The 57671-nt window shown below is 34.4% G+C and carries 55 protein-coding genes (2 of these 55 only partly in view); 35 read left to right on the forward strand and 20 right to left on the reverse strand.

The window, feature by feature from the left end:
- From NBT05_RS09975 to NBT05_RS09990, 4 genes are all read left to right on the forward strand, one after another.
- Positions 1 to 1086: the 3' portion of a hypothetical protein gene (locus NBT05_RS09975; protein WP_265769721.1), read on the forward strand. It extends 303 nt beyond the left edge of the window; 1086 of the gene's 1389 nt are visible here — the last part of the coding sequence; its start codon lies off the left edge, out of view; the stop codon is at positions 1084 to 1086.
- 304 nt (positions 1087 to 1390) lie between these two features.
- Positions 1391 to 1999: a hypothetical protein gene (locus NBT05_RS09980; protein ID WP_265769722.1), complete on the forward strand. Its 609-nt coding sequence runs from the start codon at positions 1391 to 1393 to the stop codon at positions 1997 to 1999.
- Positions 2000 to 2127: 128 nt separating this feature from the next.
- Entirely contained in the window at positions 2128 to 2781 is a 654-nt protein-coding gene (locus tag NBT05_RS09985; protein ID WP_265769723.1) for a peptidoglycan DD-metalloendopeptidase family protein, read from the forward strand.
- Between the two features lie 166 nt (positions 2782 to 2947).
- Positions 2948 to 3976, forward strand: coding sequence for a helix-turn-helix domain-containing protein (locus tag NBT05_RS09990; RefSeq protein WP_265769724.1), 1029 nt, complete (start codon positions 2948 to 2950; stop codon positions 3974 to 3976).
- Here NBT05_RS09990 and NBT05_RS09995 read toward each other — a convergent pair.
- The 5 genes from NBT05_RS09995 to NBT05_RS10015 all read right to left on the reverse strand — a co-directional run bounded on the left by NBT05_RS09995 (position 3973) and on the right by NBT05_RS10015 (position 9439).
- A complete protein-coding gene (locus tag NBT05_RS09995) occupies positions 3973 to 4548 on the reverse strand; it encodes a response regulator (protein ID WP_265769725.1) in 576 nt (191 codons plus the stop codon). The two genes, NBT05_RS09990 and NBT05_RS09995, sit on opposite strands and share 4 nt — an antisense overlap.
- Before the next feature lie 192 nt (positions 4549 to 4740).
- Positions 4741 to 8100, reverse strand: a complete 3360-nt coding sequence (gene secA / locus NBT05_RS10000) for a preprotein translocase subunit SecA (RefSeq protein WP_265769726.1) — start codon at positions 8098 to 8100, stop codon at positions 4741 to 4743.
- A gap of 188 nt (positions 8101 to 8288) precedes the next feature.
- The gene (locus NBT05_RS10005) at positions 8289 to 8510 is read right to left on the reverse strand and encodes a DUF2795 domain-containing protein (protein ID WP_006989959.1); all 222 of its coding nucleotides are present in this window, start codon (positions 8508 to 8510) and stop codon (positions 8289 to 8291) included.
- A gap of 129 nt (positions 8511 to 8639) precedes the next feature.
- Positions 8640 to 9215, reverse strand: a complete 576-nt coding sequence (locus NBT05_RS10010; protein WP_265769727.1) for a cob(I)yrinic acid a,c-diamide adenosyltransferase — start codon at positions 9213 to 9215, stop codon at positions 8640 to 8642.
- Positions 9216 to 9247: 32 nt separating this feature from the next.
- Positions 9248 to 9439 (reverse strand): hypothetical protein, encoded by a 192-nt coding sequence (locus tag NBT05_RS10015; protein WP_265769728.1) that lies wholly within the window; start codon positions 9437 to 9439, stop codon positions 9248 to 9250.
- Between the two features lie 111 nt (positions 9440 to 9550).
- Between NBT05_RS10015 and recR the strand changes: the two genes are divergently transcribed.
- The 4 genes from recR (at position 9551) to NBT05_RS10035 (ending at position 14642) form a co-directional block, all read left to right on the forward strand.
- Positions 9551 to 10168: a recombination mediator RecR gene (recR, locus tag NBT05_RS10020; protein WP_265769729.1), complete on the forward strand. Its 618-nt coding sequence runs from the start codon at positions 9551 to 9553 to the stop codon at positions 10166 to 10168.
- A gap of 229 nt (positions 10169 to 10397) precedes the next feature.
- Positions 10398 to 11492, forward strand: coding sequence for a glycosyltransferase family 2 protein (locus NBT05_RS10025; RefSeq protein WP_322874171.1), 1095 nt, complete (start codon positions 10398 to 10400; stop codon positions 11490 to 11492).
- 327 nt (positions 11493 to 11819) lie between these two features.
- Positions 11820 to 13061, forward strand: a complete 1242-nt coding sequence (locus NBT05_RS10030) for a hypothetical protein (RefSeq protein WP_265769730.1) — start codon at positions 11820 to 11822, stop codon at positions 13059 to 13061.
- Positions 13062 to 13313: 252 nt separating this feature from the next.
- Positions 13314 to 14642 carry a dihydrolipoamide acetyltransferase family protein gene (locus NBT05_RS10035; RefSeq protein WP_265769731.1) on the forward strand — a complete coding sequence of 443 codons (1329 nt, stop codon included), beginning with the start codon at positions 13314 to 13316 and terminating at the stop codon, positions 14640 to 14642.
- On the opposite strand, the gene NBT05_RS10040 is transcribed toward NBT05_RS10035, so the two are convergent.
- Both NBT05_RS10040 and NBT05_RS10045 read right to left on the reverse strand, forming a co-directional pair.
- Positions 14639 to 14827, reverse strand: coding sequence for an Arc family DNA binding domain-containing protein (locus NBT05_RS10040; RefSeq protein WP_265769732.1), 189 nt, complete (start codon positions 14825 to 14827; stop codon positions 14639 to 14641). The genes NBT05_RS10035 and NBT05_RS10040 overlap by 4 nt on opposite strands.
- A 6-nt stretch (positions 14828 to 14833) precedes the next feature.
- Positions 14834 to 15688 (reverse strand): SPFH domain-containing protein, encoded by an 855-nt coding sequence (locus NBT05_RS10045; protein ID WP_265769733.1) that lies wholly within the window; start codon positions 15686 to 15688, stop codon positions 14834 to 14836.
- Between the two features lie 785 nt (positions 15689 to 16473).
- On the opposite strand from NBT05_RS10045, the gene NBT05_RS10050 reads away from it, so the two are divergent.
- The 3 genes from NBT05_RS10050 (at position 16474) to NBT05_RS10060 (ending at position 18635) form a co-directional block, all read left to right on the forward strand.
- The gene (locus NBT05_RS10050) at positions 16474 to 17202 is read left to right on the forward strand and encodes a hypothetical protein (RefSeq protein WP_265769734.1); all 729 of its coding nucleotides are present in this window, start codon (positions 16474 to 16476) and stop codon (positions 17200 to 17202) included.
- A 20-nt stretch (positions 17203 to 17222) separates the two neighbouring features.
- Complete coding sequence (locus tag NBT05_RS10055; protein WP_265769735.1) at positions 17223 to 17456, forward strand: hypothetical protein; 234 nt, start codon at positions 17223 to 17225, stop codon at positions 17454 to 17456.
- An 816-nt stretch (positions 17457 to 18272) separates the two neighbouring features.
- Positions 18273 to 18635: a hypothetical protein gene (locus NBT05_RS10060; protein WP_265769736.1), complete on the forward strand. Its 363-nt coding sequence runs from the start codon at positions 18273 to 18275 to the stop codon at positions 18633 to 18635.
- Between the two features lie 485 nt (positions 18636 to 19120).
- Here NBT05_RS10060 and NBT05_RS10065 read toward each other — a convergent pair whose 3' ends face one another.
- From NBT05_RS10065 to NBT05_RS10085, 5 genes are all read right to left on the reverse strand, one after another.
- The gene (locus NBT05_RS10065) at positions 19121 to 20281 is read right to left on the reverse strand and encodes a metal ABC transporter permease (RefSeq protein ID WP_265769737.1); all 1161 of its coding nucleotides are present in this window, start codon (positions 20279 to 20281) and stop codon (positions 19121 to 19123) included.
- Positions 20274 to 21404 carry a metal ABC transporter permease gene (locus tag NBT05_RS10070; RefSeq protein WP_265769738.1) on the reverse strand — a complete coding sequence of 377 codons (1131 nt, stop codon included), beginning with the start codon at positions 21402 to 21404 and terminating at the stop codon, positions 20274 to 20276. The genes NBT05_RS10065 and NBT05_RS10070 overlap by 8 nt, the downstream gene beginning before the upstream one ends.
- Positions 21405 to 21430: 26 nt before the next feature.
- Positions 21431 to 22168, reverse strand: a complete 738-nt coding sequence (locus NBT05_RS10075) for a metal ABC transporter ATP-binding protein (RefSeq protein ID WP_265769739.1) — start codon at positions 22166 to 22168, stop codon at positions 21431 to 21433.
- Between the two features lie 79 nt (positions 22169 to 22247).
- Positions 22248 to 23183, reverse strand: a complete 936-nt coding sequence (locus NBT05_RS10080; RefSeq protein WP_265769740.1) for a metal ABC transporter solute-binding protein, Zn/Mn family — start codon at positions 23181 to 23183, stop codon at positions 22248 to 22250.
- Positions 23184 to 23192: 9 nt separating this feature from the next.
- A complete protein-coding gene (locus tag NBT05_RS10085) occupies positions 23193 to 23999 on the reverse strand; it encodes a transporter (protein ID WP_265769741.1) in 807 nt (268 codons plus the stop codon).
- A gap of 48 nt (positions 24000 to 24047) precedes the next feature.
- Here NBT05_RS10085 and NBT05_RS10090 point away from each other — a divergent pair, with 48 nt between their 5' ends.
- From NBT05_RS10090 to NBT05_RS10135, 10 genes are all read left to right on the forward strand, one after another.
- Positions 24048 to 24734 (forward strand): metal-dependent transcriptional regulator, encoded by a 687-nt coding sequence (locus NBT05_RS10090; RefSeq protein ID WP_265769742.1) that lies wholly within the window; start codon positions 24048 to 24050, stop codon positions 24732 to 24734.
- A gap of 77 nt (positions 24735 to 24811) precedes the next feature.
- Complete coding sequence (locus tag NBT05_RS10095; RefSeq protein ID WP_265769743.1) at positions 24812 to 25591, forward strand: 3'-5' exonuclease; 780 nt, start codon at positions 24812 to 24814, stop codon at positions 25589 to 25591.
- 13 nt (positions 25592 to 25604) lie between these two features.
- On the forward strand, positions 25605 to 26216 hold the full coding sequence (locus tag NBT05_RS10100; RefSeq protein ID WP_265769744.1) for a fumarylacetoacetate hydrolase family protein: 612 nt from the start codon (positions 25605 to 25607) through the stop codon (positions 26214 to 26216).
- Positions 26216 to 26554 carry an Hpt domain-containing protein gene (locus NBT05_RS10105; protein WP_265769745.1) on the forward strand — a complete coding sequence of 113 codons (339 nt, stop codon included), beginning with the start codon at positions 26216 to 26218 and terminating at the stop codon, positions 26552 to 26554. Before NBT05_RS10100 ends, NBT05_RS10105 begins: the two co-directional genes overlap by 1 nt.
- 1 nt (position 26555) lies before the next feature.
- Positions 26556 to 27818 carry a CinA family nicotinamide mononucleotide deamidase-related protein gene (locus NBT05_RS10110; protein WP_265769746.1) on the forward strand — a complete coding sequence of 421 codons (1263 nt, stop codon included), beginning with the start codon at positions 26556 to 26558 and terminating at the stop codon, positions 27816 to 27818.
- Positions 27819 to 27993: 175 nt separating this feature from the next.
- Positions 27994 to 28230, forward strand: coding sequence for a 50S ribosomal protein L28 (gene rpmB, locus NBT05_RS10115; protein WP_265769747.1), 237 nt, complete (start codon positions 27994 to 27996; stop codon positions 28228 to 28230).
- Between the two features lie 25 nt (positions 28231 to 28255).
- Positions 28256 to 28438 (forward strand): 50S ribosomal protein L33, encoded by a 183-nt coding sequence (gene rpmG / locus NBT05_RS10120; RefSeq protein WP_265769748.1) that lies wholly within the window; start codon positions 28256 to 28258, stop codon positions 28436 to 28438.
- Between the two features lie 8 nt (positions 28439 to 28446).
- Positions 28447 to 28599, forward strand: a complete 153-nt coding sequence (locus NBT05_RS10125; RefSeq protein ID WP_265769749.1) for a DUF4295 domain-containing protein — start codon at positions 28447 to 28449, stop codon at positions 28597 to 28599.
- A 206-nt stretch (positions 28600 to 28805) separates the two neighbouring features.
- The gene (ftsY, locus tag NBT05_RS10130) at positions 28806 to 29759 is read left to right on the forward strand and encodes a signal recognition particle-docking protein FtsY (RefSeq protein WP_265769750.1); all 954 of its coding nucleotides are present in this window, start codon (positions 28806 to 28808) and stop codon (positions 29757 to 29759) included.
- Positions 29760 to 29852: 93 nt separating this feature from the next.
- Positions 29853 to 31523 carry an amidase family protein gene (locus NBT05_RS10135; RefSeq protein WP_265769751.1) on the forward strand — a complete coding sequence of 557 codons (1671 nt, stop codon included), beginning with the start codon at positions 29853 to 29855 and terminating at the stop codon, positions 31521 to 31523.
- A 23-nt stretch (positions 31524 to 31546) separates the two neighbouring features.
- Here NBT05_RS10135 and NBT05_RS10140 read toward each other — a convergent pair whose 3' ends face one another.
- Entirely contained in the window at positions 31547 to 32659 is a 1113-nt protein-coding gene (locus NBT05_RS10140) for a serine hydrolase domain-containing protein (protein WP_265769752.1), read from the reverse strand.
- Positions 32660 to 32835: 176 nt separating this feature from the next.
- Here NBT05_RS10140 and rimO point away from each other — a divergent pair, with 176 nt between their 5' ends.
- From rimO to NBT05_RS10155, 3 genes are all read left to right on the forward strand, one after another.
- Positions 32836 to 34137 (forward strand): 30S ribosomal protein S12 methylthiotransferase RimO, encoded by a 1302-nt coding sequence (rimO, locus tag NBT05_RS10145; protein ID WP_265769753.1) that lies wholly within the window; start codon positions 32836 to 32838, stop codon positions 34135 to 34137.
- Between the two features lie 91 nt (positions 34138 to 34228).
- Complete coding sequence (bshC, locus tag NBT05_RS10150; RefSeq protein ID WP_265769754.1) at positions 34229 to 35824, forward strand: bacillithiol biosynthesis cysteine-adding enzyme BshC; 1596 nt, start codon at positions 34229 to 34231, stop codon at positions 35822 to 35824.
- A 27-nt stretch (positions 35825 to 35851) separates the two neighbouring features.
- Positions 35852 to 36856 (forward strand): ThuA domain-containing protein, encoded by a 1005-nt coding sequence (locus NBT05_RS10155; protein ID WP_265769755.1) that lies wholly within the window; start codon positions 35852 to 35854, stop codon positions 36854 to 36856.
- 15 nt (positions 36857 to 36871) lie between these two features.
- Here the strand turns inward: NBT05_RS10155 and NBT05_RS10160 are convergent, their stop codons facing one another.
- Positions 36872 to 37417, reverse strand: coding sequence for a pyridoxamine 5'-phosphate oxidase family protein (locus NBT05_RS10160; protein WP_265769756.1), 546 nt, complete (start codon positions 37415 to 37417; stop codon positions 36872 to 36874).
- A gap of 170 nt (positions 37418 to 37587) precedes the next feature.
- Here NBT05_RS10160 and guaA point away from each other — a divergent pair, with 170 nt between their 5' ends.
- The 4 genes from guaA to NBT05_RS10180 all read left to right on the forward strand — a co-directional run bounded on the left by guaA (position 37588) and on the right by NBT05_RS10180 (position 42370).
- The gene (guaA, locus tag NBT05_RS10165) at positions 37588 to 39117 is read left to right on the forward strand and encodes a glutamine-hydrolyzing GMP synthase (protein ID WP_265769757.1); all 1530 of its coding nucleotides are present in this window, start codon (positions 37588 to 37590) and stop codon (positions 39115 to 39117) included.
- Positions 39118 to 39154: 37 nt separating this feature from the next.
- Entirely contained in the window at positions 39155 to 41311 is a 2157-nt protein-coding gene (locus NBT05_RS10170; RefSeq protein ID WP_265769758.1) for an amino acid ABC transporter substrate-binding protein, read from the forward strand.
- A gap of 284 nt (positions 41312 to 41595) precedes the next feature.
- Positions 41596 to 42129 (forward strand): DUF922 domain-containing protein, encoded by a 534-nt coding sequence (locus NBT05_RS10175; protein WP_265769759.1) that lies wholly within the window; start codon positions 41596 to 41598, stop codon positions 42127 to 42129.
- The gene (locus tag NBT05_RS10180) at positions 42119 to 42370 is read left to right on the forward strand and encodes a DUF3820 family protein (protein WP_265769760.1); all 252 of its coding nucleotides are present in this window, start codon (positions 42119 to 42121) and stop codon (positions 42368 to 42370) included. Before NBT05_RS10175 ends, NBT05_RS10180 begins: the two co-directional genes overlap by 11 nt.
- A gap of 569 nt (positions 42371 to 42939) precedes the next feature.
- On the opposite strand, the gene lysA is transcribed toward NBT05_RS10180, so the two are convergent.
- On the reverse strand, positions 42940 to 44178 hold the full coding sequence (lysA, locus tag NBT05_RS10185) for a diaminopimelate decarboxylase (RefSeq protein ID WP_265769761.1): 1239 nt from the start codon (positions 44176 to 44178) through the stop codon (positions 42940 to 42942).
- Positions 44179 to 44332: 154 nt separating this feature from the next.
- Here lysA and NBT05_RS10190 point away from each other — a divergent pair, with 154 nt between their 5' ends.
- The 3 genes from NBT05_RS10190 (at position 44333) to NBT05_RS10200 (ending at position 47957) form a co-directional block, all read left to right on the forward strand.
- Positions 44333 to 44968 (forward strand): LON peptidase substrate-binding domain-containing protein, encoded by a 636-nt coding sequence (locus NBT05_RS10190; protein ID WP_265769762.1) that lies wholly within the window; start codon positions 44333 to 44335, stop codon positions 44966 to 44968.
- Positions 44969 to 45093: 125 nt separating this feature from the next.
- A complete protein-coding gene (gene sucC, locus NBT05_RS10195; protein ID WP_265769763.1) occupies positions 45094 to 46287 on the forward strand; it encodes an ADP-forming succinate--CoA ligase subunit beta in 1194 nt (397 codons plus the stop codon).
- 260 nt (positions 46288 to 46547) lie between these two features.
- Positions 46548 to 47957: a sulfatase gene (locus tag NBT05_RS10200; protein ID WP_265769764.1), complete on the forward strand. Its 1410-nt coding sequence runs from the start codon at positions 46548 to 46550 to the stop codon at positions 47955 to 47957.
- A 34-nt stretch (positions 47958 to 47991) separates the two neighbouring features.
- On the opposite strand, the gene NBT05_RS10205 is transcribed toward NBT05_RS10200, so the two are convergent.
- On the reverse strand, positions 47992 to 48633 hold the full coding sequence (locus NBT05_RS10205; RefSeq protein WP_265769765.1) for an O-methyltransferase: 642 nt from the start codon (positions 48631 to 48633) through the stop codon (positions 47992 to 47994).
- 125 nt (positions 48634 to 48758) lie between these two features.
- Between NBT05_RS10205 and kynU the strand changes: the two genes are divergently transcribed.
- Positions 48759 to 50042 (forward strand): kynureninase, encoded by a 1284-nt coding sequence (gene kynU, locus NBT05_RS10210; protein WP_265769766.1) that lies wholly within the window; start codon positions 48759 to 48761, stop codon positions 50040 to 50042.
- A gap of 672 nt (positions 50043 to 50714) precedes the next feature.
- Here the strand turns inward: kynU and trmD are convergent.
- The 4 genes from trmD to NBT05_RS10230 form a co-directional block, all read right to left on the reverse strand.
- Positions 50715 to 51389, reverse strand: a complete 675-nt coding sequence (gene trmD / locus NBT05_RS10215) for a tRNA (guanosine(37)-N1)-methyltransferase TrmD (protein ID WP_265769767.1) — start codon at positions 51387 to 51389, stop codon at positions 50715 to 50717.
- Between the two features lie 69 nt (positions 51390 to 51458).
- Positions 51459 to 52076 (reverse strand): tRNA (guanine-N1)-methyltransferase, encoded by a 618-nt coding sequence (locus NBT05_RS10220; protein ID WP_265769768.1) that lies wholly within the window; start codon positions 52074 to 52076, stop codon positions 51459 to 51461.
- 625 nt (positions 52077 to 52701) lie between these two features.
- Positions 52702 to 54150 carry a glyceraldehyde-3-phosphate dehydrogenase gene (locus tag NBT05_RS10225; RefSeq protein ID WP_265769769.1) on the reverse strand — a complete coding sequence of 483 codons (1449 nt, stop codon included), beginning with the start codon at positions 54148 to 54150 and terminating at the stop codon, positions 52702 to 52704.
- Between the two features lie 128 nt (positions 54151 to 54278).
- Positions 54279 to 55703, reverse strand: a complete 1425-nt coding sequence (locus tag NBT05_RS10230) for a trypsin-like peptidase domain-containing protein (protein WP_265769770.1) — start codon at positions 55701 to 55703, stop codon at positions 54279 to 54281.
- A 162-nt stretch (positions 55704 to 55865) separates the two neighbouring features.
- On the opposite strand from NBT05_RS10230, the gene dapF reads away from it, so the two are divergent.
- The 3 genes in view from dapF to mltG are tightly spaced (each overlapping or abutting the next) and all read left to right on the forward strand, a layout consistent with a single transcriptional unit that may run on beyond the window.
- Positions 55866 to 56651 (forward strand): diaminopimelate epimerase, encoded by a 786-nt coding sequence (gene dapF / locus NBT05_RS10235; protein WP_265769771.1) that lies wholly within the window; start codon positions 55866 to 55868, stop codon positions 56649 to 56651.
- A complete protein-coding gene (locus tag NBT05_RS10240) occupies positions 56645 to 57169 on the forward strand; it encodes a GNAT family N-acetyltransferase (protein ID WP_265769772.1) in 525 nt (174 codons plus the stop codon). Before dapF ends, NBT05_RS10240 begins: the two co-directional genes overlap by 7 nt.
- Positions 57159 to 57671 carry the 5' end (the start) of an endolytic transglycosylase MltG gene (gene mltG / locus NBT05_RS10245; protein WP_265769773.1) on the forward strand. 531 nt of this gene lie beyond the right edge of the window, so 513 of the gene's 1044 nt are visible here — the first part of the coding sequence; its start codon is at positions 57159 to 57161; its stop codon lies off the right edge, out of view. Before NBT05_RS10240 ends, mltG begins: the two co-directional genes overlap by 11 nt.

The following is a 57671-nucleotide window of genomic DNA, read 5'->3' on the forward strand; positions in this document are numbered from 1 at the left end:
GCAAAGTTCTGGGCGGGAGAACCCAAAGTATCTTCATCTGTTTTCAAAAAGATTCAACCGGAAGACATTAATACCTTACACGCTGTAATTGCAAGTATTTTAAATCCGGTTTTAAATAATAGTAAACAACAATATAAAGTCAACCAGTTAAATAAAAAGCTAAAAAGTATTGATTTTGACACAGCATTGTATATAAAAGATGAAAAACGCTACGTAGAACAATGGCATCACCAGATTCGGGAGAAATTTGGAAATAATTCTGATGATTTATTAAAACTATGGTTACAAAACCTGTCAGAAGAAAGTAATCATATTTTCCTGGCTAGTACGGATCTTCCGGGTTATCATACAACTACCACGACTTATATGGATAGGTTCATTAAGGGTTCTACTACAGATATGACAGAAGTTTCGCAGTATATTGGAGATACTGTTACCGTTTATCAATTTCGTCGTAAAAAAGGAGTTCAGGATAAAGTGACTAAAGTCCTTGAGGTTAGTGTTCCTGCTACCACGCAATTGGAGCTAAAGGTACGACATGGAAGTGTAAGAATTTTTGAATCGGTAGCTAATGTTAAAGCTTCTTTAGCCTATACTAGTCTTACTGCAGATGAAATTACCGGAAAACAGTCTATTATTGAAATTTCTTATGCTCCGATATTTGTAAAAAAATGGAGTAGTGGGCATTTAGCCTTAAACTACGTTAAGAACTGTAGGTTACAAACGGTGAGTAATCTTCGTATTAACTCCGATTCTAGTAATATCTTTATGCAGGAACTTCAGAAGAATACGGCAATTTCCGGTAGTTTCGGAACTATTTCTATTTCTTCTTTAGCAAAAGATTTTGAAACTTTAGATTTATTAGTACAGAATGCGGACTTTCAATTAAAAGTACCTAAAGAAGTAGTATTTAACTTTTCATTAAGTGGTTCACAGAATAAAATCCAGATTTCTAAATCAGTTAAAGTCTCCGCACGAAAAAACTTTGAAAATATCTTTGTTAGTGGCTACCAAAATTCCAGAAATACAGAAAACTTAATCAATATTCAGGCAAAATATTGTAACATTAGTTTACAATCCATATAAGTTCGCTGATTCTTCTTTTTATCAACAACTTTTAGTGTCAAATTATATTTTAAACTTTGCGTATTTCATCCTTTAATTTTTGTATTTCATCTATTTTTAAGATAATTTTAATTTTTAAATATTTGTTAATCAATTATTTATGATTTTTTTTAAATCAATTTTAAGATTTTGTGTATTTCAACGAATTTCTAAAACAACTGGTCTAAAAAAGGGGAAATTATTTTATTGGTATGGTAAAAACACTTATCATTGTATGGTATTCACGCAACAAGATTAAAGTATTGATATAAAAATTACGCCCCAAATGAAATTATTTATCATTCTATCATTAGCAATACCTACTCTATTATTTGCTAATACTGAAAAAGAAGCATTAGAAGTTAGACAAGAAGGACAGATAGTAACAGTTACCAATTTTGAAGAAGGAAATAAAATTAAGGTTTTTGAAACTGTAAGTGGAGTTCATGTCTTGTCAAAGAAAAGAGGTCAAATTGATTTAAGTCAATTACCAGAAGGTTCTTATACAATCATAGACAATTCAGGTCGGACAGTTGAAGTTATCAATACTGGTGAAATTGTAGAGATAGACGAAACCACTAATGAATTTTTAATTACTGAAGATGCGCCATTAGTCGTAGAAAATGAAGATAGTACTGCTGAGGAGCAACCGTTAAACGACTTTACTCATTACCAACCTCTGAAAATTAAACAAGTTGACAATAGTATTGAAATTCTTGATTTTACCGACGGTGATATTATAAAAGTGTTTGAATTTGAAAATGATATTCATGTGCTGACTAAAAAGTATAATGTAATTGATTTATCACAATTACCATCCGGAAAATATTATTTAAAAAATAATAAAAGACAAATAGCAGTTGTAGAAAAGACAGAACTGCTTACCATCGAATAAAAATTGGAATACAGACATAATTTTTATTAACACGAGGCATACTTTAGTATGCAAATTATTTGGGGAAGAACCTGCTACTTCGGTAGCAGGTTTTTATTTTTGTCTTATATTCCCTTTTTAACACAGTTATGAATAGTATCTTTCCCATTCTTTTACCTGAGTATCCTTTACATCAACAATACGTAGAAATTGATCTTTCTCAATCCAATGTAGCATTAAAGCAAATAGATATTACATCAGCTATTGCCATGGATACTTTTATAGCAAATTTTCTTACAGAGCACAAAGCTTCTGTTGCTTACGGGGGCTATCTGGAAAAACGTGCTATTTATGATAGAAGCCAGGTATTTAAAAACAAAGGTACTACGCCCCGTAGAAATATCCATCTGGGGGTTGATTTCTGGTGTAAAGCGGGTACTCTGATAGCTACCCCTTTTGATGCTAGCGTACATAGTTTCAAAAACAATAATAAATTAGGAGATTACGGACCTACGATAATACTTGAACATAAACTAAATAATACCACCTTCTATACACTTTACGGTCATTTAAGTTTAGCATCAATTGAGCAGATTGAAGTTGGACAGAGGCTTAAAAAAGGTACCGTTTTTTGTGCTTTGGGAGATCATTCTGTTAACGGTGATTATGCACCTCATTTACATTATCAGGTTATCAAAGATATAGGAGTGCATTCCGGAGATTATCCCGGAGTATGTTCATCTGCTACTTTGGCTACGTATAAAAATAATTGTCCGAACCCTTTATCATTTCCGGGTCTTTAAGTTGCACTACTTTATTCTATAAGATTTCTTAAAATTGTTAGGGCTTTACCGATATAAGACAATGGTTTTGTAAGGTTTATGGGATTTTCATGAATTCATTAAAAATGTGAGACTCATTTGTGACATTTCATAATTAAAACTTACATTTATATTATATAACTAAATTATGAATAAAATGCTTTCCATAAAAGATACTACAGTAAGGGATATTGTAGTAGATATGGCAAAGTACTTTGAAGTGTCGGTTAAAGAATCTTTTAATGTAATTTCAATAATACTACCGGAACATATTGGTACCGGAGAAATTAAAGGAACTTCTTTTGATTCTGGAATAGGAGTAATTGAAGCCTTTTATTCGCTGCATGATGATCTTATTATAGAATTAGCACAAGATAATATTCACCCTCTTAAATTTATTTTTAATATTGGTCAAAATATTCAACACCAGTTTAAAGGTCTTGACGGAGACACTACGATTAAGACTTTTGAAAATTTAATAGTATCCAACAATAACAAGTATAGTAACATTTTTAAAATTCCTAAAAGTGAGAATATTAGTCTTTTTAGTATTGAAATCAACCGAAAGCAGTTTCATCATAAGTTAAAACAATTTGAAGAAGGCCTAGAAGATAGTTTAAAACTTCTGTTTAATGACCTGGACAGTAAAAAACTAATTTGGTATAAGGCTAGTTGTAGCCTGGAAATTGCTGATATTATTTATGAATACAAAAATTGTGAATTAGAAGGTTTTATGCGTTCTTTTTTCCTGGAAAATAAGGCAAATGAAATTCTTTATAATCAGTTATTACAATACCTGGACGACGATGGGGAAACGAGCTCAAATATACCTCGTAATTCAGATATTAAATATATTGAAGCAGCAGCATCGTTTATTAAAGACAATGTATCCGAATCTATGTCGGTATCTAATATAGCAAAAATAGTAGGCATTTCTCAAAAGAAATTGCAACGTGGTTTCCAAAGTCATTTTAAGCTTTCTATTAATGATTATATTAAAGAGAAACGTATGGAAAAGTTGGTAGATCTCCTGATAAATACGGATCTAAGCATCTCAGAAATCAGCTATGAAATTGGTATCCAGAGTAAAAGTTATGTTTCTAAACTTTTTAAAGATAAATATGGTGTAAGCCCTAAAACCTATCGTAAGATCAAACGGGATGTACAACTTAATTAAATAGTTAGTTGATTTTCATAATACTTACAGACCATATGCTCTAATTCTTTAAAATCAATGCTGGAAAGTAGGTTCAGATCTTTACTTTTTGAGTTTTCCAGTAAAATTAGCTTTTCTATTCTTTCTTCAAGTATTGCAAGTTGTTTCCTAACACGATGTTGAGCTTCAAAAATCTCCGGACGCTTAAGGTACATCTCTCTCAATTTCTTAAAGGTAGTATTCAACCTTTCGTTTAAATGATTTAAATTTCTCTTTAAAACTACATCTTTCGCACCTTGTTTAAAAAGTTCGGAAATGGTTTCCTGATCGGATATGACCCCAGATACTACGATACAAGGAATACTTGAATTCTGATCAGCAATAATTTTTAATAAATCCAAGGCATTAAACGTTATCAAGTTGTAATCAGCAATGACCATATCCGCTACCCGATTTTTGATAGCAAATTCAAAGTCAGCCAATTCTTTTACCAAGGTGAATTGCGCTTCAGGAAATTGTTTAAGTACTATTCTTTTAATTAAAGCTACATCTGTTTCATTATCTTCAAGTAGCAGAATTTTTACCGGTAACATACATACATACTTTATTAGTCCAATTGAATGATAACTCTTTGTTATTTTATAAGCCTTTAGCTACTTTAAATATAAAATTTTAATAAAAAACAACTTATAAATTTTTGAAAATGTTGAGCTAATCATATAACTAAATCAATACTAGATAACATGAATCTTCTATTCTATTTTATATTTATTTACCTGTATCTGTTAATTTCCTTCAGTAAGAATCCATTCCCCTTTTTCGATAAGTGGGATGGCTTGCTTGTATTTTACCGTTTTATTTTCTCCGCTTAAGACATGTTTAATTACAACCCGGTCATTTCGACCTATTTTAGGTTGATCACGAACAATAGTTTCTATTACTTGTTGTTGGGGTTGTGTTTGACCGGCAGACCTACTTACGGCAGCTCGTTCATCCATATTAGGAATTTCCTCTTTAGAAGTTTCCAGGTTCTCTTTACGGCTTACCTGCCGAGCTTCCGAAATATTCTGTGTATTGCTACTTGGCAATTCACCCTTAAACAAGAAAGAAATGACATCCTTATTTACCTCTTCAATCATGGCTTTAAATAATTCAAAGGCCTCAAATTTATAAATCAATAGAGGATCTTTTTGTTCATGGACGGCTAACTGGACACTCTGTTTTAATTCGTCCATTTTACGCAGGTGCGTTTTCCAGGCATCATCAATAATGGCCAGGGTAATATTCTTTTCAAAATCCGTAATTAACTGTTTTCCTTCGGTTTTATAAGCTTTTTGAAGGTTCGTTGCTACATTCAGGCTTTTAACCCCGTCGGTAAACGGAACCAGGATACGCTCATAATTACTGGTAGGATCTTCATACACCTGTTTGATAACTGGAAAAGCAATTTCTGCATTCCGCTTCATTTTCTCCTGGTAATGCTGGTAAGCGGCTTTATATACTTCTCCGGCAATTTTTTGAATATCCTGGCTTTCAAAATCCGATTCGCTAACCGGGCTGCTCATAGAGAAATACCGAATCAACTCAAATTCGAAGTTTTTATAATCTACCGCATTTTTATTAGTTTCTGTTATAACCTCTGCAGTGTCATAAATCATATTTGCGATATCCACTCGTAATCGCTCTCCGAATAGGGCATGATAACGTCTTTTATACACTACCTCCCGCTGGGCATTCATGACATCATCATATTCTAATAATCGTTTACGAACCCCAAAGTTATTTTCTTCTACTTTCTTTTGCGCGCGCTCAATGGACTTGGAAATCATGGAATGTTGAATTACTTCTCCTTCTTTTAATCCCATACGGTCCATCATCTTTGCAATACGTTCTGACCCAAATAAGCGCATTAGGTTATCTTCAAGCGATACGTAGAATTGTGAACTACCCGGATCTCCCTGTCTACCGGATCGACCTCGTAACTGACGGTCAACCCTTCTTGAATCATGACGCTCCGTACCTACAATGGCTAATCCTCCTGCTTTTTTTACAGCATCAGATAATTTAATATCCGTACCTCGTCCAGCCATATTGGTGGCAATGGTTACCACCCCAGGATTACCGGCTTCGGCAACAATATCTGCTTCTTTTTTATGTAATTTAGCATTCAATACGTTATGCGGTACTTTACGTATGGTTAACATCCGACTTAAGAGTTCGGATATTTCTACGGAGGTAGTACCAATCAATACCGGCCTTCCAGCTCTAGAGAGTTCGGTTACGTTGTCGATAACCGCGTTGTATTTTTCTCGTTTGGTTTTATAAACCAAATCGTCTTTATCATCTCTGGCAATTGGACGGTTGGTTGGAATTTCAACAACATCCAGTTTATAGATTTCCCAAAGTTCGCCCGCTTCTGTAACAGCAGTACCCGTCATCCCGGATAACTTGTTGTACATTCTAAAGTAATTCTGTAGGGTAACGGTAGCAAAAGTCTGCGTGGCATCTTCAATTTTTACATTTTCTTTGGCTTCGATTGCTTGGTGCAACCCATCGCTATATCGACGACCGTCCATAATACGTCCGGTTTGTTCGTCGACAATTTTTACTTTGTTGTCCATCACTACATATTCCACATCTTTTTCAAATAAAGAATACGCCTTTAATAATTGTCTTAAGGTATGGATACGTTCACTTTTTATACTGTAATCTCGAAACAGTTCTTCTTTCTTTTCAGCTTCTTCTTCTTTAGATAAACCTTCCTTTTCAATTTTGGCAATTTCCATCCCAATTTGTGGAAGTACAAAGAAATCCGGGTCTTCTTTTCCGGATAGATAATCTACTCCTTTATCCGTAAGGTCAATTTGATTATTTTTTTCTTCAATTACATAATACAGGTCGGCATCGATCTGATGCATTTCCCGATTATTGTCCTGCATGTAAAAATTTTCAGTTTTCTGAAGTAATTGCTTAATCCCTTCCTCACTTAAGTATTTGATTAAGGCCTTATTTTTAGGAATTCCCCGGTATACTTGTAGTAGTTTAAAACCTCCGTCCTTAGTATTTCCTTCCTTAATTAGTTTTTTAGCTTCTGCCAGTACTGTAGTTAATAGCTTTTGTTGTTTAGCCACTACATCCGAAATTTTTGGCTTTAATTGTTCAAATTCATGTACGTCTCCTTTAGGTATCGGACCGGAAATGATCAAAGGTGTCCGGGCATCATCAATTAATACCGAATCTACCTCATCAATAATAGCGTAATTATGAGGTCGTTGTACTAAATCCGAAGGAGCATGCGACATATTATCCCTCAGGTAATCAAAACCAAATTCGTTATTGGTACCATAGGTAATATCCGCATTATAAGCCGCTCTTCTTTCTGCCGAATTGGGACGATGGTTGTCAATACAGTCAATTGTTAATCCGTGAAATTGAAAAATAGGGGCCATCCACTCACAATCCCGACGTGCCAGGTAATCATTTACCGTTACCAGGTGCACCCCATTACCCGAAAGTGCATTCAGATACACCGGAAGGGTAGCTACCAAGGTTTTACCTTCTCCCGTCTGCATTTCAGCAACTTTTCCTTCGTGAAGAGCAATACCTCCAATTAGCTGTACGTCGTAATGTATCATATCCCAGGAAACTTCTTTCCCGGCAGCATCCCAGCTTGTAGACCAGATAGCATTTTCACCTTCTAGAGAAACATACGCTTTTACTCCAGACAACTCACGATCCATTGTAGAAGCTTGAACAGTAATCGAATCGTTCTCCGTAAATCTTTTGGCAGTTTCTTTGACTACCGCAAAAGCTTCAGGTAAAATCTCGTTTAGAACTTTTTCTGAAACTTCATAAGATTCTTTTTTTAGAGTATCAATTTCGTTGTAAATATCTTCTTTCCGATCAATGTCTTCGGTTTGATTGGCTTCTTCGTTTAAAGATTCGATTTTAGCCAATATTGGGCGTCTTGCTTCATTAATTTGTTCTTTAAAAGCATAGGTTTTTGCCCTTAATTCATCATTACTCAACCCGGACAGGGTTTTAAAAGCTTTTTTTATCTGGTCAACCCTGGGTTGAATTTCTTTAATGTCTTTTTTGGATTTATCTCCAACAAAAACCTTTAATACTGAATCTAAAATTCCCATATCTAATGGCTATATTTTCTCAATTATGGTTAATCAATTCAGAAAAACCAATATTTATTTTAATTATTATATATTTTAAAAACACTCAGCTATTCCCTTTATAGAAAAAGGCAAGTATCTTTGAAATTTAGGATTTTGTAATTTACATAAAAAAAAGCCTCTTACGAGACTTTTCTACTTTTTATCTTTTAATATTCATCTTCGTTCCAGAGATAATCTTCGTCTGTAGGGTAATCAGGCCAGATTTCTTCAATGGAGTCATAAGAATCACCTTCATCTTCAATAGATTGCAGGTTTTCTACCACTTCTAAGGGAGCTCCGGTCCTGATCGCATAATCAATCAACTCATCTTTGGTTGCAGGCCAGGGGGCATCACTTAAATAAGAGGCTAGTTCTAAAGTCCAGTACATATTATTACCGTTTTTAATTTTTGCAAAAATAATTTTTTAGTTTAAAAAGTCAAGTAAAAAATTAATTATTTACCTAATATTTAAAAGAACGTTTAGTTAAAGGAATTTTTGAGTTAACCACGGCAGTGTTTACGTTAATTTTTCCGGAACCCACTTAACTTCTTTTGCTCCGAGGTCAAGAGTCAATTTTCGTGCCAGTACAAATAAGTAATCCGAAAGTCGGTTTAAATAAGCCAGTACCTTCTTATCAAAAGGCTCGGATTCGTAAAGAGCGGTAGCCAAACGTTCTGCCCGTCGACAAACACACCGGGCGATATGACAGTATGACACGGTTGTATGTCCTCCCGGTAACACAAAATGAGTCATCTGCGGAAGTTCTTCTTCCATACGATCAATTTCTTTTTCTACAAATAAAATGTCCTTTTCTGTAATAATCGGAATGTTAAGTCGCTTTTGTCCGTTTTTTAAAATAGCTTTTTCAGGATCGGTAGCTAGAATGGCTCCTACGGTAAACAATTTATTTTGTATTTCCGTAAGGAACTGCATGTAGGTTTCATCAATTTTTTGATCCCGAATTAAACCGATATACGAGTTTAATTCGTCTACCGTGCCGTAACTGTCAATGCGTACATGATGTTTAGCAACCCGGGTACCTCCGAACAAGGCTGTAGTACCGTTATCACCGGTTTTAGTATATACTTTCATAGCTTGTTGTATCTAAAAACAATATTTTCAGCTTATTTCGAACCAAGTTCATTACTTTCCTTTGACTTACGTTTTTCAAGAACATTATTCTTAAAATTTCGACTTCGGCGATTGTATAATTTTTCTTTGTTGCGTTTTGAATTATAGAAAACAAAAATAAAAAGTACTGCAATAACTAATACGACCAGTATAAGTTGCATTTCTCCTGATAGTGATTCAAACATAAAACCTTAATTTAAAATAGTCCAAAACAGTTGCAAGATACTATCTTTAGCGATACAAGTCTTTGTAAAGGAAGAAAACTAAAACTGTAAAAAATACTATCTTTAACCTCTATGGAATTTTCTTCAAAATTACTGGAAAGTGCCGTGTACGAAATGTCGCAACTCCCCGGAATTGGTAAGCGAACGGCTTTACGCTTGGTACTTCATTTACTAAGGCAACCTTCCGTACAAACTGAACATCTGGCAAACGCATTGAGTACGTTGCGGGAAGATATTAAATTCTGCAAAATTTGCCATAGTATCAGTGATGTAGAGATTTGCGATATCTGTAACAATCCCAGTAGGGATCAAACGCTGGTTTGCGTGGTAGAAGATATTAGGGATGTGATGGCTATTGAAAGTACCGGGCAATACCGCGGCTTATATCATGTCCTTGGCGGAAAGATAAGCCCAATGGATGGAATTGGTCCTCAAAACCTGACAATTTCTCAATTAGTTGAGCGAATTAAAAACACGGAAGTAAAAGAAATTATCTTTGCCCTAAGTGCTACGATGGAAGGCGATACTACTAATTTTTATATTTACCGACAGTTAGAAGGTTTGCCTGTAAAAACTTCAAGTATTGCAAGAGGTATTAGTATTAATGATGAACTCGAGTATGCAGATGAAGTTACCCTAGGGCGTAGTATTTTAAATAGAATACCCTTTGAAAACGCTTTAAAAGGATAATTGATTGTTGTGTCTATTCATGCTTTAAAATCTAATTTTTCAATAAACTCCACCTGTTTGCTAATAGGTATTTAAATAAATTAGAATATATTTCCGGTCAGATTTTCTTTTACCATTGAAGTGGTTTAAACAACTTCTTATTTCGAAATAAAGAAAATCACTTCATTAATAAAAAAAAGGTTTTCTGAAGTTATCCGTAGTCATATTAAATTATAAAGTTCCTTATTTTTTGGAACTATGCCTGCATAGTGTACGTAAAGCTATACAAACTATTGATGCGGAGATTATCGTCGTTGATAATTATTCCGGAGATCGTAGTTGTGATATGGTTAAAGAGGTTTTTCCGGAAGTGATTTTGCTTGAAAACAAAGAGAACTTAGGTTTTGCAAAGGCAAATAATCAGGGAGTAGCCATAGCAAAAGGCACCTATATATGTATACTAAATCCGGATACCGTAGTTGCAGAAAGTACATTTACGACCCTTTTACAATTATATAAAAATAAAGAAAACCTGGGTTTAACGGGAATACAATTGCAAGATGGTAGCGGGTTTTTTCTGCCAGAAAGTAAAAGAAACATTCCAACACCGGCGGTTTCTTTACAACGCCTATTTCATTTTAGAATAGGGAACGTAAAATCTTATTATGCGAGTCACTTAGCTTCAAATAAAGAAGGTGAAGTGGATATCCTGGTAGGTGCTTTTATGTTTTGTGAACGTTTAAAATATCAGGAAGTTGGAGGTTTTGATGAAGACTATTTTATGTACGGTGAAGATATTGATCTGTCTTACAAATTTTTAAAAGCCAGATATTACAATTATTATCTGGGCAGTATTTCCTGTATTCATTATAAAGGAGAGAGTACTATCAAGGATAAAGTTTATGCAGCACGTTTTTACGGAGCTATGCAGCTATTTTATAAAAAGCATTTTGCTACCAGTAGCTTTACTAGCTTCCTTGTTGGTTTAGGAGTAAAACTCCTTTCCAAAGTAACTCAGCTAAAGCGAAATAAAATAAGAAAGGTGTCACCTAATCGATATTATTTTATTTCTACTAACCAACGGATTAAAAAGGATATAGAAAGTACGGTAAAAAAAGAAGTTGAATTGGTGAATAGCTTTTCAGAGATTATAAAGGAAGAGAAGAATATTGAGATTATTTTTGATGCAGCTTGTCTGAGTTTTTCAGAAATTATTCAGGTTATGCAAAAGAATGCTTCTCCCTTTATTACTTTTAAAATTAAACCTCCGGAACAAAATTTTATAATAGGAAGTAATTCGAGTACGGGTAGGGGTGAAGTGATTATTTTAAAAAGAATAATTTAGAAATATAACGTTGAACTACTTAACCTTACATAATTAATTGTTATTTTTTTTTAATATTGAAATGAGTCATACATTACTTTTTCCTACCTGTGTTTTAAATATTTGTAAGAATAATCGTTCAAAAAAAGAATGTTGTAAATTTTATCTAATTTTGTTATAGAAAGACCTTAGTCAATTTTAAATAGAATTTGCATAATCTTTTTAACAAAAAGGAAGATGTAATTTTGCCCTTATTTTAATAAGGATTAATTTAAAATTTAAATAAATTTAGCTACAGATTTTTTCAAACTAATAATTGTTTTTAAAACTAGATATATAGATTGTATTATGAAAAAAGTAAAGTATTTATTACTGATAACTATCTTGTTAATAATCAACTTAAGTTGTAATAACGACGATAATGAATCAACTCCATTGCCTAATGAAGTTATTATTGAAATAACAGACATGAACTTATCTGAAGGAAGGGTTAATTTAATAGCTACTCAAACTACTGGAAATCAGTCTGGAAACTGGTCTGTTGTATCAAAGAACGAAACAAAAGGAGAATTTGTAACCACGACAAATTCTTTAACCAGATTTAAGGGTAGTATTTTAGAAGACTACATTATAAGATGGACTATCAATAATGGAGAAGAATCTGTTTATAAAGATGTTAAAATTTCAATGTATGAAGGAAAATCATTAGAAGAAATTATAAAAATAGAACGCAATATTTCAAAATTAATAGAATTAGCTAAAAAAGGAAACTTCACCATAGGTGAGATGGTAAGTTTAGGTGTTACTGTTGAGGAAATAAAGGATTATTTAACTTTAAAGGAAATTATAAATTCTAACATTTCTTTTCTTGATATGTACGATTCCGGAATAACAATTAAACAAATGATGGGAGAAGGTTTTACTTTTAAAAAACTATGGTTTTTTTTCACCAAAGAATATACTGAATCTAAAAAATCACCAAAAAGGAGTCTTACTCAATATTTTTATAATGAAGGTTTTAAAGTAGAAGATCTTTTTAATGAAGGCATAAGTGTTAGAGCTTTACTTGATAATGGAACTTCAATTAAACAAATAGTAGATAGTAATTATTATACCTTGAATGAATTAATAACCAGTGACCATTCACAAATACCTTTAACTTCCATATTAGAATTGAAAATACCTTTACAAACCTTGATAGATGAAAATATTATAGTTAGAACCCCAATAGATGGCTTTTATATAATGAATTATGTAGTTATTGGTTATTGGTCAAATACTCATTTTATAAAAAATGATTTAAAAGATATAAATAGATTGAATCCTATGGATAATTCTTTATGGCGTTTACCAACCGAAGATGAATTAATTTATATCATCAAAAATAATAAAAAAGATTTTGACCTTTTATTACTAGAGTATGGAAATTATCAATATTCTTCTAACGAAACATGTAGTTATCCTAAATATAGTTCAGTTGGAAATTTAATTAAATCTATAAAGAATACCAATGCTCAATATGTATCATGTTGTACGTTAAACACGGTTAATTGCGAATCGATTCAACATTTATATGTCACTCAGTTATAAATTAAATTTCTTTGTTAATAAAACAAAGTAAATAGTTTAGGTATTGTTATTTGTAATTTGAGCTTAAACTTGTAAAATTAGGTTATTAGGAACATTTGAATGAGGATAAGCTGTTGAATACCAATTAAAGATATACATGGTTAATTTATCCTATAAATTTTAGGTAAACTTTAGTATCAAAAAGCCAGTAACCCTTGACCTATTTTATATTTTCGCAAAAAATTGGATTCATAACTACATATTACTAAGAATATGGCAAAATTTGAACTAAAACTTCCGAAGATGGGAGAAAGTGTAGCTGAAGCAACGATAACTACCTGGTTAAAGGAAGTAGGAGATACTATTGAAATGGACGAAGCGGTAGTTGAAATTGCTACTGACAAGGTGGACAGTGAAGTGCCCAGTGAAGTGGAAGGAGTTCTGTTAGAAAAATTATTTGAGGTAGATGATGTAGTCCAAGTAGGAGCCACTATTGCCATTATTGAAACCGAAGCCTCGGATAAGGCAGAAATTGTTACAGATAGTATAAGTAGTAAGGAAGAAAATGAACCTTTAATTTCGGAAGCTGATCTTCTGGAAAGTCAGGTTATTGAAGTTGTTGAAAAAGTAAGTAGTGAGAGTGCGGAAGGTGCCGGATTTTATTCTCCGTTAGTAAAAAATATTGCTGCTAAAGAAAATATATCAAGCGCTGAACTCCAAAATATTCCAGGAACTGGTAAAGAGGGCAGGGTTACTAAAAATGATATTTTACGCTATGTCGAAAAGAAAAAATCATCTTCTCAAATTGCAGGAGCATTAGAGGAACAAAAATCACCTACTCCTGTATCAACGCCGGTAAAACCAGTAGAAAGCCCGGTAGTAACAAGATCCGGGCAGGACGAAATTATCGAAATGTCACGGATGGGCAAAATGATTGCGCATCACATGGTACAATCCGTACAGGTATCAGCACATGTTCAATCATTTATTGAAGTAGATGTTACCAATATATGGAACTGGAGAAATAAAAATAAAGATAGTTTTTATAAAAGAGAAGGGGAAAAGCTAACATTTACACCGATTTTTATGGAGGCGGTAGCCAAAGCTATTAAAGATTTTCCGATGATTAACATCTCAGTTGACGGTGATAAAATTATCAAAAGAAAAAATATTAATTTGGGGATGGCAGCTGCTTTACCAGACGGAAACCTGATCGTTCCGGTAATTAAAAATGCCGATCAACTTAATCTGGTAGGTATGGCAAAACAAGTCAATGACTTAGCACAACGAGCACGGAATAAAGAACTCAAACCAGACGATACCCAGGATGGAACGTATACAGTTACGAATGTAGGTACCTTCGGTAGTATTATGGGGACTCCTATAATTAATCAGCCGCAAGTAGCTATTTTGGCTCTAGGTGCCATTCGTAAAGTACCGGCAGTAATTGAAACTCCTGAAGGTGATTTTATTGGAATCCGGCATAAAATGTTCCTTTCTCATTCCTACGACCATCGGGTGGTAAATGGTGCGCTGGGCGGACAATTTGTACAACGGGTCAAAGAATATTTGGAAGCTTGGAACGTAAACCGGGAGATTTAATCTTCCCGGTCCTTAGGTTTCTCTTTATTAGTTTTAGACTTAAGATGTTTGGCATCTTTTAAGGACTTATGAATCATCCATTCTAATTGTCCGTTTACGCTACGAAATTCATCCGCAGCCCATTTTTCAATCTGTGCAAAGGTATCCGGGTCAATTCTTAAAACAAATGATTTTTTTTTACTCATATTAATTTATGAATGTAGGCTTCCCGCGTTGATTACGGGTACTGCTTCTTTATCACTACACAAAACTACCATTAAATTACTAACCATAGCTGCTTTTTTATCTTCGTCAAATTCTACAATCTGATCCGTAGTAAGTTGATGTAACGCATCTTCAACCATACCTACTGCCCCTTCTACTATTTTCTTTCGGGCGGCTACAATAGCTTCTGCCTGTTGTCGTTTAAGCATGGCACTAGCTATCTCCGGAGCATAGGCCAAATAACCAATCCGAGCTTCCAGGACTTCAATTCCGGCAATGAATAAACGTTCGGTTATTTCATTTTCAAGGGCATCATTTACCTCATCTAGTCCTGATCGTAGTGTAATTTCTGCTTCTTCTGCATTGAAGTTATCATACGGGTAACTACCTGCCAGTTTACGTACTGCCGCATCCGTTTGTACTCTTACAAATTCCTGATAGTTATCTACTTCAAAAGCTGCTTTATAGGTGTTTTGAACTTTCCAAACCAAAATGACGTTGATCAAAATCGGATTTCCCAGTAGGTCATTTACTTTTAACCGTTCACTATCAAAGTTTCTAGCGCGTAGTGAAATCTTTTCTTTAGTATAAAAAGGGTTAGCCCAAAAGAAACCATTTGCCCTTACCGTACCTGCATAATCCCCAAAAAGGACTAGTACCTTGGAACTATTGGGATTTACCGTAAAAAAACCTTTTACTAAAAGCACAATAAGTACTAAGCCTAAAGCAAATAATGCATTTTCAGTCATTAAAAATCCAACTACAGTTCCTGCAATTATTAGTGTAGTCAGAAGTAAAAATAAATAACCGTTTCCTACCTTAATATTTTTCTCTAAATTCATAATGATATTAATTTGATATCACAATAATACGTAAAATTTTGGCTTGTTTTACCTTTTTTATTTTAAATTTTTTACTCCAATTAGAAAGTGATACAAAATAATTAATTCTATACACGTTTATACATTACTCTATTTTAGTTAGTTATGTTTAAATATTGAGATGTAAAGGGAAGGCTAAACAAAAAGCAGTAAAGTTGTTATAGTAACTTTATAGATTTAAAACGTTGAAAGATATTAGCAGTTGAAGTAATTTCAATATAACTGATAAAATTTATTAATTGTTAAATTCAATCATATATTCATAGATAAATAATTATTTATGGGGAATTCTAGGATTGAAAATAAAATAGTTTCTTTATTATTATTTAATACTTTATATTTACAAAGATGTAATTGTCAATTGATTTCGTTAATTTTTAAAGGTATTAGTTAAGTTACGAAAAAAATTGAGATACTCTGGAAACAACATTTAAATTTGAATGTAAGTTATTTAAACTATTGAATTTTTAATGAATTAAATAACTTATTATGTTATTACTAAAAAACTATTTCATGTGTTTTTATTAGAAACTTGGCATTTTATTATTTATTCTAACATATATTTTTATTTAATATTTTGTTAATTAATCCTTTATACCCCAGTTTAAAATTTTATTAATGTATTTATCGGACTTACGATCCAAAGTCGTGTATGTATGATTGAAAAGCGACATTAAACAAAAGAGTAAATGAGATAATTTGTGTGAAAATCGAAAGAGTAACACTAAACTAACTATAATTGAAAAATGAATAAAATTATCAAATCATCATTTGCAATATTTATAATATTGCTTTTATCACAAGCCTGTAGTACAGAGGAAGAAACCGCAAATAATATTGAAAATAACAACTTTGAGTTAGATACTAATTTGACTTTAACTAAATCAACTTCAAAAGTTTCTAATGTCTTTTATAATATGGGCGTTACGAATATAAAGTTAGTTAAAGAATCAAACTCTGTTCTTTACAAATTTCAATCTGTTAAACCATTTATTACAAATGGAAAATTAATAAATATATCCGACTATTTGATACGTTTTGAAAAAGGAATGATATATTTACAATCAAATTCAGATTTAAAAATAACTTTGTTAAATGGAAAACCTTATATGCAATCATCTGAATACTCTGGATATATAAACGAAGAAACCAGCCCTAATAGTGTTGAATTGAAAATTTTATTACTCTTTATGAGAGAAATGACAACATCAAGTAAAAATAAAATTAATGCTGAATTAGTAATTAACGATGTAGAAGGGAAATTGGGATGTGGATTTTGGGATACATATTATGTTTACAGTACTGGTTTTAGTTTAAGTACAGCTATAGGCAATTTAAGTGATGAAATTAATAATTATAGTACGGGATTAAATACACTTGATATTTCAAGTTGTTCTTCATTCGGAGGAGTAGATACTTCCTGTGGATGGGATGCACATTTTTGTGTAGCTACTCAAGCATTTTGTTGTGGATAAAACTTAAAATAGAAATATGTATGGATTTAAGTATTTATTTGGGTTTACTTACTCCCGAAAAAATCATTACTGGTGGAATCTTTTATGTAGTTCTTTTAGTAACTGCATTGTATATGGTAATAAAAAACGAGAATAAAATTTTTGTGTTTTTATGGATATTATTTATTTTATTTCTACCTATTCTTGGAAGTATTATCTATATAGCAAAGTTTTTTTTAGATAGAAATTCTAATCGTGGATTAGCTAACAAATAAGATTCTATGCTACGATTTTTATTAATTAAAACATTGAAAGCCACCTTTCAATAATAGATGGTATATGTTTTACTAAATAAATTCATAGAAGAAACAATTTAATCTGAAACAACCTATCCTACTGCGGATAGGTTGTTTAGTTTATTGATCTCGGAATTTACTGTAAAGCTTATCAAAATTTATAGTAAATCAATATCTATCAAAGAAATTAAAAGATAACTTTTTTCTGATATTCGGATAGAAGTTATTACCTTTTAATACGTTATAATGAGGAATTTTTTTAAAGTTGTTGCAATAAAATTTATAGAAGTACATAGTAATAATTCTTGAAGAACTTCTAACTCCTTTTTTATTATAATAGTTCAAAGTTGATCTTAAGGAGGCTTTATACGTTCCTAAATAGTGAAAATTACCTGTTGAATAGTGAAAATTAATATTTATAACATGTATAGATAAGCTATTAGCAATTTGACAAATTAACATTAGACCAATTAGTAAAACCTTGCTGATGTTTACTACTCTGGTATGAATTAACTAATTTATTAAACTTTGATTAATTTAATTTTGTAAAAAAATCTTATTAAACCACCCAATCAATGCGTAAATATGTTATAATGATATGGATTCTATATTTTATGAATAAAATATTTTTTACGTAAAGATTTGATAATTAGACTTATAAACTGTTTTTTAATAAAAATTAAGGGTTTATTATATAATTCTATAATAACAATAAAAAATTATGTAACAACTTATATGTATTATTTATAGAGATTTGTATCAAGGAAATTAAAGTAATTGAAATACGACAAGGTTATGAAAAACATTCACATATTTATTTTTACATCTGTATTTATTCTTACTATTATGACAAGTCTTACCTCGATTTCCAATTCTGAATTAAATGATACTACTTTAAATACAACCACCATGCAATTTGATGGTTATGAAGGAAATACTTATTTCTTTACTACTGATGATCAAACTGCATTTGTTATCAAAGGAGATGGGCATCATAAACTTTGGGAAGAAACAAACCCTAACAAGCGAATGATCGGACAAAAATTTGTAGTAAGGTATACTGCAAATAATAGCTATAAGAAATCAATTATTGATATTAAAGATGTGATTGCTTCCTGGAAAGCAGTGGATGATAATATGATGCGTAAAAGATTGTAGTTATAATATTCTACGCTTTACATTAGAATTCTATGTAGTTTTCAATTTTACTCTAATAATATTGGGTTAAATTAATTTTAAGAATGTTAGTGTTTGGTAAAGATTCAAAATGGCTATCACTTCTAGAATTAAGGCTGATTTATAATAATTTAGAAAAGCACCAACCATATTCAAACACTTTATTAGAATTTAAAACTTTTAGATTTTCAGATTCCTACCTACGTAGATAATATACAAGATACGCCACGCATTCAATAATTTTAACTAATCTAATCTGGTTCATCGTTATTTATAATGGCTCTAGTTTAGGATATCGTAAATAATACCAATTTATATAAATCCCATCCCCAGCCCTTCCCAAAGGGAAGGTAGCTAAAAGTCCTTTCTTTTGGAAAGGATCTAGGATAGGATAACTAGATGTAAATAAAATAGTTGGGTTAATTTTGATGTGCTAACGCTATTACAAAATAAAGCTTCTAAAATTTCTATCCCCTAAAAAGGAAAAACTGATCTTTCATACTTTCAATTTCTCCATCTTTGTTGGTAATAATATAGTCAATAGCTTTTTCGGTAAAAAGCAACCCTTTTTCAGTAAGGGAGATGATTTGATTATTTATTTCAATAAAATTGTTTCGTTTTGCCAGATTGATTATGGTTTTAGACTCCGTTTTCTGCCAGTTAATATGATCATTCAAGTGTGAAACATGGCGTTCGCTTTCTTCTTCATGGTTGTTAATATGCAATAAAAACACTAATAAAGAAACTTCCGTCTTTTGTTGTTTCTTTTTATACCAGTTAGAGAAATAACCCCTTCCCGGAGCAAAAAGATAAATTACTAAGAATAAAATTCCTAGAACTGTAGTCATAGCCCCGGATATCGAACTATCTAACCCATGCGCTAACCAGTATCCGCTGATTGCAGAAAACACTCCGAATAAAATAGCCAGGTACAGCATCTTCTTTAAATCATTGGTTAAAAGATAGGCCGAGGCTGCCGGAGCAATCATAAATGCAATTACTAGTATCGCACCTACTGCATCAAAAGCACCCACGGTAGTTATAGAAGAAACCGTCATTAATCCATAATGCATAATTACAGGAGATAAACCCATAGTTGCTGCAATGCCCGGATCAAAAGTACTTACCTTTAACTCTTTAAAAAATAGAAATAACAAGAGAATACTACTTAGGGTAATCGTTCCTATAACCCAAAGTGATTTAGGCCCTAAATCCATACCATGATAAGATAAACGGTCAAATGGAGCAAAAGCTAATTCTCCCAGTAAAACTGCGTCAATATCCAAATGAACATCATTGGCGTTCTTTGCAATTAAAATAACACCAATACTAAAAAGTACCGGAAACACCAGTCCAATCGCCGTATCTTCTTTTACCAACCCGGTTTTTTGAATATATTCCACTAATACTACGGTAAGGATGCCAAAAAGTGCTGCTAGTATAATCAGTAGAGGAGAAGATAAATCCTGGGTGATAAAAAAACCAATGACAATCCCCGGTAAAATAGAATGACTAATAGCATCTGTAATTAATGCCATTTTACGTAATACTAAAAACGTACCTGGAATAGCACAGGCTACTGCAACTAAGGCCGCAATTACTTGTATTTCTAGTTGGGCATCATTCATCTTCAGTTATAGTTGATTGGTCATACAAATTTTCTGCAGTCTTGAACCCATGTGGAGTCATTGACCACAGTGATCCTTTAACATTTATATAATTTTTATCAGCAAGTTTACGTAAGGACTTCTTATTATATCCGTAAAAATTATTTAAAATCTTTATTTCATGCGGATGTTCGATACGTTCGTGAGTTTTAGCAATTGTATGCATAAAAGATAAGGTTTTATACAACTCAAGGTCATTTCGGTTTTTACGAAAACGAATTTCCCTGAATAACAAACCCCTTCCCGGAGAAAAAATAAAAGATACCAATACAAAAAATCCTGCCACCAGTACAATGACTGGTCCTGTAGATAAATTGTTTTGCGTTGCACTTATGGCGGTACCAGTAATTCCGGCAAAAGCACCAAATACTGCTGCCAACAAAATCATTACTGCCAGGCTATTGGTCCATTGCCTTGCTGCTGCGGCTGGAGCCAGTAACATAGCACTCATCAAAACAACACCTACGGTTTGAAGACCTAGTACAATCGCAATGACAATAAAAGAAGTAATTAATATATCCAGAAAATTGGTATTAAATCCCAAAGTCTTAGTATACTCCGAGTCAAAGACAGAAATTTTTAATTCTTTCCAGAATAAAAGTACGACCAGCAAACAAATTCCGGTTATCAGGCTCATGACCATTACGTCGCTTTCGACTAATGTTGCTGCTTGCCCGAACAAGTATTTTTCCAAACCTGCCTGATTAGCATTAGGTTGCTTTTGTATAAAAGTTAATAACAACATCCCAAAACCGAAAAAAAGAGATAAAATTAAGCCCAATGCTGTATCTGATTTAAGATGCGTATTTCTGATAATACCACGTATCCAGAAAGTTCCTAATAACCCACTTATCAGGGCACCTAATAAAAAACCATTGGTACTTTTAGTTTCCAGAATTAAAAAAGCAATAGCGATCCCGGGCAGGGCCGCATGTGAAATGGCATCACCTAACAAACTTTGTTTACGTAGCACGGCAAAACTACCTAACATCCCACAAATAGCGCCTAATATCGCGGTACCTAAGGTAATGTTACGTAGCGTATAATCTGTGAATACCAGTTCTATGTAATCAATAATATTCATATGTTACCTTCTGGTAAGCTTATCATTTATTTGTTAATAGCTACCTTATAATTGATACCGTAAGTTTTAATTAAATTATCATCGTTAAAAATATCCTTAACGGGACCGGTAGCAATTTTTTTTACATTTAAAAAAGTAACCCAATCAAAATATTCCGGTACGGTTTGTAAATCATGGTGAACAACGATGACTGTTTTCCCTGCTTTTCGTAATTCTTTTAGAATATTGATAATAGCTTTTTCTGTAGTGGCATCCACGCCCTGAAAAGGTTCGTCCATAAAATAGATGGCTGCATCCTGCACTAATGCCCGAGCCAGAAAAATACGCTGTTGTTGTCCCCCGGAAAGTTGACTAATTTGTCGGCTTTTAAAAGCAAGCATCCCTACTTTTTCTAGGGCTTCCAGCGATCGTTTTTTTTCTTTTTTACCCGGGCGTTTGATCCAGCCCAAACTGCCGTAGGTACCCATCATGACCACATCTAAGGCGGTAGTGGGAAAATCCCAGTCCACACTTCCTTTTTGCGGAACATAGGCTACCAGTTTTCTTTGCGTTTGGTAGGATTTACCGTAAATTAAAACACTTCCGGCAATAGGTTCGATAATAGATAATACTGATTTTATCAAAGTAGATTTTCCCGCACCGTTAGGACCCACAATAGCCATAAGCACCCCTTCGGGAATGGTTAAATCAATATCCCATAGTACCGGTTTATAGTTGTAAGCTACGGTAAGGTCATCAATCTGTACGGCTATTTTTTGTTCCATAAGCTTAAAATCCAGGTGAAAATAGGCTATTTTAAAGGTTTATAGGTGTGTTAAACCATCTATGTTTTAAAGAAATCTTTTATTTAAGGGCTTCGACAATAGTGGTCACATTATGTATAAACATACCTTCGTAGGTACCTTCTGTTGTTCCTGCATCTCCCAATGCATCAGAATATAAAGTACCTCCGATTTCAACTTCTTTTCCTCTAGACCGAACGGCTTCCAATAAAGCATTGATAGTTTTTTTAGGCACCGAGCTTTCCACAAAAATGGATTTCACTTCTTTCTCAATAATAAAATCTGATAATTTTTGAACGTCCTGTACCCCAGCTTCGGTAGCTGTAGATAAACCCTGAAGGCCTACTACTTCAAAACCATAGGCTTTTCCGAAGTAATTAAAAGCATCATGTGCGGTGACCAAAATTCTTTTTTCGGAAGGTAAGCTTTTAATTTTATCTTTAACTTGTTTAGAAAGGGCAGTAAGTTGTTCAAGATATTGCTTTCTATTTTGCTCATAATACGTACTGCTTTCCGGGTCTAATTCTGATAATTTTTTTACTACATAGGAGGTGATGATCTTCCAGTTGTCGATGTCAAACCAAATATGGGGATCATAATTAGATGCAAAATATTCGGAGCCTATTAAGGTGTTTTTATCCAGGGCTTCGCCTACGGCAATAGTTTTAACTTGTTGATTTCCCATTTTTTCAAACACTTCTACTAATTTTCCTTCCAGATGTAATCCGTTATAAAAAATAGCATCGGCATTTACCAATTTATTGACATCCCCTTCACTAGCCTTATACAAATGCGGATCTACTCCCGAACCCATCAATCCCTGTACCCGAATGCTATCTTTCCCGATATTTTTTAAAAGGTCAGTAATCATTGTAGTCGTAGTAACTACTTGCGGTCGGGAGCCTTTTTTATTTTCATTTTTGCATGAAGTAACCAATCCTAGCAAAAGAATGCTTACTAGGATAATGTGTAAAAACCTAAAATTTAATTTTTTCATGATATATTTTTATTTTGGTAAGCGAATGCTGGCGCCGGCACTTAGTAATATATTTTGTCCTTCGGTAATTCCCGAGCCTACCGTGGCATCTAGTTGTATGCCTTCGGTTAATAAATAAGTGATTCCGGCATCCCACAAGTGGTTTGCTTTCGAATTCTCAGGAAAGTCTCCATATATCTCCGCATACATGCCTAAAGTATCTGTAAGGCTGTATCCGTAGGAAAGCGTGTATTGATAAGCAACTTCAGGTGAATCATCCCCCCAGGCGGCTCCTAAATTATAAGCCAAAGCAGATTTTTTAGATAACGTATGCGCAAAAGAAAACCGAAAGTCCGCTCCGGTAGTCTCCGGTTTATAATCAGCAGAAGCGGTAAAGGGAAGATAAAGATGTCCTAAAAATCCAATTTCAGGCCACCCGTTCTTTTCTTCGGCAATCGCAATTTTAACACCGGTAAGAAAAGGAGTAAAGCCTATTTGCTCTGTAATATTAGACCCCTCTAATTCTTCAATATTAACGGTACTTGTGGTTTTTGAAACGTTCCAGCCTAAGCGTAGTTCCAGATTTTTTAATAATCCGTACCGAAGTAAAGTCGTATTATAGGTAATATTTTCTATTTTTAAAATGTCATCTTCGTTTTCTTCATAAAAAGCACCCGTTTCAATCTGAAGGTATCCTATCGGAATGACGGTAGGTGATTCAGTAGCATCAGGTCGATCTGTGATTAATACTCCCAGAGTGTTGACTTCCTGGCCAAAAGTACCCAATGGAAATATTAATAAACAACTAAATACTACTATTCTAAACAAAAAATTCATTAGGTTTATTACATTTGTATTATATAGGCAAAACTAAAAAAGTTAGTCATGACTAACAAATCTGATTTGAATAATTTAACTAAAAGTGAAGAAGATTATCTGAAAGCGCTTTTTCAGCTGCTCGTAGAGATGCGAATACCTAAGGTAGGTAATAATCTTTTGGCTAGTTATCTAGAAGTTTCTCCGGCTTCTGCAAATAACATGATTAAAAAGTTAAAGCAAAAACGATTTGTAGATAGTGAAAAATACAGCAAATTGATATTAACTGAGTCTGGGAAATCTTATGCGCTACATTTAATCAGGAAGCACCGTTTGTGGGAAACCTTTTTGCATCAGTACCTTAACTTTAGTTGGGAAGAGGTGCATGAAGTAGCCGAACAACTGGAGCATATCAAATCTATCAAGCTGGTCAACGAACTGGATCGGTTTATGAAATATCCTACTAAGGATCCACACGGTGAAAGTATCCCGGATGCTAAGGGGGTTTACCATTCGCAGAAAAAGATTAGCTTATCCTCCTTAACCTCAGGAGATTGTTGCCGGCTTATCGCTGTAAATGATGACTCTGTAGATTTTTTACAGTACCTTAATGAAATTAAACTATCCCTTACCGATCATATTACGGTGATACAAAGAAGGGAGTTTGACGGATCTATGAAGATACAATTTAGAGAAGTTGAAGAAACCATATCTCAAAAAATTGCTGATTATCTATTTGTCTCTGTTGTTTCATAACATACAAAATGTTAAAATATAAATTGAAGGGATAGGCGACGTAAATACCTTTTATATTTGAGTTATACAAATAGTATATGGAGCTTAAATTAAAAAGGCCTATTTGTTTCTTTGATCTGGAAACAACCGGGGTTAATATTTCTAAAGATCGCATTGTTGAAATCTCTATTTTAAAAGTTTTTCCTAATGGAACTCAGGAAAGCAAAACCTGGCTGGTCAATCCTGAAATGCCTATACCTGCTGAAACTACAGCTATTCATGGTATTACTAATGAAAAAGTAGCAAACGAACCTGTATTTAAAGAAATTGCTCCAAAGGTTAATGAGATGATCAAAGGTAGTGACTTGGGGGGGTTTAACTCTAATCGCTTTGATATTCCTTTGTTAGCCGAAGAATTGCTAAGGGTAGGACTGGATTTTGATATGAAAAATACAGTAGCAGTTGATGTGCAAACCATTTTTCATAAAATGGAGCAGCGAACCTTAGCTGCAGCTTATAAATTCTATTGTGACAAAGATCTGACGGATGCTCACACGGCTGAGGCTGATACTATGGCTACCTATGAAGTTTTAAAAGCACAACTGGACCGCTACCCGGAACTGAAAAATGATACTAAATTCTTAGCAGATTTCAGCGCGCGCAAGCAGTTTGTGGATTTTGCCGGATTTATTGCTTATAATAAAGAAAAAAAGGAGATTTTTTCGTTTGGTAAGCATAAAGGTAAACTGGTAGAGACCGTTCTGGATGAAGAACCGGGTTATTTCGGGTGGTTGCAAAATGCCGATTTTCCGTTATATACCAAAAAAGTCCTGACCGCCATACGACTGCGAAAATTGAATAATAGCTTGAACTTATAAGAAGAAGATTTAAATGAAGCTAATTTGTATAGGAAGAAATTATGCAGACCATATTGAAGAACTTCAAAATGAAAAGCCTATAGACCCAGTGGTATTTTTAAAACCGGATACGGCCATATTGCTTAAAAAACAACCTTTTTTTATACCTGAATTTTCAAATGATGTTCATCATGAGGTGGAGGTGTTGGTAAAAATTAAAAAAGTAGGGAAATATATTAATAAAAAATTTGCTCCTACCTATTATGATGAGATCGGGTTAGGGATTGATTTTACTGCTCGTGATTTACAAGCAAAATTAAAGACTAAGGGTTTACCTTGGGAAAAGGCAAAAGCCTTTGATGGAGCGGCGGTTATTGGAAATTGGCTCCCAAAAGACGAAGTAATGGACATTAATAACTTTTCTTTTCGATTGCTTAAGAACGGGAAAATAGTTCAGGATGGAAACACCAGTTTTATGCTTTGGAAAATTGACGAAATTATAGAATATGTCTCAAAATATTTTACTTTAAAGATCGGAGACATTATCTTTACAGGAACACCAGCGGGTGTAGGGGCTGTTAACACAGATGATAAGCTGGAAGGATATATTGAAAACAAACAAATTTTTGCAATACAGGTAAAATAATGAGTAAATCTTACAGCTTAAAAAATGTAAATGAATTGTCAGGCGGTGATGAAGATTTTATTAATGTATTAGTACAAACTTTTCTGGAAGAAATTCCCCCGGATATAGACAGTATGGTACAGGCAGTAAATCAGGACAATCCCCAAATGGCCTATCAGTATGCGCATAAAATGAAACCTAATCTGCAACTTTTTGATATCGATCTTCAGAAACAAATTAAGCAGGTAGAATCCTGGTCTAAAGACAATAAGAAAAAAGAAGAAATACTACCCATCGTAGAAAAAATAGTGAAAACGGTCAGTAAAGCCATTAGCGAATTAAAAGTAGACTTCGCTTAGCATGTTAGCTGAGATAATTACCATTGGAGACGAAATTCTAATTGGTCAGATAGTAGATAGTAATTCTGCATTTTTAGGTAAAGAACTTAATAAAATTGGCATTGATGTTTATCAGATTACTTCGATAAGTGATGATCAGAAGCATATCTTAAACGCTCTGGAAGAGGCTAAGAATAGGGTAGATATCATTTTAATTACCGGAGGTTTAGGTCCTACCAAAGACGATATTACAAAACATACTTTAACAGAATATTTTGATGACACTCTAGTCGAAAATAAAGAGGTGTTGCTTCATATTGAAGCTATTTTTAAAAAGTATATTACCACTCCGATTTCTGATCTTAATCGTCAACAGGCTTTAGTTCCTTCTAAAGCAACCGTTTTAATGAATGCTTATGGGACTGCTCCCGGTATGTGGCTGGAAAAAGACAAAACTGTCTTTGTTTCCATGCCCGGCGTACCTTTTGAAATGAAAAACTTGATGAAAGCAGAAGTGCTTCCGCGACTTATTAAAAAATTTGACCGTCCTTATATCATCCATAAAACCGTATTGACTTACGGGCTGGGGGAAAGTGCTATTGCTGAAAAAATTGATGCATGGGAAAACCAACTTCCACCCTTTATAAAATTAGCCTATTTGCCTAATTTAGGAAGGGTACGATTACGTCTTTCTGCACGTGGTACTAATAAAGTACAATTAGAGGAAGCTTTAGATAAAAATATAAAAGCCCTGTATCCGTTGATTGGGGATATCATTAGTGGTTTTGAAGAAGATTCGGCTATTGAAGAGTTGATTGGCAGAATTTTAGTTGAAAACAAACAAACCCTTGCGGTAGCGGAGAGCTGTACCGGCGGTAAGATTGCTCAGGTCTTAACAGCAAGGGCAGGAGCTTCTGGTTTTTTTAAAGGAGGTGTGACTACTTATGCCACTACTTCTAAAATAACTGTTTTGGGGGTTTTAAAAGAAACTATAGAAACCTATAGTGTTACCAGTCATGAAGTAGTTAAAGAAATGGCATTGGGAGCAAAACAGATTTTTGAAGCTGATTATGCAGTTGCCACCACAGGAAATGCCGGACCGTCAAAAGGAGACGGTGATGTTGAAGTAGGTACGGTATTTATTGGCCTGGCAACGCCTACGGATATCTATTCTTATCAATATACTTTTAGTAATAACCGGGAACGTACTATAGGTAAATCCGTTAATAAATCCTTTGAACTTTTACTTAAAGAATTACGGGCAACTACTCTTAGTAAAGCTTGAAAGATGAAGTAAATCCTAATCTTAGTTTTCTGAAAATTCGTACTTGTAGTTTAGTCGGTATAATCATATTTAATCCGGGAATAGGTTTAAAAATCATGGATTTTTAGTTGTATGTTCTTTAAATAATTCGTTAATTTGCACCCTGTTTTAAAATAACACTTTAATTCCGAAGAAAATGTCAAGAGTTTGCGAACTTACAGGTAAAAAAGCAATGGTAGGGAACAACGTTTCTCACGCAATGAATAAAACAAAGCGTAAATTTAACGCAAATTTGATTAAAAAACGTTTCTATATTCCGGAAGAGGATAAGTGGGTAACCTTAAAAATATCTACTTCGGCTTTAAAAAATATTAATAAAAACGGGATCACTGCGGTTTTAAAAGAGGCAAAAGCAAAAGGTTTTTATAAATAAAATCCTTTTATAACGATAGAATACAATGGCAAAAAAAGGCAATAGAGTACAGGTAATTTTAGAATGTACCGAGCATAAGGCTACTGGTAAACCTGGTACTTCAAGGTATATTACGACAAAAAATAAAAAAAATACTCCGGACAGATTGGAGATAAAAAAGTTTAACCCGGTTCTTAAAAAAATGACCGTACATAAAGAAATCAAATAAGATAAGTTATGGCAAAGAAATCAGTAGCATCTTTACAGACCGGTTCTAACAGATTAACGAAGGCTATTAAAATGGTTAGATCTCCAAAATCAGGAGCATATACTTTTGTCGAAGCAATTATGCCACCGGATGCTGTAAAAGATTATTTTAATAAAAAATAAAGGTGATAAAAACCTGATAAAGTAGCCATTTCATGAATTTGAAATGGCTCTTTCTTTTTATATTAGTGCCGTTATTACGTAAGATAACACCTTGCGGATTCAAAAAGTACTAATTATAACAATTACATTGTTTAGTATCAATTTCCTTAAGTTGCATTCATCCATACGGAAGTACGTATTAACCATAATCTATATCAATTAATCACATGAGTTTTTTTAAAAAAATATTTTCTTCCGAAAAAAAAGAAACCCTTGATAAAGGATTAGAAAAAACCAAAACCAGTTTTTTTTCAAAGCTAAGTAAGGCTGTTGCCGGTAAGTCTAAAGTAGATGATGATGTCCTGGATAACCTGGAAGAAGTGTTAGTAACTAGTGATGTGGGCGTAAAAACTACCATCAAAGTAATAGACCGGATTGAAGAAAGAGTTTCTAAAGATAAATATCTAGGTACGGAGGAATTAAACCGAATTTTACGTGAAGAGATTGCCGGATTACTTTCTGAAACTAATACCGGAAACGCTACGGATTTTGTAATTCCTGAAAATAAAAAACCATATGTATTAATGGTGGTTGGAGTCAATGGGGTAGGTAAAACTACAACTATTGGTAAATTAGCCTATCAGTTTAATAAGAAAGGGTTAAAGGTAGTTCTAGGAGCGGCCGATACCTTTAGGGCTGCTGCGATTGACCAGTTACAAGTTTGGGCAGACCGGGTCAAGGTACCCATTGTAAAACAGGAAATGGGAAGTGATCCTGCATCTGTTGCCTTTGATACCTTACAATCAGGTGTAAATCAAAATGCGGATGTCATCATCATTGATACTGCAGGGAGATTACATAATAAGGTAAATTTAATGAATGAGTTGACCAAGGTGAAACGAGTTATGCAAAAAGTAATTCCCGACGCACCTCATGATGTATTATTGGTACTGGACGGATCTACCGGGCAAAATGCTTTTGAACAAGCAAAGCAATTTACTGCCGCTACCGAAGTAACTTCGCTGGCAGTAACTAAACTAGACGGAACAGCCAAAGGAGGTGTAGTTATAGGGATTAGTGACCAGTTTCAAATTCCGGTAAAATATATAGGTGTTGGTGAAGGGATTGAAGACTTGCAAGTGTTTAATAAACACGAATTTGTAGATTCGTTTTTTAAATAATTCTTGTTGTTATAGCAATCAGACAGGTCTGTTTTATATAAGGATTGTGCTATTTTAAAGCCCTAACCTTTCTTTAATTTTAAAAATAAGTTCATGATAAAATTTATCCGATTTATAATACTATCGCTAATATTTAGTCTGTTTTTTGGTTGTAAAAAAGAAAAGAAGGGTTCTATTATTATAGAAGAAGAAGTTGTATTGGTTAAAGATACAATCCGTACGGATCATACAGAGGTTAAAGATTTTAGGGAATTTAAAGTAACAGATTCAAAATTTATAAATCAGGAAACTCTATGGAAACCTTTTAAAACCGAACTAGATGCTTTTGGGCATTCTACATACGATAGTTTAAAGCCATTTATATTAGAACGGACTATCCCGGAAATACAACACAGTGTAGCCGATGGTGATTTTACTTATGAGGAACTGGTGCTTTTTTACCTATACCGCATTCGTAAGTTTGATCGGCAAAATAAGCTTTCTTTAAATGCTGTTATTTCTTTAAACCCTAAAGCACTGGAGACCGCAAGAATTTTAGATAGTTCAGAAGAACGAATTGATGCCAATTCAATTTTCGGAATGCCGGTTTTATTAAAGGATAATGTTAATACAAAATATATGACAACTACTGCCGGTGCCGTGGTGTTTTCTGATAATAATACAAACGATGCTTTTATTACCGAACGTTTAAAAGAAAAAGGAGCCATTATTTTAGGAAAAGCGAATTTAAGCGAATGGGCGTATTTCTTTTGCGGGGATTGCCCGAGTGGTTACTCAGCAATAGGCGGACAGACTTTTAATCCTTACGGAAGACGTTCCATAGATACCGGTGGTTCCAGTTCCGGAAGTGGTGTCGCAGTAGCAGCTAATTTTTGTGTGGCTGCCGTTGGTACGGAAACGTCCGGTTCTATTCTATCGCCTTCCAGTCAAAATTCTGTAGTTGGCTTAAAACCAACGATCGGATTGCTGAGTCGTACGGGAATTGTCCCTATTTCAAGTACATTAGATACCCCTGGTCCTATGGCAAAATCAGTGATTGATGCAGCTATCCTTTTACAATCTATGGTAGGTATTGATGAAGAAGATCCTGCTTTTAAAGATAGCCCTGAGGTAAAGGAGTTTTATACTCAGGGGTTCGGTAGTGCTTCCGTAAAAGGAAAAAGATTTGGAGTAATGACCACGTTAAAAGAAGATAGTTTGTACCTGGAAGCCATTGATGTTTTAAAAAATCAGGGAGCAATTTTAGTAGAAATTGTTCCTGAGGCTATTGAATTGCCAGACTTTATCAGGTTGCTAAATTTGGATATGAAAAAAGATCTTCCGGAGTATATTTCAAAACAAGGAGCTCAAAATCTATCGGTTAAAAATGTAGCAGATGTAATTACTTATAATATGGAAAAAGACACCATATCAACTGCTCCTTACGGGCAAAAACTATTTAATGGGATTGAAGCTGATAAGGGTTCATTAGAAGATCTAAAAGTAATCAGGGATACATTATTCTCCAGGGGTTTACAATTTTTTGAGCGTCCCATGCAAGCATACCGATTAGATGCCGTACTATCCATAAATAATTACCATGCGGGCTATGCAGCGGTTGCGAGATATCCGGCTTTAACCATTCCTATGGGGTATACGAATAAAAACGAACCCGAAGGATTAACTATAATTACAACGCCATTTAACGAGGAACAATTATTGGAATGGGGTTATGTCTACGAACAAGCATCTAAAAAAAGGAAGATTCCCAGACAGTATCAATAGTTGTTGGGTTTAAGTGAGATAAATTACTGATTCATAACTTCACTTAGTAATTCCCAAAGTTTATTATCAAAGTCAGAAGGACCTAGAGTATTATTTCCAGCATCGTCACCTAAGCGAACAACCACGAGGTTTTGACTAGGAACAATATATAATTTTTGATCTCCTTTTCCTAACCCAGCTATAAGGTCGGTAGGTGCTGAAGAGAATAAGTTCTGATTAAAAACCTGTTCAGATTGAGGGAGTTGCACTTTGTTCTTTCCATTTAACCACCATAGATAGCCATAAGAAGGATTCATTTCTTGTGACGTAGTAATCATATCTTTAAAGTAGTTTATATCCTTTAGAATGACTTCATCTTCCCACTTCCCCTGGTTTAAGCATAATAGCCCAAAACGTGCCATACTCCGGGCATCACTTTTAAAAATGTTTACATATCTTAATCTATTCCAGGCACCTTTCATTCCAATTTTCTGCTGAATTTTTGCAGCAGAGTACGATTCAAACGATTGTCCGGTTGCATTTTTAACAACATCCTGTAGTAAAATATAAGGAGCGTTGTGATAAAACCAACTCTCACCAGGTTCGTTTTTCTTAAGTAGACATCTTGGTTCCGTACAGTTGGTATTAGAAACTTTATAATCTAATCCCGTGGTCATAGTCAGGTGATTCTTTACCGTTATTCTATTTTCTGAAATGACGTCTAAAGAAGACCAACCAGTCCCTAAATACGTTGAAGAAGAGGTGTTGATATCTAAGTACCCTTCTTCCTGAGCAATACCAATGGTTAAAGCAGTAATGGTTTTTGCAGCTGAATTCCATGCATGTTCATCAGTTGAAGTAGCATTATTATAATATTCTTCAATAACTAATTTCCCATTTTTTAAAACAATAAATGCTTTTGAATTTGCAGTAGTTAAATAAGAATTTAAGTCTGTTAACTTTTGCGAATTCCACTGTAGAGAGGCTAATGAAGCGGTCTCCCAATCCTCACTGTCTACGGGTGGAAAGTAAGTAGTTGAATCTGATAATAAATCAGGTTGATTTAAATTTTCTTCAGAGGTAGTATTGTCATCTGATGAACATGAGATACATACTATAAGAAGTAAGGGTATTAGGTTTTGAAATGTCTTCATCATTATGGGGCTTTTTGGTTTAGACTAGAACAAAATAAAAAAGGTTTATGTATTTATCAAATATTACGAGAGTAATTCGTTGAAATACAAAAGTATTACTAGCATCCCTTCTTATATCTTAAGTCAAACTAAAGATATCCTCGTATCTTTGCAGCCTTAAATTGGCAGTTGCTTATTATATGAGAACAAAATCAGTTAAAAAGAACAAGATTAATGTGGTAACCTTGGGTTGTAGTAAAAACGTCTACGATAGTGAGGTGTTGATGGGGCAGTTAAAAGCCAATGGAAAGGAAGTGGCTCATGAAGAAGAAGGAAATGTAGTAGTAATTAATACCTGTGGTTTTATAGCTAATGCTAAAGAAGAATCTATTAATACCATTTTAGAATACGTTCAAAAAAAAGAAGAAGGCACTGTTGATAAAGTATATGTCACCGGTTGTTTATCCGAACGGTACAAACCGGATTTACAAAAAGAAATTCCGGATGTTGATCAATACTTCGGCACTACCGAATTACCGGGTTTATTAAAAGTACTGGGGGCGGATTATAAACACGAATTAATCGGAGAACGATTAACAACTACCCCAAAAAATTATGCGTATCTTAAAATTGCTGAAGGTTGTGACCGACCTTGTTCTTTTTGTGCCATTCCTTTAATGCGAGGTAAACATCGTTCAACTCCAATCCAAGATTTAGTCACCGAGGCGGAAAAACTTGCTGCAAAAGGAGTAAAAGAATTGATATTGATCGCTCAGGATTTGACTTACTACGGATTAGATCTTTATAAAGAAAGAAAGCTAGCCGAACTTTTAAAACATTTGGTAAAAGTAGAAGGAATTGAATGGATACGATTGCATTATGCCTTTCCTACCGGATTTCCGATGGAAGTATTGGAAGTAATGAAAACGGAACCCAAGATTTGTAATTATTTAGATATCCCTTTACAGCATATTTCAGATAAAATTTTAAAATCCATGCGTAGGGGAACTACCCAAGCTAAAACAACGGCTTTGTTATCTAAATTCAGAGCAACTGTTCCTGAAATGGCTATCCGTACGACTTTAATCGTAGGATATCCCGGAGAAACCGAAGAAGATTTTCAAGTTTTAAAAGAATGGGTGAAAGAAATGCGTTTTGAACGATTAGGTTGTTTTACCTATTCTCATGAAGAAGATACACATGCTTACCACCTGGAAGACGATGTTCCTGAAGAAGTAAAAATAGATCGGGTTAACCAAATTATGGAAATTCAGTCTCAAATCTCCTGGGAGTTAAATCAACAGCATATTGGAAGAACCTACAGAGTGTTGATAGATCGTAAAGAAGGAAGCTATTTTATAGGTAGAACCGAATTCGACTCTCCCGATGTAGATAACGAAGTTTTGATTGATGCCACAAAGGACTACGTAAAAACAGGAGATTTTTATAAGGTGAAGATTAATAAAGCGGAGGATTTTGATCTGTATGGGGAGGTGGTTTAATATTCTCAAAATTCAACCCCCGCATTAACTAAACATTAGCAATAGCATACCAAATGTCCGTGTATATTTAGGTTTTTAAAAAAAGTCGTGTATGCTATTGAAAAGTATTCCGTTTAAGGAAACGAATTACTTCTCCGATTTAATTTGTGATTACCTAGATAATGTAGTAAAATTACAACCTTTCTTCAACAGATATCCTTCTCTTGAAAATTTTAAAGAGCAAATAGCTGAAAAGCAAGCGTCTTTTCCTCAACAGCATAGAGAAACATTACATAAAGTCCTAACAGCGCAATGCGCTTCTTTTTCTATTTCTGAAGCTACTGAAAATAATATAAAACTCTTATTAAGGGAGAATACCTTTACGGTAACTACCGGACATCAACTAAATTTATTTACCGGACCCCTCTATTTTCTGTATAAAATTATTTCTGTGATTAACCTGGCAGAACAACTTCAGGAAGAATATCCGGAATATCATTTTGTTCCGGTCTATTGGATGGCTACCGAAGATCATGATTTTGAAGAAATTAACTATTTCAATTTTAAAGGAAAAAAAGTGCGGTGGAACCGGGAGGCGGGAGGCCCCGTCGGTAGATTTGATACTAAAGGTTTAGATGAGGTATTAGCTATACTAAAAAACGAGTTTGGTACTTCTAATAATGCTACTCGGTTATTAAACTTATTTGAAAAAGCTTATCTAGAACAAGATACGCTGGCAAATGCTACTCTATTTTTGGCCAATGAATTGTTTTCAAAATATGGGTTAGTAATTGTTGATGGAGATTATAAGGAGTTAAAACGTCTGTTTATTTCACAAGTCAAGAATGAATTAGCAAAGCAAAATTCATACATTCAGACTGTGTATCAATCTCAGAAATTAGAAGATCTTGGCTATAAAAAACAAGTAAACCCCAGAGAAATTAATCTTTTCTATATTAAAAACGGACTACGCGAACGAATTATTAAAGAAGAAGATAGATTTTATGTAAATGAAACTGAAATTTCCTGGACACAAGAAGAGTTATATAATGAATTAGAAACTGCTCCGGAAAAATTTAGCCCCAACGTTATCATGCGTCCATTATATCAAGAAGTAATTTTACCTAATTTATGTTATATCGGGGGAGGGGGTGAACTGGCTTATTGGTTCGAACTTAAATCTTATTTTGAATCGGAAAAAATTCCTTTTCCTATCTTATTATTAAGAAATTCTGTTTTAATACTTTCTGAAAAACAAAAACAAAAGCTTGCCAAACTAGAGGTTTCCACCAAAGATTTATTCTTAAAACAGCATGAATTAATCAATCGAATGGTAAGAAAAATATCAAATATAGACATTGATTTCAATCCTCAAAAACAACATCTACAACATCAGTTTAAAGAATTATACGAACTCGCAGAACAAACCGATACATCTTTTGTGAATGCTGTAAAAGCTCAAGAAATAAAGCAATTAAAGGGTTTGGATAAGTTAGAGGAACGATTACTAAAAGCGCAAAAACGAAAATTAAAAGATCAGGTTACCCGATTAACTACCCTTCAGAATGAACTATTTCCCAATCAAAATTTACAGGAGCGGATAGTGAACTTTTCTGAACTTTATTTAGAGTATGGCGAGGACCTGGTCAAAACTTTAAAAAATAATTTAGCCCCGTTAACTTTAGAATTTACGATCTTAAAAATGTAATTTGTATTTTCATTAAAGATATTTGTCATGAAATTAAAAAGAATTACAAGCGTATTACTACTTTTTTGCGTATTAAGCCTTTTTTCGCAGGATAAAGTCTTGGTATTTACAAAGACTAACGGGTTTTCACATCCGTCTATTGAAGATGGAATCGCTATGATAGAAAAGTTAGGGAGAGACAATGGTTTATGGTCTACAGATCAAACTAGCGACAGTTCGGCTTTTACGGATAATAATCTATCTCAGTACCGCGCAGTAATATGGTGTAATACTAGTGGTAATAACCTTCTCAATCAGTCACAGCAAGCGGCATTTGAAGATTATATTAAAAATGGAGGTGGATTTGTAGGGATTCATGCTGCTACCGATACCTACCGGGATCGTAGCTGGCCATTTTATAATGAATTGGTGGGCGGTATTGTAAGGACAATGCCAAATCATACTTCACAGAATTTTGAAGCAATTATGCAAATTATCAATCCGCATCCTTCTGTTGATTTCTTAGGAGATTCCTGGACTAAAAAAGAAGAATATTATTATTGGGAAGGGAATGGCGGATTTTTATTTGATCGGAATATTCCTGTTCTGGAAGTTGAAAGTACCGGTAGTGAACCATATGACAAATCAAGACCTATCGCCTGGTATAAAGAATATCAGGGCGGACGTTCTTTTTATACGGCTCTCGGACATAATAGGCTAGATTACATAGATAATACTAATTTTATAAAACATGTAGAAGAAGGAATCAAGTATGCTATAGGTGTAACTTTAAATGTTGATAGTGTTAATCCGCATACCCCTGAAATTACTTTATTAAATAATCCCGTAAATAATGTATTGACTTTTTCTAAAGATAGCAATAGTCTTATTGAAGAAGTTCATGTCTATACTCTTCAGGGAGTATTAGCGATAAGTAAAGAAAATATAGTGGATACTATGACTTTTAATATTTCCTCTTTATCTTCCGGTTTATATTTGGCAGAAGTTTTGACCAAAAATAGAAAACAGGTTTTTAAATTTATAAAGGAGTAGTAAAATAATTAATTTTTAAGGAACCAAAAAAGTCATATCCCATTCCTCACTTTCTGATTTTGTAAACAGTGCGCGGATATGATTAGGGCGTTTTAAACGTAAGTACTCAATTTCGTCAGGTACAAAATTTAAAATAGTAAAATAATTTTGTTCCTTCAGGTAAGTTACCTGATCGGGATTATCAACAGGAATACCAGGTCCTAATGAAGTAATGTAATCTTTTTGAGAACGTTCCCGTACTTTTTGCCATCTTTCTTCAACACCTTCACCTTTAGTTTCGATACTGATGGTACCTCTTAAAATTACTTGAGTCAATCGGTTATGGTCATAAAATAATAAACTGGCATTTTTGTTTCGTTTCAATTGCGCCACTTTTTTACTTCGTTCATCCGTATAGATCAATAAGTCATTCGTATCCGTAACATCCCTGAGGACGATGGTCCGTTGAAAGGGCAAACCATCAGCTACGGTAGCAAGGGTGGCATAACGGAAAGCGTGTTTACTATACTTAACAGCACCTTTAAAATCTTTGTGAATTTGGTTGAAAATATCCGTAAGCATTTGTTTTTAAAGTAAAAGTACAATTTCTTAGATCATACAACTTTTCTCAAACCGTTTAGAAAGTACCGTAATAAATATATAGATAGCATGATAAATTTTTCTGTGAACAAACAATTAAAAATTAGCAACAGAGTTATTTTAAGGATTACAATTTAATTTTATTTTTGCCTATGCAAAATAACGTACTGATTTTAGATTTCGGGTCGCAATATACACAGTTAATTGCCAGGCGAGTAAGAGAATTAAATATCTATTGTGAAATTCATCCGTATCATAAAATACCTTCGGATATTTCTAATTTTAAAGCCATTATTCTATCCGGGTCTCCTTTTTCAGTACGTAGTAAAGATGCACCTCATCCGGATTTAAGCGAAATCCGAGGTAAAAAACCATTACTTGGAGTGTGTTACGGGGCACAGTATCTGGCGCATTTCAATGGAGGCGAAGTGGCGCCTTCGGAAATAAGAGAATATGGCCGGGCCAACTTGAATTTTATCAAAGCTGAAGAATTACTGTTTGACAATATTGCCGAAGGTTCGCAGGTATGGATGAGTCATAGCGACACTATTAAAACCTTACCTAAAAACGGAATTCGGATTGCAAGTACAAAAGATGTGTTGAACGCTGCCTATCGGATTGAAGGAGAAGATACCTACGGAATTCAGTTTCATCCTGAAGTATACCACTCCACAGATGGTAAGCAATTGCTAGAGAACTTCTTAATCCATATTGCAAACATAACCGCAGACTGGACTCCGGATTCTTTTGTAGAAGAAACGGTGAAAAGTCTAAAACAACAAATCGGAACAGATAAAGTAGTCCTAGGATTAAGTGGGGGCGTGGATTCATCAGTTGCTGCCATGTTGCTGCACAAAGCTATTGGTCAACAACTACATTGTATCTTTGTAAACAACGGCTTGTTACGTAAAGACGAATTTCAGCAAGTGTTAGAAGGATACAAAGGGATGGGGCTAAATGTAAAAGGTGTAGATGCCTCGGCACGTTTTTTGAAAGCCCTAACCGGTGAAAGCGACCCGGAAAAAAAGCGTAAGATTATTGGAAAGGTATTTATAGAAGTTTTTGACGATGAAGCACATGCAATCGATCAGGTTTCCTGGTTAGCACAAGGTACTATTTACCCGGATGTAATAGAATCCGTATCGGTAAACGGACCGTCTGCCACTATTAAATCACATCATAACGTTGGTGGTCTTCCTGATTTTATGAAATTAAAAATTGTAGAACCTTTAAAACTTTTGTTTAAAGATGAAGTAAGAAGGGTAGGAGCTTCCATGCATATGCACCAGAAATTGCTAGGCAGACATCCTTTTCCAGGGCCGGGACTGGCAATTCGTATCTTAGGTGATATTAGTCCGGAAAAAGTAAGTATCTTACAAGAAGTGGATTATATATTTATTGAAGGGTTGCGTTCAGCCGGCTTATATGATAAAGTATGGCAGGCAGGGGCTATTTTACTTCCGGTACAGAGTGTGGGGGTGATGGGAGATGAACGGACTTACGAACAATGTGTAGCCTTACGTGCGGTAGAGAGTACAGACGGGATGACCGCAGATTGGGTACATTTGCCTTATGAGTTTTTACAAAAAATTTCTAATGAAATTATAAATAAAGTAAAAGGAGTAAATAGAGTGGTATATGACATTAGTTCAAAACCACCAGCCACCATCGAGTGGGAATAATTATTGAATCGTGAAAAGAATGAATATAAAAATGCAGATGAATTTATTAAAAATAACCTTGTTACTGCTTTTGCTGAATACCTCCGTATTTGCACAACAGTATAAAAGCCATAAAGTAGAAAAAGGCGAAAACGTATACCGAATTGCAAAGAGGTATAACACAACTCCGGAAGCCATATATAAGATCAATCCCACTTCAAAATCCGGAATTAAAGAAGGTGAAATTCTAGCTATCCCGGTAATCGATAACCAGGAGTATGAAACTTATACGGTAAAAGCCAAAGAAACTGCCTACAGCATAGCAAGAAGGTATAATATCAGTATTGATAAATTGTATCTTCTTAATCCCGAAGCAGTCAAAGGAATCAATGATGGCCAGGTATTACGATTAGGAAAACTAGGAGAAGTTTCAGCTTCTGTAGAAAATCCGGTAAAAGAAGTTGATAAGGTCACTACCGTAGAGGATATGGTAAATGGAGTGCAACCCATTAAATTCAAATCACATCGAGTTAAAAGAAAAGAAACCTTATTTAGTATTGCTCAACTGTACAATATTTCTGTAGAAGACATTAAAAAATATAACAAACAGTTCTATTCGGAATCTATCAAAAAAAAGGATAAATTAAAAATTCCGGTATATAGCGAGAACCGAGAACAAATTCAATTGTTAACAGGTACATCAAAAGACCGTCTTTCTGTTACTACTAAGTATACCATTAAACCTAAAGACACTAAATTTAGCATTGCACGGCGACATGGTATTACCATTAAAGAATTGGAATCTTTAAACCCAAAGTTGGATGAAAGTCTTCCCATCGGTTTAGAAATAACCGTACCTACCGCTATATTTGTTCCTTATGATGAGAATATTGTAGAGCCTGGTTTTCAGTTATATACCATACCTCCTAAAGAAACCATGTTCAACCTGGTCCGTCAGTTAAATATACCTACGGATTCCCTGTTAAAAATGAATCCTTATATTAAAGACGGGTTAAAAGCCGGAATGGTTATTATCATTCCACAAAGGGGAGTTTCGGATTCTTTAGCAATTGATTATGCTGAAGGTAAAGCTATTGACCTGGAGAGTAAATTATTTAATTTCAAACCAAAAAAACTGGCTGTGATGTTGCCTTTTAATTTGGATTACCTTGATTTAGATAATAGAGAAAAAACCGAAGAATACCTAGAAAGCAGAAAAGCTCAAGGTACAAAAGTGGCACTAGATTTTTATAAGGGAATATTAATGGCGATTGATTCTGCTAAAACGAAGGGCCTAACGGTAGATGTAACTGTTTATGATACTCAAAAAAATAATAACTCGGAGTATGTAAAAAGTTTAATTTCAAAAAAAGACTTTAGAAAGACAGATGTAGTTTTAGGGCCTTTATACCAGGCAAATGTAGAAACTGTTGCCGCAGCTTTGAAGAGTGAAAACATACCGGTAATTTCGCCTATTTCCAATAAAGAATCTAAATTATACGGTAATTTCTTTCAAACCATACCTTCAGATGAGTTACTACAGGACAAATTAATTGACTTTATAAAAGAAGATACTTCTAATAAAAATATAGTGATCATTGTACAAAGTGGAACGCGATTTGAAAAAGTAAAAGAAAAATTAACTTCCCGGTTTCCTGAAGCTAAAGTAGCCAAAATAGAAAAAGGAAATTACCTGTATGAACCTAACCTTGCTAAAGTTTTGGATAAAAATAAACCAAATTGGGTAATATTAGAGTCAAATGATGTTGCTATGATCAGTAATGTAGTTCCTTTATTAAATGCAAAAGCAAGTAGCCATAAAATAACACTATTAACTACAGATAAAAGCAAAGCCTATGACGACGATAGTGTTAAAAATCAGCATTTATCCAGGTTAAAACTACACTATCCCTCAGTAGATAAAGAATACGATAATTATGATAAGGAACATACTGATCCCTTCGTTACCAAATATCAAAAGAAATACGGTATGATCCCTAATAAATATGCAGTACGCGGATTTGATATCACCTACGATTTATTAATGCGCTTAGGAACGGCTGATAATTTGTTTCATGCAGCTAGTGTAGAAGGTACTACGGAGTATGTAGAAAGCAAATTTAACTATGCTAAAAAGTCCATGGGAGGTTATTATAACAAAGCAGCCTATTTAATAAAATTTGACGATGAACTTAAGTTAAAAGTTATTGATTAGACAAAAAATCACTATCCAAAAAATTGGAAGATCCCTATAAATTATTTAAATTTACATTTTATTTCCTATTAAATTTATCATAAAACATAGATGAAGTACTCATTTTTAGGTTGATTGTATAGATTTCTAGGATTGGCATAAAAATTGATTTTATTTGTTGAAAATCCTAATATAGTGGATGAATTGTAGTTCGTAAGGGAAATTAAACTTAAAGAAAGTTAAAAAACTTTAAAAAGATACTATTTAAAATAAAATTAATTTAAGGAAGGCATAATTGTCATTACATGAGTAAGATTTTATCTGTTTTATTGATTTTGATATTTTCCGGCCATGGATATGTAGAACGTTTTTCATATAAAGAAAAAAGGCAATTGGATTGGTCTGATTTTAGAGGTAAACCGGACAAAACCAGTAAATTTGATGCAAGTGTTAATACAGGTATCACTTATCAGTGGTCAATAAGTAAAGACTTGGGGATGATTGAATTAAAATATGAAGTGGATAGCTTCTGTTATCCAGCTTTATCCTGGGTTAAAAAAGGACAAACCTCAAACTATCTTTTGGCTCATGAACAAATCCATTTTGATATTTCAGAGTTGCACGCTAGGATTATGCGTAAAAAACTACAAGAATACGAGCCTGGTAGTAATGTCCGTAAGGATTTAAATCAATTGTATAAACGGGTAGAACGTATGAGGGTGAATATGCAGGAGTTGTACGATATTGAAACGGCTCACTCTAATAATAAAAGTAACCAGGAAATCTGGGCAAAAAAGATTAAAAAGTTAATGTGGTATTATAAAGATTATGCCCAGTAAGAAGCCTCAGGCATTGCCTGATATTACACAACAAAAAGAGTTCCTTAAAGAACTTGCTTCAGCCAAAATGCCTTTTGGAAAATATAAAGATCATCTTCTTATTAACCTCCCTGAATATTACCTGGTTTGGTTTTCTCGAAAAGGATTCCCTAAGGGAAAATTGGGATTACAGATGCAAAGCGTTTATGAATTACAATTGAACGGATTAACCCATCTGGTGAAAGCCTTTAAAGAATTCTAGAATTCCATTCGGAACCTTTATTTTATAATAAATTTGAATTTTTAGTAATTGTTTGTTTACAATAAAACCCCTGGTACGTTTAGGGAAAAAAGCGTCAGTTTGAGTGTTTTTTCGTAATGAAATGAAGAAAAAATGTATCGAAAACAGCTTTTTTGACTAAAATCTTCATCATCTTAAGCCTGGTCGAAAGACTCAATAGTCTTCTTCCTTAGGTCGAAGCACTCGAACCAACAGATTTTATAATAATTATTACTCAAATGCACCAAGGGTTATAATAAACTAAGATTATACCCCATTTTATCATATTTCTTGTTTTTGAATTAGATAATAAACTTCCTTTTTTAAAAGGAATAAGAAATAAATGTTTTCACGGGTATCAAATAAATAACAAAGATGTCTAAAAAGTCTATTTTGAAGTCATTTCAAGCAAAGTCAATAAAAATAACAATTTGATTTTCAAATTATTTCGACTATTGCCTATAATTAGCTCAAACGAATTACAATGCAATAGCATTGTAGTTCCATTACCTTTTAGACACCTTCATTTTTATGGTTTTCTAGGATTACTTTTACTTACTGGCGACTAATTCTTCTTCATTTGAAAACAATGTTGTAGGTACCTGATTCTGTATCAGATCTTCAAAGGTTTCTCTTTTTCGAATTAAATGTGCCTCTCCCTCATGCCATAACACTTCTGCCGGACGATACCTGGAATTATAATTACTAGCCATTGAGAAACAATAAGCCCCTGCATTTTTAAAAGCTAAGATGTTTCCTTCGGTGATTTCCGGTATTTTACGATTAGTTGCAAACGTATCCGTTTCACAAATATATCCCACAACCGAATAAAATCGTTCCTTTCCCTTCGGATTGGATATATTCAGAATGGTGTGATGCGAATTATAAAACATAGGCCGAACCAAATGATTGAATCCACTATCAATTCCGGCAAAAACCATAGAAGTGGTTTGTTTCACCACATTTACCTGAGCTAAAAAATAACCACTGTCACTTACTAAAAATTTACCTGGTTCAAAACCCAAAGTTAATTCTCTACCATATTCTTTACAGAATTCATTAAATCTTTTGGACAGTTTTTTACCTAATTCTTCGACATCTGTTTCAATATCTCCTTCTTTATAAGGGACTTTAAAACCACTTCCAAAGTCAATAAACTCCAGGTCTTTAAAATTTTTAGCAGTTTCAAATAAAATTTCGCCCGCATATAAAAATACCTCAATATCCAGAATATCACTCCCCGTATGCATATGTATTCCATTTACGTGCATTCCAGTATTTTCAACAATTCGTAGGATATGCGGAATTTGATGAATAGAAATACCAAATTTACTATCTATATGCCCGACGGAAATATTGCTATTACCCCCGGCCATCACATGAGGATTAATACGAATACAAACCGGTACTTCCGGATGCTTAGTTCCGAATTGTTCCAGATAAGACAGATTATCAATATTAATCTGAACGCCCATATCGGCAACAGATTCAATTTCTTCCATAGAAACCCCGTTAGGCGTAAATATAATATCCTGAGGAGCAACTCCGGCTTCTAACCCCAGGCGTACCTCCTGAATAGATACGGTATCTAATCCGGCACCCAAAGAATTCATTAGCTTAAGAATTGTAATATTTGATAAAGCTTTTACTGCATAATTTAATTTTAAGCTATTCACAGATTTAAATGCTTTAGTCAACCGTTTATACTGATTAGTAATTTTCTCGGTGTCATAAACATAAACCGGGCTTCCGAATTCTTCAGCAATTGCCAGTAAATCTGTATTTTTCATAACGTCATACTTAAAATTAAACCTACAAAATTATTAATATAATTTAACAAAACAGGAAGTACTCTCCAAAATTTATATTTAAACACGGATTTCCTTTTATTTAACACCAATTTAGTAAGTGTAGGTAGGGGTAGTCCGTAATTTTACGAACCTTATGTTAGCACTATTTCCTTTACAGCTGGTGGTATATCCGGGAGAACGTTTAGCTCTTCATATTTTTGAAGAACGTTATCAACAATTGGTCAAAGATTGTGAGACCGATGAAATTACCTTTGGCGTACCCACTTATATCGATAAAAAACTAGAATACGGGACTGAAGTTCAATTAAAAAAAGTTGAAAAACGTTATAAAGACGGTCAGAGTGATATTGTCTGTACCGGAAAGCGAATTTTTAAAATTGAAGATTTCTACAAACAAGCGCCCGGTAAATTATATGCCGGTGGAAATGTGACTTTTTTAGAAAATAACCTGAACTCGGATGCTAGTTTACAGGAAGAACTGTTGCAACATATCAACGAGTTGTATTATGAATTACAAATTGAAGACCCTCCTCAGTTTAAATTACCCTTAACCAGTTATAAAGTAGCACATAAAATTGGTTTAGCTTTAAGTCAGGAATACCATTTACTAACTTTACCTAAAGAATTAGACCGCTTACAATATTTGGTGGGACATCTTAAAGTTACCATTCCGGTAGTCAGAGAAATGAACCGAACTAAAGAAGTAATTCAGATGAACGGGCATTTTAAGAATTTTGACCCTTTAGATTTTGAAGATTTTGAATTGTAATCAATTTTTACCCATAATGCCGTAATTTAAGGTAAGACCGCACTATGTTTTTAAAGTAAAAAATGGTCTTTGAAGTTCTTTTTCTTATTTTTGGGCATCCTATATAAAAGGCAAATAAAATACGTATGAATTTACATGAATATCAAGGTAAAGAGATATTAAATAGTTTTGGGGTTCGCATACAACGAGGGATTGTGGCGCAGACAGCAAGTGAAGCAGTAGAAGCTGCCAAAAAATTAACCGAAGAAACCGGTACCGGTTGGCACGTAATTAAAGCCCAGGTACATGCCGGGGGAAGAGGTAAAGGCGGTGGTGTAAAATTAGCCAAAAACCTGCAGGAAGTAGAAAATATTGCCGATCAGATTATCGGAATGAATTTGATTACTCCGCAAACCTCTGCCGAAGGTAAAAAGGTACACCAGGTTTTAGTAGCAGAAGATGTATATTATCCCGGGGATAGTGAACCGGATGAATTTTATATGTCCGTATTATTGAATCGTACGACCGGACGTAATATGATCATGTATTCTACGGAAGGAGGAATGGATATTGAAACGGTAGCCGAAGAAACACCTCATTTAATTTTTACGGAAGAGATTGACCCTACCGTTGGGTTACTGCCATTTCAGGCGAGACGGGTAGCCTTTAATTTAGGGCTAAGCGGTGGTGCTTTTAAAGAAATGACCAAATTTGTAAGTGCTTTATACAAAGCCTATGTATCTTCTGATTCTTCGTTATTTGAAATCAATCCGGTATTAAAAACTAGTGATGATAAAATCATGGCGGTAGACGCCAAAGTATCTTTGGACGATAATGCGTTATTCAGACATAAAGATTACGTAGCCATGCGGGATATTCGGGAGGAAAACCCGATTGAAGTAGAAGCAAAAGAAGTAGACCTGAATTATGTAGATCTTGACGGAAACGTAGGATGTATGGTGAATGGTGCGGGATTAGCCATGGCTACTATGGATTTAATCAAGCAAGCTGGTGGTGAACCAGCCAACTTCCTGGACGTAGGAGGTACTGCTGATGCTAAACGGGTAGAAACTGCATTTAAAATTATCTTAAAAGATCCGAATGTCAAGGCAATTCTGATTAATATCTTTGGTGGAATTGTACGATGTGACCGGGTAGCACAGGGTATAGTAGATGCCTATAAAAATATGGGTGATGCGATTAAAGTACCTATTATCGTACGCTTACAGGGAACTAATGCGGATATTGCAAAAGAACTGATTGACAATAGTGGATTGGACGTACAAAGTGCCGTTCAATTTCAGGAAGCTGCTGATAAAGTACAGCAAGTACTGGCATAACTGACTTATTAAAGTCTATGAGCTTTAGAATAAATAAAGTATAACTTATTAAAACCTTTAAAGTCTTTCCTGACTTTGAAGGTTTTTTAGTTCATTCAAAATACTTCTCGGATGAAGAAAATCTAGCAAAGTTTTTTTAATTATGGAAATTTTAGTTGTTTTCTCTAATAATTCAATTGATAATCTTAAGCTATGAACTTTTAAAAGTGTAGGGAAGGTATTATTAGATCATGTATTTTTGTTTTTTAACAAAACTACAGATGAAAAGATTACTTTGTTACACTTTACTTACCACATTACTTTTACTTACTTACCAAAGTAGTATCGCACAAAAGACCAATATCGTTTTATTGTTTGCGGATGATGCCGGATATCACGATTTTGGATTTCAGGGTAGTAAAACCTTTCACACCCCAAATTTGGATAAGTTAGCCTCCGAAGGTGTGGTTTTTAAGCAAGCTTATACCACGGCTGCCGTTTGTGGACCATCTAGAGCTGGTCTTCTTACCGGTAAGTATCAACAACGTTTTGGTTTTGAAGAAAATAATGTACCGGGTTATATGAGTAAGAATTCCAGAGATATCAAAGATGACATGGGACTTCCCTTAGATGAAAAAACCATTGCCAACTATTTAAATACTTTGGGTTATACTTCCATTATTCTGGGTAAATGGCATATGGGTAATGCTGATCGGTATCATCCTTTAAACAGGGGATTCAAAGAGTTTTACGGATTTAGGGGCGGGGCCAGAAGCTTTTTTCCTTTGACTCTTGAAGAAGCATTGAGCAGACCTGAGGACCGCCTTGAAACTAATTTCGGTTTCTACAAAGAACCTGAAGACTATCTCACTGATGATTTGGCTGCTAAAGCCTGTGACTTTATAGAAAAAAATCAGGATAAGCCTTTCTTTATGTACATGTCTTTCAACGCAGTACATAGCCCTTTACACGCAACTGACCAGGATTTAGCCGAAGCTGAGAAATTAGGCTTAACCGGAAAACGAGCAAAACTGGCAGGAATGAATATTGCTCTGGATCGAGCTTGCGGAATGATTATAGATAAACTTAAATCCCTGGGATTAGAAGAAAATACTTTAGTGGTTTTCGCTAACGATAATGGAGGACCTGTGGGAACACATACTAGTAATTATCCTCTGAGTGGTAGTAAATCAAATCATTTAGAAGGAGGAATTCGGGTTCCTTGTATTATAAAACTTCCTGGGGTCATCCCACCTAAAACTACATATGATGCTGCGGTAAGTATGCTGGATGTATTACCTACCTTTTATAGTGTGGCTGGTGGAGATACCGCCGACCTAAACGATATTGACGGTGTAAACCTTCTTCCATATATCACAGGAAAGAAGAATGAGCATCCTCATGAATATCTATTTTGGAAGAAAGAAAGTAGGGGCGTGGTACGTAATGGAGATTGGAAATTGTTACGTTACCCGGATAGACCAGCGGAGTTATATAATATTGCTGAAGATATTAGTGAAAAGAAAAATTTAGCTTATAAATATCCGGAAAAAGTTCGTGAATTATTTAAAAAATTGTTTGAATGGGAAGGTACCTTAGAACGTCCTATGTTTATGCTTAAACGGGTTTACGAAACAAATGCTCTTAAACGAATGGACGATAAAAGAGACCCTTTAAAAGTAGGACTTTAGCCATAACTAGTTATAACAATACTCATTTAAAAAACTAAACTATTCTGCTAATTGTCAGTCCGTCACGGATAGGTAGCATAATGCTTTCAACCCGGGGATCTTCGGCTAATAATTTATTGTATTGGAGCAAGGCCTTTGTAGATTCATCTTTATTAGAGACTTCTTGAATCACTTTTCCACTCCACAACACATTGTCCGAAAGTATAACTCCGCCGGAGCTCATTTTATCAATGATTAAGTGAAAATAGGCCGGGTAATTCGGTTTATCCGCATCTATAAAAACCAGATCAAAAGTTGAAGATAACCTAGGTATAATATCCAGTGCCTCCCCGGTGTATTGTTTAATGTTCTTAGAGTAAGGCGAACCCGAAAAAATACGCTCTTGAAATTCAGCCAGTTCTTCATTTCTATCAATGGTATGCACTTGACCGTTTGGTAAAAGGCCTTCTGCCAGGCATAAGGCAGAATATCCGGTGAAGGTTCCGATTTCCAGAATTTGTTTAGGACGAATTAATTTGGATAACATACTAAGCACCCGCCCCTGATAGGCTCCGCTTAACATTCTAGGTTGTAACACTTTTTGATAGGTTTCCCGGGTAAGTTGCTTTAATAAATCCGGTTCTTTTTCAGAATGATTGACAATGTATTCGTCCAGGGCTTCGGGAAGAAAGTGCATTTTATTTCAATTTGTTCAAAGGTATCTTTTTCTACCGAATTTTAAAATTCCTTAAAATTTCATTTACACGCCTAAACCTTGTATAAGGCCAGGTTTTAATTGCTTATTTTTGATAAAAAGTGTCTATGCTATTTGAAAACACACTATCCTTCGCTAAAAATCTGGACGATCAGGACCCATTAGCTTCCTATCGGTCACATTTTCATTTTCCGAAAGTAGATAATAAACCGGTGATCTATTTTACGGGCAATTCTTTAGGATTACAACCTAAGATTGCAAGAAAATATGTAGATGAGGTAATGCAAGATTGGGAAGCATTGGCAGTAGAAGGACATTTTCATGCGGATAAACCCTGGTGGGATTACCACGAGCGGTTAGCAGCACCTTTAGCTAAAGTGGTTGGAGCCTCACCTTCTGAAGTAACAGTAATGAATACCCTTACGGTTAATTTACATTTGTTAATGGCTACTTTTTATCGACCGAAAGGGAAGCGGGTTAAAATCATTTGTGAAGAAAAAGCATTTCCATCTGACCAGTATTTAATTAAAAGCCAAATACGTTTTCATAGCTTAGATCCGGATGAAGTTATGGTCGAAATCAAAAAAAGACCGGGTGAACACAACTTTAGAACCGAAGATATTATTTCAAAAATTAAAGAAGTCGGTACCGAATGTGCTTTGATTCTTATCGGAGGCGTTAATTATTATACAGGACAGGTATTTGATATGCATCAGATTACCAAAGCAGGAAAAAAAACCGGTGCCTTTGTAGGATGGGACCTCGCACATGCAGTAGGAAATATCGAACTCAAATTACACGAATGGGATGTGGATTTTGCCGCCTGGTGTAGTTATAAATACATGAACGCCGGACCGGGGAATGCTTCCGGATGTTTTATCCACGAACGCTATCATCAAAAAACAGATATCCCCCGATTAGAAGGATGGTGGGGTACCCGTAAAGAGGTTCGTTTTCAAATGAAACCGGAATTTGAACCTATGCCTAATGCCGATGCCTGGCAGGTAAGTAATGCTTCTGTACTTTCCCTAGCTCCGTATTTAGCTTCGCTTCAATTATTTGAAGAAGTAGGGATGCAGGCTTTGATTGAAAAAAGAAAAAAAATAGTCAGTTATCTTGAGTTTATTCTAAAAGAGGTCGCAACAGAAGTCTCTGGAAATTTTGAAATTATCACACCGGCTAATCCGGAAGAACGGGGAACCCAGTTATCCGTATTCTTACACGGAGAAGGCAAAGCACTTTTTGATTATTTAATGAAAAACGAAGTCATTACCGATTGGCGGGAACCCAACGTTATTCGTTTAGCTCCGGCCCCTTTTTACTGTTCGTATGAAGATATGTACCGTTTCGGACAAATTCTAAAGGAAGGAGTTCTCAATTCAGAATTATGAATTGGTTAGTTAAGAGTTATGAGTTCAGAGTTAAGTGAGTTGTAAGTCCTTAATATAAATTAACTATCCTTGAATAAAAAGAGAAAAATAGTTGCAATTTTAAAGTGAAAAATCATACTATTATTGATGTTATCTAAGAACTAATAAAATAAAATTGTACTAGCACTAGTGCCTATTCCCCTTTTGCCTAGTATACTAAAACGAGGAATGAAGTTCCCACAATTTTGAAGTTTAAAGATAATAATATCACCAAAAAACCAATCAGAAATAAAATAACAACTATTGCCCATTCACTTTTGCCTAGTAAACTAAAATGAGAAATGAGATTCCCACAATTTTAAAGTTTAGAGATGATAATAGAATAACAACTATTGCCTATTTACTTTTGCCTAGTAAACTAAAGCGAGGAATAGGGCTTTTACAGTTTTAAAATTTAGAAAAATTATATCACTAGAAACACAAGTAACAGTAAAACTTAAACAACAACCAGTGCCTATTCACTTTTGCCTAACTAACTAAAACGAGGATGAGGCTCCCGAAGTCCGAGAAGCCTATCATCTAACCAAATAAACCTATAAATCTTAATACTTCATACTCACTACTCAATACTAAAATCTCAATACTTATTACTCAATACTAATATCTCAATACTCAATACTAACAAAACAAAACCTACTCCAACAAATCCGGTCTTCTTTCTTGAGTACGTTTGTAGGCCTCGTTTTCCCGCCATTCTTCTATCTTAGGAAAATTACCTGATGTTAATACATCCGGAACTTTCCAACCTTTATATTCCGCGGGACGGGTATAAATTGGGGGGGCTAATAAATTATCCTGATAGGAATCGGTAAGGGCAGAAGTTTCGTTTCCTAACACTCCGGGAATCAACCGAATAATACTATCACATAATATCAAAGCACCCAATTCGCCTCCGGATAAGACATAATCACCTACGGATATCTCTTTGGTAATAAAATGATCCCGTACTCGCTGATCTACTCCTTTATAATGACCACAAAGGATAATAATGTTTTCATACATAGAAATTTGATTGGCCATAGGTTGGCAAAGCGTTTCCCCATCCGGGGTCATATAAATAATTTCGTCATAAGACCGTTCTTTCTTAAGGTTACTGATGCATTTATCAATGGGTTCTATCATTAGTACCATCCCGGCGCCTCCACCAAATTGATAGTCATCTACCTGTCGATAGGTATTAGTCGTATACTCTCGTAAATTATGGAGGTGTATGGAAACCAATCCTTTGTCGATAGCTCTCTTTAAAATCGAAGCTTCAAACGGGCTTTTTAGAATATCCGGGACTACGGTAATAATATCAATTCGCATTTTGTAAAGGTACAAAAAGGCAGAATGCTTCGGTTTATTTTAAAGGAAGGAAGATACCTAAAGTACCTGTTATTTTGTACCGGCTTTTCTTTGCTTGTTGATTTCGTCTTGAAGTTTTCGCATTACTTTCTGCTCACGTTCCAGTGAGCGTCTCCTGTGATCTTCAAATTCAACTTCGGTTTCTGCTAATGCTTTTTTAGCTCTTACAGTAACTGCATTACTATTTTTAAATTGAAAAATAAAGAATGCTAGCAAGGCCAGTAATACTCCAACAATACTCCACATCATGGTTTTATAAGAAGATTTAGTCATTGCAACGCCCATAAAATTCATATTGTCCTTTTCTTCACTAACTGCTTCTAAGTCTTTATTAGTATCTCCCAGTGAAGTTTGTAAATCATTGATGGTAGTTTCCTGCTTTGCAATTTCTTCCCTGGCAGTACTCAACTTATCTTCAAGGGTTTTTAAGGTATCAATAGTATTAGCCTTTAACTTATCCATCCAGGTACGTTTTACTACCTTATATTCCTGATAGCGACCGGATTTTCTGATTACCATATCAAACTGCTTTTCTATACTTTCTTGTCGTAAAGCCTGCCCTGCCGTCATAGCTTCTTCCTGAGCAGTCATCACGTTAATCGAACAAAAACTTAATGTTAAAAGTAAACAGGATATTAGTAATTTCATGAATTTAAATTTTAAGCCATCTTCTACAGGAATCAACATTTTGCGCTGTAGAAAAGTTGAGGATTTGTGATTTCTTGAAAATGTTAATAACTCGAACAAATATACAATAATGTCTATAAATTAAAATATTTTAATTGCTTTGTTCAAAATGTTTTTGAACGCAATCCATCACCATTTTTCGTTGGTAAAACTTATGCGGAAAGTGGCAATTTTTCTATTTTACGAAGAGTATATTATAATAGTAGTGTCCGGTTAAAGTTTATCAAGCTTTGTAAAATAAGGTAATTTTATACTTTAAAATATTTAAAAGTTACTTCTCTAACTTTTTTAATAGTAACCTGGTTTTAAGGTTAATAAGGCTTTATTTTACAACAGCATTGGTGTGTCAAAATTAACTCAACTATTTTATTTACAGCTATCTATCCTATCCTAAATCCTTTCCAAAGGAAAGAACTTTTAGCTACCTTCCCTTTGAGAAGGGCTGGGGATGGGATTGATTTACATAATTTAGAATCATCTACGCTATTTTAAACTAGAGCCTTAGTCTTGATTCTTGGTTCCAGAAGCGATAGCGACCTGCCCGTCCGCAGGCGGGTCTTGAATCTATACCGGACACTAATGATTTTTAATAATAAGTAAACCTTCTAACCTTAGCGATGTATTTTGCCAGCCGAATGACTTGATGGCTGTATCCATATTCATTGTCGTACCAAACGTATACTACGGCATTTGTTCCTTCTTTATTAGTCAAAGTTGCGTTACTATCAAAAATGGCCGGGGCAGAGGTGCCTACAATATCACTAGAGACCAATTCGTTATTTAAGGAGTACTTAATTTGTTCTACCAGGTTACCTTCTAAAGCATATTTTTTAATTCTTTTATTAATTCCGGCTACGCTTACTTTCTTCTTAAAAGTAAGATTTAAAATCGCTAAAGAGCCATTGGGAACCGGCACCCGAATCGCATTTGAAGTCAATTTGCCTTTAAGAGAAGGTAGTGCTTTTGCCACTGCTTCACCTGCCCCAGTTTCGGTAATCACCATGTTTAAAGCGGCTGCTCTTCCTCTACGGTATTTTTTGTGCATATTGTCTACCAGGTTTTGATCATTAGTATATGCATGTATTGTTTCCAAATGACCATTTACAATTTCAAATCCTTCGTCCAGTACCTTTAGGATAGGAGTGATGGCATTTGTAGTACAAGAAGCTGCTGAGAAGACATCAATTTTATCCGGATCGTATTCTAATTGATTGACTCCATGTACGATATTCGGAACTTCTTTTGCAGGAGCTGTAAGAAGTACTTTTTGAACTCCTTTTGCAGAAAGATGCCTGCTTAATTCCTCTTTATTTCTATACACCCCGGTATTATCTATCAGTAGCGCATCGATGATACCATGTTTTAAGTAATCCACAGATTCCGGGTTGTCCGCACTGATCATTTTGACGGTGGTACCATTAATAAGTAAGGCGCTATTTTTAATATCTACCTCAACGGTACCGGCAAAATCTCCGTGAATAGAATCATTTCTTAATAACGAAGCACGTTTTTCCAGAACATCCCGGTTGATGGCACCACGAGTAATGATAGCTCGTAATCTTAATTGACTGCCTTTACCGGTAATTTTCATTAATTCACGGGCAACCAAGCGTCCGATTCTACCAAAACCATATAGCACTACATCTTTAGGAACAATGGGTACAAACTTTCGAGCTTCTTTTAATTTATTCTGAACGAAGCGGTTGATAGAACCAAATTCATCACCTGATATGTGATTTTCAAAGGTAAGTTTGCCAATATCAATTTTGGAAGGAGGTAACTTCATTAATTTGATAGCCTGCGCAATTTCAACCGAATCAAAAATAGAAATAGGTTTTTCAACAAATTCACCCGCATATTCATGTAGGTTAATGATTTCGCTGACATTTTTATCAATCAACGGATTTCTAAAAAGTACTAGTTCAACCGCATTGTCATACCATAAATCACTTACTATTTTTATCAGAGAAACGGTAGCACGTCTTCTGTCAGCTTGAAAGGCAAGTTCTTTTTCGTATGTTTGATTACTGCTCATACCTGTTTTGGTTTTATAATTTTCTGAATGCTAAAGTATAAATTTCAAATGTTTTCGTAAGAGGTAAATAAAAAAATCCCAATAGGTTTTAACCATTGGGATTTTTAAATACTTATTAAATTTCTTTGTTAATCCTGAAAAACAAATTCTCTTTTCTCACCATTTTTATCAATCAAGCTTATAGTAATATCTTCATTCGGATATTTCTGATCAAGAATTTGTTTTACCTGAGCGGCATTATAAACTTTTTTACCGTCAATTTCGCTTATAATCAATCCAATGATATCGTAGCGTTGCATTTTAGGACTAATTGCTTTAGATATGACTACCCCATGATCTACTTTAAATCTTTTCAGATAATCTTTTGAAGGAATGTTTGCTATTTCAACCCCAATATCTCTAATAATATATGATTGAATTTCAAATTTAGATAAAGTTACCGGTACTACAATTTCTTTAGACTTCCGTACTACTTTTACCTTTATCACATCACTTGGACTTTTACTATTAACATATCCGGTCAAGTCAGAAAACTTTCGGATAGGTAGCCCATCAATCTCACGAATAACATCTCCTCTTTGTAACCCAGCTTTTTTGGCCCCGCTTTTTTCTTCAACTGAAGCAATAAAAACACCTTGTGAAACACTTATATCAAAAGCTTCTTTGACTTCCGGGGTAATATTGTCCCCTGTTATTCCTAAAATACCACGTTGTACATCTCCAAACTCCAGAATATCATTTACAATTTTTTTAGCATTGTTAGAAGGAACTGCAAAAGCATATCCTACATAACTACCTGTTTGTGATGTAATTGCTGTATTGATACCAATTAGTTCCCCTTTAGTATTTACTAAGGCTCCACCACTATTTCCAGGATTTACCGCAGCATCCGTTTGGATAAAAGATTGTGTATTATTATCCGTTTCGTCCAGGTCTCTGGATTTTGCGCTGATAATCCCAGCGGTTACGGTAGAAGTTAAATTAAACGGATTACCTACCGCTAATACCCATTCTCCAATTTTAGCCGTATTAGAATCTCCGAAGGGAATATACTTTAGTTTTTCATCGGCATCAATTTTTAAAACTGCAATATCTGCTTGTGGAGCTTTCCCAATTACTTTAGCTTTATAGCTTTTGTTGTTATTAAGAGTAACTTCCAGGTCATCTGTTCCTTTAATTACGTGATAATTGGTTACAATATATCCGTCTTCGGTAATAATAACCCCGGATCCAGCACCTTGTATCGTTCGCTGCTCTTCTCCCTGATTACTAAAATATTCCATAAAGTTACGGGGAGTTCTTCGGGTACCGTATTGTTTTACGTGTACTACTGCATTCACCGTTCTTTCGGCAGCTACCGTAAAATCAATACTTTCTGCGGCAGCAGCTGAATTAGTATTATTTGTATAAGTAACCGGTATATAATTGGTTTCAGGTAATGAAGTTGTTGTTGCAACTTCTTCACCTTTAGGTTCCAAAAATAGTTTATACGATAATAAGGTAACACCACCTGCCAGTAAAGCTACCAAAAACAAGCTTAAAAACTTTTTCATATTTCTTTTCCTTTTGTTTTCAATTAGTGTTTCATTTTTAAGACTTATCAAGTCTCTTAAAATTACAAATTTCTATACTTCTTTTCTACTTTTAACTCCTTGTTAACAATATGCATTTTTCAACTTTCTTTGTACCTTTACCTGCCGTTTTAAAAAGCAAAAATGAAAATTCCATTTTATAAATATCAAGGTACCGGAAATGACTTTGTCATTATTGATAACAGGTCTCTACGTTTATCCAAAAATGATACCAAAATGATTAATCACTTCTGTGACCGTAAGTTTGGGATTGGTGCTGATGGATTGATGTTTTTAGAAAATGCTGATACCAATAATGATGATTTTAAAATGGTGTATTTTAATGCAGATGGAAACGAAAGTTCTATGTGTGGTAATGGCGGAAGGTGCCTGGTTGCTTTTGCCAGAGATCTGAACCTAATTACAACTACTGCCAATTTTACAGCTATTGATGGCCCTCATCATGCCATAATCGACGGAGATCAGGTAAAATTACAAATGAAGAATGTATCTGATCTTAAGATACATGAAGGATTTACATTTCTGAATACAGGATCACCTCATCATGTTGAAATTGTAAAGGACCTTGAAAATTTTGACGTGTTTGCGAACGGAAGAAAAATTCGGGAAGGGGCACCTTATTTTAAAGAAGGAACTAATGTGAATTTTGTAGAGCAAGAAAATCCTCATACTTTTTCAGTGCGTACGTATGAAAGAGGGGTCGAAAACGAAACTTTATCCTGTGGTACTGGTGTTACTGCGGTAGCATTAGCCATGCATGCACAAAATAAAGTAAAAAGTACGGAAGTTACCATCAAAACTCCCGGAGGCGAACTAGTAATTAATTTTGAAAAAACAGAAAATGGATATCAACAAGTATATCTAACCGGACCTGCCCTACAGGTGTTTAAAGGTGAAATTACATGGTAACCCTGAAGGATAATCAAATTCAATTAAGGCCTCTTGAACCGGAAGATTTGAATTTGTTATACACTATTGAAAACGATGAATCCGTGTGGGAGGTAAGCGATACCCAAACTCCATATTCCCGATCCGTTTTAAAAAAATACCTGGATAATGCACATTTGGATATTTATGAGACAAAACAACTTCGACTGGTCATTACTACGAGTCACAATCAACCGGTAGGGCTTATTGACCTATATGATTTTAATCCGAGACATAAAAGAGTAGGGGTGGGGGTTTTAATTATAAAGAATGAACAAAATAAGGGGTTTGCAAAAGCTGCTATCCAACTGGTTGACAACTTTACATCCTCTCATTTGCAGGTACATCAGTTATATGCTACTATCGCTTGTACTAATAGTGCCAGTATTTCCCTTTTTGAAAGTTTAGGTTTTCATAAAACCGGGGTTCGTAAAGATTGGAATTTTTACAATTCAAGATTTATAGACGAATATTTATATCAAAAGATACATGTACATTAAAAAGATTATTTTACTTATTGCTATTATCGGGTTACTTGCCGGAGGATGGTTTGCTTATTATGTATACAACGCAGTTTTTGCTCCTAACACCAATTTCGAAGAAGAAAAAGTTGTCCTGTTTATTCCTACTGGTACGGATGCTTCCGGACTTCAAAAAATTATCCGGCCTTTCCTTAACGATCTGCCTACTTTTTTTCGTATCGCCGAAAAAAAAGGATATCTAAGCAATATTAAACCCGGAAAGTATGAAATTGAAAAAGGATTAAATAATAACGAAATTATAAATACCTTAAGAAGTAAAAACAAAGCCATTCGGGTTCAGTTTAACAATCAGGAACGCTTGGAAGCGCTTGCCGGAAGGATTGCCAACCAAATTGAAGCGGATAGTATTGCCTTAATACAAGCTTTTAAAGATCAAAATTTTCTCGCTGACCATGATTTTAATCTAAATAATGCACTGGCAATGTATATTCCGAACAGTTATGAATTTTTCTGGAATACT

This window comes from Aquimarina sp. ERC-38 (assembly GCF_026222555.1).
Classification (GTDB): Bacteria; Bacteroidota; Bacteroidia; order Flavobacteriales; family Flavobacteriaceae; genus Aquimarina.

What these genes read in the sequence shown, in the direction of transcription:
- NBT05_RS09980 (WP_265769722.1), top strand. Translation starts at nt 1,391, where the DNA reads ATGAAATTATTTATCATTCTATCATTAGCAATACCTACTCTATTATTT.
- NBT05_RS09985 (WP_265769723.1), top strand. Translation starts at nt 2,128, where the DNA reads ATGAATAGTATCTTTCCCATTCTTTTACCTGAGTATCCTTTACATCAA.
- NBT05_RS09990 (WP_265769724.1), top strand. Translation starts at nt 2,948, where the DNA reads ATGAATAAAATGCTTTCCATAAAAGATACTACAGTAAGGGATATTGTA.
- NBT05_RS09995 (WP_265769725.1), bottom strand. Translation starts at nt 4,548, where the DNA reads ATGTTACCGGTAAAAATTCTGCTACTTGAAGATAATGAAACAGATGTA.
- secA (WP_265769726.1), bottom strand. Translation starts at nt 8,100, where the DNA reads ATGGGAATTTTAGATTCAGTATTAAAGGTTTTTGTTGGAGATAAATCC.
- NBT05_RS10005 (WP_006989959.1), bottom strand. Translation starts at nt 8,510, where the DNA reads ATGTACTGGACTTTAGAACTAGCCTCTTATTTAAGTGATGCCCCCTGG.
- NBT05_RS10010 (WP_265769727.1), bottom strand. Translation starts at nt 9,215, where the DNA reads ATGAAAGTATATACTAAAACCGGTGATAACGGTACTACAGCCTTGTTC.
- NBT05_RS10015 (WP_265769728.1), bottom strand. Translation starts at nt 9,439, where the DNA reads ATGTTTGAATCACTATCAGGAGAAATGCAACTTATACTGGTCGTATTA.
- recR (WP_265769729.1), top strand. Translation starts at nt 9,551, where the DNA reads ATGGAATTTTCTTCAAAATTACTGGAAAGTGCCGTGTACGAAATGTCG.
- NBT05_RS10030 (WP_265769730.1), top strand. Translation starts at nt 11,820, where the DNA reads ATGAAAAAAGTAAAGTATTTATTACTGATAACTATCTTGTTAATAATC.
- NBT05_RS10035 (WP_265769731.1), top strand. Translation starts at nt 13,314, where the DNA reads ATGGCAAAATTTGAACTAAAACTTCCGAAGATGGGAGAAAGTGTAGCT.
- NBT05_RS10040 (WP_265769732.1), bottom strand. Translation starts at nt 14,827, where the DNA reads ATGAGTAAAAAAAAATCATTTGTTTTAAGAATTGACCCGGATACCTTT.
- NBT05_RS10045 (WP_265769733.1), bottom strand. Translation starts at nt 15,688, where the DNA reads ATGAATTTAGAGAAAAATATTAAGGTAGGAAACGGTTATTTATTTTTA.
- NBT05_RS10050 (WP_265769734.1), top strand. Translation starts at nt 16,474, where the DNA reads ATGAATAAAATTATCAAATCATCATTTGCAATATTTATAATATTGCTT.
- NBT05_RS10055 (WP_265769735.1), top strand. Translation starts at nt 17,223, where the DNA reads ATGGATTTAAGTATTTATTTGGGTTTACTTACTCCCGAAAAAATCATT.
- NBT05_RS10060 (WP_265769736.1), top strand. Translation starts at nt 18,273, where the DNA reads ATGAAAAACATTCACATATTTATTTTTACATCTGTATTTATTCTTACT.
- NBT05_RS10065 (WP_265769737.1), bottom strand. Translation starts at nt 20,281, where the DNA reads ATGAATGATGCCCAACTAGAAATACAAGTAATTGCGGCCTTAGTTGCA.
- NBT05_RS10070 (WP_265769738.1), bottom strand. Translation starts at nt 21,404, where the DNA reads ATGAATATTATTGATTACATAGAACTGGTATTCACAGATTATACGCTA.
- NBT05_RS10075 (WP_265769739.1), bottom strand. Translation starts at nt 22,168, where the DNA reads ATGGAACAAAAAATAGCCGTACAGATTGATGACCTTACCGTAGCTTAC.
- NBT05_RS10080 (WP_265769740.1), bottom strand. Translation starts at nt 23,183, where the DNA reads ATGAAAAAATTAAATTTTAGGTTTTTACACATTATCCTAGTAAGCATT.
- NBT05_RS10085 (WP_265769741.1), bottom strand. Translation starts at nt 23,999, where the DNA reads ATGAATTTTTTGTTTAGAATAGTAGTATTTAGTTGTTTATTAATATTT.
- NBT05_RS10090 (WP_265769742.1), top strand. Translation starts at nt 24,048, where the DNA reads ATGACTAACAAATCTGATTTGAATAATTTAACTAAAAGTGAAGAAGAT.
- NBT05_RS10095 (WP_265769743.1), top strand. Translation starts at nt 24,812, where the DNA reads ATGGAGCTTAAATTAAAAAGGCCTATTTGTTTCTTTGATCTGGAAACA.
- NBT05_RS10100 (WP_265769744.1), top strand. Translation starts at nt 25,605, where the DNA reads ATGAAGCTAATTTGTATAGGAAGAAATTATGCAGACCATATTGAAGAA.
- NBT05_RS10105 (WP_265769745.1), top strand. Translation starts at nt 26,216, where the DNA reads ATGAGTAAATCTTACAGCTTAAAAAATGTAAATGAATTGTCAGGCGGT.
- NBT05_RS10110 (WP_265769746.1), top strand. Translation starts at nt 26,556, where the DNA reads ATGTTAGCTGAGATAATTACCATTGGAGACGAAATTCTAATTGGTCAG.
- rpmB (WP_265769747.1), top strand. Translation starts at nt 27,994, where the DNA reads ATGTCAAGAGTTTGCGAACTTACAGGTAAAAAAGCAATGGTAGGGAAC.
- rpmG (WP_265769748.1), top strand. Translation starts at nt 28,256, where the DNA reads ATGGCAAAAAAAGGCAATAGAGTACAGGTAATTTTAGAATGTACCGAG.
- NBT05_RS10125 (WP_265769749.1), top strand. Translation starts at nt 28,447, where the DNA reads ATGGCAAAGAAATCAGTAGCATCTTTACAGACCGGTTCTAACAGATTA.
- ftsY (WP_265769750.1), top strand. Translation starts at nt 28,806, where the DNA reads ATGAGTTTTTTTAAAAAAATATTTTCTTCCGAAAAAAAAGAAACCCTT.
- NBT05_RS10135 (WP_265769751.1), top strand. Translation starts at nt 29,853, where the DNA reads ATGATAAAATTTATCCGATTTATAATACTATCGCTAATATTTAGTCTG.
- NBT05_RS10140 (WP_265769752.1), bottom strand. Translation starts at nt 32,659, where the DNA reads ATGATGAAGACATTTCAAAACCTAATACCCTTACTTCTTATAGTATGT.
- rimO (WP_265769753.1), top strand. Translation starts at nt 32,836, where the DNA reads ATGAGAACAAAATCAGTTAAAAAGAACAAGATTAATGTGGTAACCTTG.
- bshC (WP_265769754.1), top strand. Translation starts at nt 34,229, where the DNA reads ATGCTATTGAAAAGTATTCCGTTTAAGGAAACGAATTACTTCTCCGAT.
- NBT05_RS10155 (WP_265769755.1), top strand. Translation starts at nt 35,852, where the DNA reads ATGAAATTAAAAAGAATTACAAGCGTATTACTACTTTTTTGCGTATTA.
- NBT05_RS10160 (WP_265769756.1), bottom strand. Translation starts at nt 37,417, where the DNA reads ATGCTTACGGATATTTTCAACCAAATTCACAAAGATTTTAAAGGTGCT.
- guaA (WP_265769757.1), top strand. Translation starts at nt 37,588, where the DNA reads ATGCAAAATAACGTACTGATTTTAGATTTCGGGTCGCAATATACACAG.
- NBT05_RS10170 (WP_265769758.1), top strand. Translation starts at nt 39,155, where the DNA reads ATGAATTTATTAAAAATAACCTTGTTACTGCTTTTGCTGAATACCTCC.
- NBT05_RS10175 (WP_265769759.1), top strand. Translation starts at nt 41,596, where the DNA reads ATGAGTAAGATTTTATCTGTTTTATTGATTTTGATATTTTCCGGCCAT.
- NBT05_RS10180 (WP_265769760.1), top strand. Translation starts at nt 42,119, where the DNA reads ATGCCCAGTAAGAAGCCTCAGGCATTGCCTGATATTACACAACAAAAA.
- lysA (WP_265769761.1), bottom strand. Translation starts at nt 44,178, where the DNA reads ATGAAAAATACAGATTTACTGGCAATTGCTGAAGAATTCGGAAGCCCG.
- NBT05_RS10190 (WP_265769762.1), top strand. Translation starts at nt 44,333, where the DNA reads ATGTTAGCACTATTTCCTTTACAGCTGGTGGTATATCCGGGAGAACGT.
- sucC (WP_265769763.1), top strand. Translation starts at nt 45,094, where the DNA reads ATGAATTTACATGAATATCAAGGTAAAGAGATATTAAATAGTTTTGGG.
- NBT05_RS10200 (WP_265769764.1), top strand. Translation starts at nt 46,548, where the DNA reads ATGAAAAGATTACTTTGTTACACTTTACTTACCACATTACTTTTACTT.
- NBT05_RS10205 (WP_265769765.1), bottom strand. Translation starts at nt 48,633, where the DNA reads ATGCACTTTCTTCCCGAAGCCCTGGACGAATACATTGTCAATCATTCT.
- kynU (WP_265769766.1), top strand. Translation starts at nt 48,759, where the DNA reads ATGCTATTTGAAAACACACTATCCTTCGCTAAAAATCTGGACGATCAG.
- trmD (WP_265769767.1), bottom strand. Translation starts at nt 51,389, where the DNA reads ATGCGAATTGATATTATTACCGTAGTCCCGGATATTCTAAAAAGCCCG.
- NBT05_RS10220 (WP_265769768.1), bottom strand. Translation starts at nt 52,076, where the DNA reads ATGAAATTACTAATATCCTGTTTACTTTTAACATTAAGTTTTTGTTCG.
- NBT05_RS10225 (WP_265769769.1), bottom strand. Translation starts at nt 54,150, where the DNA reads ATGAGCAGTAATCAAACATACGAAAAAGAACTTGCCTTTCAAGCTGAC.
- NBT05_RS10230 (WP_265769770.1), bottom strand. Translation starts at nt 55,703, where the DNA reads ATGAAAAAGTTTTTAAGCTTGTTTTTGGTAGCTTTACTGGCAGGTGGT.
- dapF (WP_265769771.1), top strand. Translation starts at nt 55,866, where the DNA reads ATGAAAATTCCATTTTATAAATATCAAGGTACCGGAAATGACTTTGTC.
- NBT05_RS10240 (WP_265769772.1), top strand. Translation starts at nt 56,645, where the DNA reads ATGGTAACCCTGAAGGATAATCAAATTCAATTAAGGCCTCTTGAACCG.